This is a genomic window from Streptomyces sp. bgisy159, from assembly GCF_057707805.1.
The window spans coordinates 1-54,811 of sequence record NZ_JBYIQX010000048.1 but is presented as its reverse complement, the minus strand read 5'-3'; the positions used below and the strand labels follow the sequence as shown (position 1 = coordinate 54,811).

42 protein-coding genes and 1 pseudogene are annotated in these 54,811 nt (G+C 70.8%); 26 read left to right on the top strand and 17 right to left on the bottom strand.

Features of this window, described 5'->3' with window-relative positions; translation table 11 throughout:
- The first annotated feature begins 215 nt into the window (after positions 1–215).
- From AC3ET3_RS31255 to AC3ET3_RS31245, 3 genes are all read left to right on the top strand, one after another.
- A complete protein-coding gene (locus tag AC3ET3_RS31255; protein WP_432139354.1) occupies positions 216–1,064 on the top strand; it encodes a GNAT family N-acetyltransferase in 849 nt (282 codons plus the stop codon).
- Between the two features lie 52 nt (positions 1,065–1,116).
- Positions 1,117–1,650, top strand: coding sequence for a GNAT family N-acetyltransferase (locus tag AC3ET3_RS31250; RefSeq protein WP_432139355.1), 534 nt, complete (start codon positions 1,117–1,119; stop codon positions 1,648–1,650).
- Between the two features lie 71 nt (positions 1,651–1,721).
- On the top strand, positions 1,722–3,422 hold the full coding sequence (locus AC3ET3_RS31245; protein WP_432155612.1) for a proline--tRNA ligase: 1,701 nt from the start codon (positions 1,722–1,724) through the stop codon (positions 3,420–3,422).
- 203 nt (positions 3,423–3,625) lie between these two features.
- On the opposite strand, the gene AC3ET3_RS31240 is transcribed toward AC3ET3_RS31245, so the two are convergent.
- The 3 genes from AC3ET3_RS31240 to AC3ET3_RS31230 form a co-directional block, all read right to left on the bottom strand.
- The gene (locus AC3ET3_RS31240) at positions 3,626–4,525 is read right to left on the bottom strand and encodes an aminoglycoside phosphotransferase family protein (RefSeq protein ID WP_432139357.1); all 900 of its coding nucleotides are present in this window, start codon (positions 4,523–4,525) and stop codon (positions 3,626–3,628) included.
- A gap of 772 nt (positions 4,526–5,297) precedes the next feature.
- Positions 5,298–5,828, bottom strand: a complete 531-nt coding sequence (locus AC3ET3_RS31235) for a ferritin-like domain-containing protein (protein WP_432139358.1) — start codon at positions 5,826–5,828, stop codon at positions 5,298–5,300.
- Positions 5,825–6,475, bottom strand: coding sequence for a hypothetical protein (locus tag AC3ET3_RS31230; protein ID WP_432139359.1), 651 nt, complete (start codon positions 6,473–6,475; stop codon positions 5,825–5,827). Before AC3ET3_RS31230 ends, AC3ET3_RS31235 begins: the two co-directional genes overlap by 4 nt.
- Positions 6,476–6,657: 182 nt before the next feature.
- Between AC3ET3_RS31230 and rimP the strand changes: the two genes are divergently transcribed.
- The 9 genes from rimP (at position 6,658) to AC3ET3_RS31185 (ending at position 19,283) form a co-directional block, all read left to right on the top strand.
- Complete coding sequence (gene rimP, locus AC3ET3_RS31225; protein WP_432139360.1) at positions 6,658–7,164, top strand: ribosome maturation factor RimP; 507 nt, start codon at positions 6,658–6,660, stop codon at positions 7,162–7,164.
- 2 nt (positions 7,165–7,166) lie between these two features.
- Entirely contained in the window at positions 7,167–8,153 is a 987-nt protein-coding gene (gene nusA, locus AC3ET3_RS31220) for a transcription termination factor NusA (RefSeq protein WP_432139361.1), read from the top strand.
- Between the two features lie 101 nt (positions 8,154–8,254).
- Entirely contained in the window at positions 8,255–8,551 is a 297-nt protein-coding gene (locus tag AC3ET3_RS31215) for a YlxR family protein (RefSeq protein ID WP_432139362.1), read from the top strand.
- A 147-nt stretch (positions 8,552–8,698) separates the two neighbouring features.
- The gene (gene infB / locus AC3ET3_RS31210) at positions 8,699–11,725 is read left to right on the top strand and encodes a translation initiation factor IF-2 (RefSeq protein ID WP_432139363.1); all 3,027 of its coding nucleotides are present in this window, start codon (positions 8,699–8,701) and stop codon (positions 11,723–11,725) included.
- A 139-nt stretch (positions 11,726–11,864) separates the two neighbouring features.
- Positions 11,865–12,158, top strand: a complete 294-nt coding sequence (locus AC3ET3_RS31205; protein WP_432139364.1) for a DUF503 domain-containing protein — start codon at positions 11,865–11,867, stop codon at positions 12,156–12,158.
- Positions 12,159–12,192: 34 nt separating this feature from the next.
- Complete coding sequence (gene rbfA / locus AC3ET3_RS31200; RefSeq protein WP_432139365.1) at positions 12,193–12,642, top strand: 30S ribosome-binding factor RbfA; 450 nt, start codon at positions 12,193–12,195, stop codon at positions 12,640–12,642.
- A complete protein-coding gene (gene truB, locus AC3ET3_RS31195; RefSeq protein ID WP_432139366.1) occupies positions 12,639–13,544 on the top strand; it encodes a tRNA pseudouridine(55) synthase TruB in 906 nt (301 codons plus the stop codon). The genes rbfA and truB overlap by 4 nt, the downstream gene beginning before the upstream one ends.
- 247 nt (positions 13,545–13,791) lie before the next feature.
- Entirely contained in the window at positions 13,792–18,168 is a 4,377-nt protein-coding gene (locus tag AC3ET3_RS31190) for a hypothetical protein (protein WP_435613321.1), read from the top strand.
- 164 nt (positions 18,169–18,332) lie between these two features.
- Positions 18,333–19,283, top strand: coding sequence for a bifunctional riboflavin kinase/FAD synthetase (locus AC3ET3_RS31185; protein ID WP_432139368.1), 951 nt, complete (start codon positions 18,333–18,335; stop codon positions 19,281–19,283).
- A 97-nt stretch (positions 19,284–19,380) separates the two neighbouring features.
- Here AC3ET3_RS31185 and AC3ET3_RS31180 read toward each other — a convergent pair whose 3' ends face one another.
- The 4 genes and pseudogenes from AC3ET3_RS31180 to eccE form a co-directional block, all read right to left on the bottom strand.
- Positions 19,381–22,464, bottom strand: a complete 3,084-nt coding sequence (locus tag AC3ET3_RS31180) for a MinD/ParA family ATP-binding protein (RefSeq protein WP_435613323.1) — start codon at positions 22,462–22,464, stop codon at positions 19,381–19,383.
- Positions 22,465–23,007: 543 nt separating this feature from the next.
- Positions 23,008–23,136: pseudogene (locus AC3ET3_RS31175) on the bottom strand (SCO5717 family growth-regulating ATPase); the annotation flags it as partial.
- Positions 23,137–23,475: 339 nt separating this feature from the next.
- Complete coding sequence (locus AC3ET3_RS31170) at positions 23,476–24,153, bottom strand: hypothetical protein (protein ID WP_432155634.1); 678 nt, start codon at positions 24,151–24,153, stop codon at positions 23,476–23,478.
- A gap of 107 nt (positions 24,154–24,260) precedes the next feature.
- A complete protein-coding gene (eccE, locus tag AC3ET3_RS31165) occupies positions 24,261–25,568 on the bottom strand; it encodes a type VII secretion protein EccE (protein WP_432155616.1) in 1,308 nt (435 codons plus the stop codon).
- A gap of 177 nt (positions 25,569–25,745) precedes the next feature.
- Here eccE and eccB point away from each other — a divergent pair, with 177 nt between their 5' ends.
- Genes eccB through AC3ET3_RS31150 form a run of 3 tightly spaced genes read left to right on the top strand, consistent with a single transcriptional unit; the run spans position 25,746 to position 30,057 of the window.
- Positions 25,746–27,272, top strand: a complete 1,527-nt coding sequence (gene eccB / locus AC3ET3_RS31160) for a type VII secretion protein EccB (protein ID WP_432155617.1) — start codon at positions 25,746–25,748, stop codon at positions 27,270–27,272.
- A gap of 47 nt (positions 27,273–27,319) precedes the next feature.
- Positions 27,320–28,552: a type VII secretion-associated serine protease mycosin gene (gene mycP / locus AC3ET3_RS31155; RefSeq protein WP_435613322.1), complete on the top strand. Its 1,233-nt coding sequence runs from the start codon at positions 27,320–27,322 to the stop codon at positions 28,550–28,552.
- Positions 28,549–30,057 (top strand): outer membrane protein assembly factor BamB family protein, encoded by a 1,509-nt coding sequence (locus AC3ET3_RS31150; RefSeq protein WP_432155618.1) that lies wholly within the window; start codon positions 28,549–28,551, stop codon positions 30,055–30,057. The genes mycP (AC3ET3_RS31155) and AC3ET3_RS31150 overlap by 4 nt, the downstream gene beginning before the upstream one ends.
- A gap of 53 nt (positions 30,058–30,110) precedes the next feature.
- Here AC3ET3_RS31150 and AC3ET3_RS31145 read toward each other — a convergent pair whose 3' ends face one another.
- On the bottom strand, positions 30,111–30,407 hold the full coding sequence (locus AC3ET3_RS31145) for a DUF397 domain-containing protein (protein ID WP_432155619.1): 297 nt from the start codon (positions 30,405–30,407) through the stop codon (positions 30,111–30,113).
- Positions 30,408–30,712: 305 nt separating this feature from the next.
- Here AC3ET3_RS31145 and AC3ET3_RS31140 point away from each other — a divergent pair, with 305 nt between their 5' ends.
- Together AC3ET3_RS31140 and AC3ET3_RS31135 are read left to right on the top strand one after the other, a co-directional pair.
- Positions 30,713–31,045: a WXG100 family type VII secretion target gene (locus AC3ET3_RS31140; protein WP_432155620.1), complete on the top strand. Its 333-nt coding sequence runs from the start codon at positions 30,713–30,715 to the stop codon at positions 31,043–31,045.
- A 37-nt stretch (positions 31,046–31,082) separates the two neighbouring features.
- Complete coding sequence (locus tag AC3ET3_RS31135; RefSeq protein WP_432155621.1) at positions 31,083–31,397, top strand: WXG100 family type VII secretion target; 315 nt, start codon at positions 31,083–31,085, stop codon at positions 31,395–31,397.
- A 71-nt stretch (positions 31,398–31,468) separates the two neighbouring features.
- Here AC3ET3_RS31135 and AC3ET3_RS31130 read toward each other — a convergent pair whose 3' ends face one another.
- The 7 genes from AC3ET3_RS31130 to eccCa all read right to left on the bottom strand — a co-directional run bounded on the left by AC3ET3_RS31130 (position 31,469) and on the right by eccCa (position 42,377).
- On the bottom strand, positions 31,469–32,137 hold the full coding sequence (locus tag AC3ET3_RS31130; protein WP_432155622.1) for a hypothetical protein: 669 nt from the start codon (positions 32,135–32,137) through the stop codon (positions 31,469–31,471).
- Positions 32,138–32,157: 20 nt separating this feature from the next.
- On the bottom strand, positions 32,158–34,416 hold the full coding sequence (locus tag AC3ET3_RS31125; RefSeq protein ID WP_432155623.1) for a hypothetical protein: 2,259 nt from the start codon (positions 34,414–34,416) through the stop codon (positions 32,158–32,160).
- Between the two features lie 4 nt (positions 34,417–34,420).
- Positions 34,421–34,729, bottom strand: a complete 309-nt coding sequence (locus tag AC3ET3_RS31120) for a hypothetical protein (RefSeq protein ID WP_432155624.1) — start codon at positions 34,727–34,729, stop codon at positions 34,421–34,423.
- Positions 34,730–34,907: 178 nt separating this feature from the next.
- Positions 34,908–36,293, bottom strand: a complete 1,386-nt coding sequence (gene mycP / locus AC3ET3_RS31115; protein WP_432155625.1) for a type VII secretion-associated serine protease mycosin — start codon at positions 36,291–36,293, stop codon at positions 34,908–34,910.
- A 29-nt stretch (positions 36,294–36,322) separates the two neighbouring features.
- Positions 36,323–37,846, bottom strand: coding sequence for a WXG100 family type VII secretion target (locus AC3ET3_RS31110; RefSeq protein ID WP_432155626.1), 1,524 nt, complete (start codon positions 37,844–37,846; stop codon positions 36,323–36,325).
- Positions 37,846–38,355, bottom strand: a complete 510-nt coding sequence (locus tag AC3ET3_RS31105) for a DUF2563 family protein (RefSeq protein WP_432155627.1) — start codon at positions 38,353–38,355, stop codon at positions 37,846–37,848. The genes AC3ET3_RS31110 and AC3ET3_RS31105 overlap by 1 nt, the downstream gene beginning before the upstream one ends.
- Before the next feature lie 59 nt (positions 38,356–38,414).
- Positions 38,415–42,377, bottom strand: coding sequence for a type VII secretion protein EccCa (gene eccCa / locus AC3ET3_RS31100; RefSeq protein ID WP_435613320.1), 3,963 nt, complete (start codon positions 42,375–42,377; stop codon positions 38,415–38,417).
- 164 nt (positions 42,378–42,541) lie between these two features.
- Here eccCa and eccD point away from each other — a divergent pair, with 164 nt between their 5' ends.
- The 6 genes from eccD (at position 42,542) to AC3ET3_RS31070 (ending at position 49,709) form a co-directional block, all read left to right on the top strand.
- Positions 42,542–44,011, top strand: a complete 1,470-nt coding sequence (eccD, locus tag AC3ET3_RS31095) for a type VII secretion integral membrane protein EccD (protein WP_432155629.1) — start codon at positions 42,542–42,544, stop codon at positions 44,009–44,011.
- Positions 44,012–44,200: 189 nt separating this feature from the next.
- Positions 44,201–44,488 (top strand): 30S ribosomal protein S15, encoded by a 288-nt coding sequence (gene rpsO / locus AC3ET3_RS31090; protein WP_010042739.1) that lies wholly within the window; start codon positions 44,201–44,203, stop codon positions 44,486–44,488.
- A gap of 362 nt (positions 44,489–44,850) precedes the next feature.
- A complete protein-coding gene (locus AC3ET3_RS31085; RefSeq protein WP_432139382.1) occupies positions 44,851–47,073 on the top strand; it encodes a polyribonucleotide nucleotidyltransferase in 2,223 nt (740 codons plus the stop codon).
- Positions 47,070–48,449 (top strand): M16 family metallopeptidase, encoded by a 1,380-nt coding sequence (locus AC3ET3_RS31080; protein WP_432139383.1) that lies wholly within the window; start codon positions 47,070–47,072, stop codon positions 48,447–48,449. The genes AC3ET3_RS31085 and AC3ET3_RS31080 overlap by 4 nt, the downstream gene beginning before the upstream one ends.
- Positions 48,450–48,490: 41 nt before the next feature.
- The gene (gene dapB, locus AC3ET3_RS31075; RefSeq protein WP_435613319.1) at positions 48,491–49,243 is read left to right on the top strand and encodes a 4-hydroxy-tetrahydrodipicolinate reductase; all 753 of its coding nucleotides are present in this window, start codon (positions 48,491–48,493) and stop codon (positions 49,241–49,243) included.
- Between the two features lie 13 nt (positions 49,244–49,256).
- Positions 49,257–49,709: a tetratricopeptide repeat protein gene (locus AC3ET3_RS31070; RefSeq protein WP_432139385.1), complete on the top strand. Its 453-nt coding sequence runs from the start codon at positions 49,257–49,259 to the stop codon at positions 49,707–49,709.
- 290 nt (positions 49,710–49,999) lie between these two features.
- Here the strand turns inward: AC3ET3_RS31070 and AC3ET3_RS31065 are convergent, their stop codons facing one another.
- Positions 50,000–50,554, bottom strand: a complete 555-nt coding sequence (locus AC3ET3_RS31065) for a hypothetical protein (RefSeq protein WP_432139386.1) — start codon at positions 50,552–50,554, stop codon at positions 50,000–50,002.
- Positions 50,555–50,642: 88 nt separating this feature from the next.
- Complete coding sequence (locus AC3ET3_RS31060) at positions 50,643–50,828, bottom strand: hypothetical protein (protein WP_432139387.1); 186 nt, start codon at positions 50,826–50,828, stop codon at positions 50,643–50,645.
- A 138-nt stretch (positions 50,829–50,966) separates the two neighbouring features.
- Here AC3ET3_RS31060 and thyX point away from each other — a divergent pair, with 138 nt between their 5' ends.
- From thyX to AC3ET3_RS31045, 3 genes are all read left to right on the top strand, one after another.
- Entirely contained in the window at positions 50,967–51,704 is a 738-nt protein-coding gene (gene thyX / locus AC3ET3_RS31055; protein ID WP_432155630.1) for an FAD-dependent thymidylate synthase, read from the top strand.
- A 213-nt stretch (positions 51,705–51,917) separates the two neighbouring features.
- Positions 51,918–52,817: a 4-hydroxy-tetrahydrodipicolinate synthase gene (dapA, locus tag AC3ET3_RS31050; protein ID WP_432139389.1), complete on the top strand. Its 900-nt coding sequence runs from the start codon at positions 51,918–51,920 to the stop codon at positions 52,815–52,817.
- Between the two features lie 155 nt (positions 52,818–52,972).
- Positions 52,973–54,658 (top strand): ribonuclease J, encoded by a 1,686-nt coding sequence (locus AC3ET3_RS31045; protein WP_432139390.1) that lies wholly within the window; start codon positions 52,973–52,975, stop codon positions 54,656–54,658.
- Positions 54,659–54,811: the final 153 nt, after the last annotated feature.

Here is a 54,811-nt window from a genome sequence, read left to right as displayed (position 1 = left end):
TGCAGGCGGACGGCGTGACGAGCGGGGAGCCGTCGATCTCGGTCGCGGGCTGACCAAGCCCAGGCGCAGCGCCCCGTGAGGGGCGCGGGGACTGCGCGAGCACCCCCCGAATCGCACGGGCACGCACACAGCCCCCCGAGCGGTCGGGCGCAGGGCGGCGTACCTCAGCTCCCGCAGGTACAGTGCGGAAACCAGCAGTTCCCCGGAGGACCCCCGTGTTGACCCAGACCACCTCCCGGGTCCTCGAACCGAGCGACCTGGACGCCGCCCTCGCCGTCCTCGACCGCGAGCCCGTCGCGAACGCCTTCGTGACGTCCCGCGTGCAGGCCGCCGGCCTCGACCCCTGGCGCCTGGGCGGCGAGATGTGGGGCTGGTACGAGGACGGAATGCTCACGTCCCTCTGCTACGCCGGCGCCAACCTCGTCCCCATCTGCGCCACCCCCCGCGCCGTCCGCGCCTTCGCCGACCGCGCCCGCCGCGCCGGCCGCCGCTGCTCCTCCATCGTCGGACCGGCCCGGACCACCGACGACCTGTGGCGCCTGCTGGAACCCAACTGGGGCCCCGCCCGCGACGTCCGCCGCCACCAGCCCCTCATGGTCACGGACCGCGTGCCGGCCGACATCACCCCCGACCCGTACGTCCGCCGCGTCCGCAAGGACGAGATGGAACGGATCATGCCGGCCTGCATCGCGATGTTCACCGAGGAGGTCGGCGTCTCCCCGATGGCCGGCGACGGCGGCCTCCTCTACCAGGCCCGGGTCGCCGAACTCGTCGGCGCCGGCCGCTCCTTCGCCCGCTTCGACGAGCACGGCAAGGTCGTCTTCAAGGCCGAGATCGGCGCCGCCACCGCCCAGGCCTGCCAGGTCCAGGGCGTCTGGGTGGCCCCCGAACACCGGGGCCGGGGCATCGCGGCCCCCGCCATGGCGGCCATCCTGCGCCACGCCCTCGCGGACGTCGCCCCGGTCGTCAGCCTGTACGTCAACGACTTCAACACCGCGGCGAGAAGGACGTACAGCCGGGTCGGGTTCCGGGAGGTCGGCGCCTTCATGAGCGTGCTGTTCTGAAGCGTCTCCTTCTCGGCCCCGGCACCCCCCGCACCCCCTGTACGCTCCCCGCATGGACCTCGTCATCGGCCCCCTGGACCTCTCCGCGCACGTGGACGAGGCGCTGGCGGTCCAGGCAGTCGCCTTCGGCCTGGGCCCCGACGAGGTGGCGGTACGCCGCCAGATCGTCCTCAGACACATGACCTCCCCGGGCGCCCGCGCCCTCGGCGCCACCACGCCCGACGGCCGGCTCGCCGGCTTCGTCTACGGCATGCCCAACGACCGCGCCCACTGGTGGTCCACCGTCGTCGAGCCCTACCTGCGCGCCCGGGGCAACGACCACTGGCTCGACGACTCCTTCGTCATCACCGAACTCCACGTCCACCCGGCCTACCAGAACCGCGGCGCGGGCCGCGCCCTGATCACCACGATCACCGACAGCGCCACCGAGCCCCGCTCGATCCTCTCCGCCATCGACACCGAGAGCCCCGCCCGCGCCCTGTACCGCTCCCTCGGCTACCACGACCTCGCCCGCCAGGTCCTCTTCCCCAGCGCCCCCCGCCCGTACGCCGTGATGGGCGCCGTGCTGCCCCTGCTGCGCCGTTAAGGATTTCCGGCCGGGCCGCCCGCCCGGCTAACCTCCTGCCATCACCCTCACGCAGCAGGAGTACGAGAACCATGGCCAACGCACCGGTCCAGCGCATGTCGAACTTGATGGCGAAGACGCTGCGCGACGACCCGGCGGACGCCGAGGTCCTCAGCCACAAGCTTCTCGTCCGGGCCGGCTACGTCCGCCGCACCGCCGCCGGCATCTGGAGCTGGCTGCCCCTCGGCAAGAAGGTCCTCGCCAACGTCGAGCGCGTCGTCCGCGAGGAGATGGACGCCATCGGTGCCCAGGAGGTGCTGCTCCCCGCCCTGCTGCCCCGTGAGCCGTACGACGCGACCGGCCGCTGGGACGAGTACGGCGCCGAGCTGTTCCGCCTGCAGGACCGCAAGGGCGGCGACTACCTCCTCGGCCCGACCCACGAGGAGATCTTCACCCTCCTGGTGAAGGACCAGGCGTCCTCCTACAAGGACCTGCCGGTCATCCTGTACCAGATCCAGCACAAGTACCGCGACGAGGCCCGCCCCCGGGCCGGCATCCTGCGCGGCCGCGAGTTCCTGATGAAGGACTCCTACTCCTTCGACCTCGACGACGACGGCCTCGCCCGGTCGTACGCCCTGCACCGCCAGGCCTACCAGCGCATCTTCGAGCGTCTCGGCCTCGACTACCGCATCTGCGCCGCCACCGCCGGTGCGATGGGCGGCTCGAAGTCCGAGGAGTTCCTCGCCCCGGCCGGCGCCGGCGAGGACACCTTCGCCGACTGCCCGAACTGCGACTTCGCGGCCAACACCGAGGCGATCAGCTACCAGCTGAAGCCGGTGGACGGCTCCGCCGTGCCCGCCGCGGAGGAGATCCCCACCCCCGACACCCCGACCATCGAGACCCTCGCCGCCTCCCTCGGCGTCCCGGCCTCCGCCACGCTGAAGAACCTGCTGGTGAAGGTCGACGGCGAGATCGTCGCCGTGGGCGTGCCCGGCGACCGCGAGGTCGACATGGGCAAGGTGGAGGCGCACTTCGCCCCGGCAGCGGTGGAGATGGTCACCGAGGCGGACTTCGCCGAGCGCACCGACCTGGTGCGCGGCTACGTCGGCCCGCAAGGCCTGGAGAAGGTCACGTACCTCGCCGACCCGCGCGTGGCGCCCGGCACCGCCTGGATCACCGGCGCCAACAAGCCCGACCTGCATGCGAAGAACGTCGTCGCCGGCCGGGACTTCCAGGTCGACGAGTACGTCGACGTCGTGGTCGTCCAGGAGGGCGACCCCTGCCCGAAGTGCGGCACCGGCCTGAAGCTGGACCGCGCCATCGAGATCGGCCACATCTTCCAGCTGGGCCGCAAGTACGCCGACGCCCTCAAGCTCGACGTCCTCGGCCAGAACGGCAAGCCGGTCCGCGTCACCATGGGCTCCTACGGCGTCGGTGTCTCCCGCGCGGTCGCGGCGCTCGCCGAGCAGACCGCCGACGACAAGGGCCTGTGCTGGCCCGCCGAGGTGGCCCCGGCCGACGTCCACGTGGTCGCCGCCGGCAAGGCCCTGCAGACCGAGCTGGCTCTCGACGTCTCCGAGCGGCTCGCGGCGGCCGGCCTGCGGGTCCTCGTCGACGACCGGGCGGGCGTCTCCCCGGGCGTGAAGTTCACCGACTCCGAGCTGATCGGCGTACCGCGGATCCTCGTGGCGGGCCGGCGCGCCGGCGAGGGTGTCGTCGAGCTCAAGGACCGCCGCACGGGCGAGCGCGAGGAGCTGACGGTCGAGGAGGCGGTCGCCCGCCTCACCGCCTGACGCGCGCGCCGGACGCGGTGTCGCTCCAGGTCACGCGAGGTGGTGCCGGCGGTGCCGGGGGAAGCACCCCGGCACCGCCGGCGACTGTTACCGGGCGCCCCGGGTACTCGTCGTGCGGCGACCGTGCTCCCACGACGCGTCTCATGTGCGGTCGCCACCAGCCGGGCGCCGCGGGGGTCACGTCCTCGGAGCCGGGTCCCCTCTCAGAGCCAGCTCGCGAACTCCAGCAGCAGCTCGGCGTCCCGCCGGCGCCCCACCCGGCGGGCCCGCACCCCCGACTCCACCGCCCGGAACAGCGTCCAGCCGCGCAGCCGCTCCTGGTCGACCTCCAGGGACTCCGCGAGCCGCTTCACCCGGCGCCGGGTGGTCGTCGCCCCCGACGGTGAGGCGATCAGGTCCTCCACGCGGTCGCGCACCAGCCGCGCCAGGTCGAACGCGCCCTCCCCGACCACCGGGTCGGGCCCCACGGCCAACCACGGCACCCGGTCCCCGGAGAGCACCTTGCTCTGCCGGAACGTACCGTGCAGCAGCAGCTCCTGCGCCGGGCCGGCCAGCAGCTCCTCGCGGGCCGCGAGCGCCGCCTCCACCAGCGGCGCCACCTCCGGGTCACGCCCGGCGCTCGCCCGCATCGCCGCCGCCTGCCGTCCGGTGCGCCCGGCCACCGTCTCGAACCCGTGCCCGGCCGACGGCGTCACCCACAGGCGGCGCAGCGTCCCCGCCGCCTCCAGCAGCGCCTTCGCCTCCGGCAGCGACCGCAGCGAGACGTCGGGGTGCAGCCGCTCCAGCAGCAGTGCCCCGTCGGGCGAGGTGTCCTCCAGCAGTCGTACGGCGCCCAGCCCGGCCCACCGCGCGAGCGCCGCACGCTCCGCCTCCGGCCGGAACCGGGGCGGGGCCAGCTTCAGCACGGCCGGAGTGCCGTCCGCCCGCCGCACCAGCAGCACCAGGCTGCTGCGGCCGCCGGGCACCTGAACCCGCTCCGCGGTCGAATCGCGCAGCGCGACGGCCCTGTCCACCGCCTCCGGCAGCCTTTCCAGCCAGTCGTCACCGTCGGGTGCCGTCTCACCGAGCGCCCTGGCCAGACGCTGCGGCGGTTCGAAAACCATGCGCGAGTCGTTCCCTTCCTGCCCCCGGTCGCACCGACGGCCCCACGTCCCATCACCCCGACGGCCCGCCCACGTCATCCCGACGGCCCGCCCCGCCCTTCCGGGCACCACCGCGCCCGACGGCCCACCCACTGCCGTCGCGCCGGAGGTCCTGCTGCGGCGTCGGCTCCGGCGATCCGGTGGTTCCGGCCTCGGCCGGCTTCCACTGCCGGAGGCCGCTCAGGCCGCTCGCCGACGGAACCGGCAGCCCCGCAGCCCCGGGCCCCGGCCGCGTGGCCCCCGGCACTCAGGCGCCTCATGTCCGGCCCGCGGCCCGTGCCCCGCCCGCTCGGACGCCGTGCCTCGGGCCCGAGGGCCGTGCCTCCGCTCGTTCCCACACCCGCCGCCGTGCGGTCCCGGGGGCCGCGCCGGGCTTTCCGGTGCCGACCTCCGAGGCCCGCGGTCCTGACCCGGGTCATTGTGCTGGGTGCCCCGGGTGACGCTGGGACGCGCCCCGGCGATCCGGGCGCCTGCCCACGACGACCCGGGCCAAACACACTCTCTCAGCCCGGCACCGGCCGCCGACCACGCCCCGGTGTGCCCGGACGTGCCCCGACCGGTCCGGTGTCCGCCCGCGGCGCCTCGGCGGTCCGGCCACCGCCCTGGCGCCTTGCCCGCCGGGCCCCTCCCCGCGGCCGTTCACCCCGACCGCCGATCACCTCGACGACGCCGGACCGGCGCATCCGGGGTGCCGGCGGCCCACCGCGGCTCGTCCGGTGTGCCCGGCGCCGCGTCACCTCGACGGGGTCGACGAAGAGCGGACCCGCTCCGGCGACGGCCCCGGAGCCGGGGAGTGGCCCGATCGGCCCGGGGCGCCGGCGGCGGCCGTCTCGGTGCGCTCGGCGCGCTCGGCGAGCCCCGGGAAGGCCACGCCGCCGCCGCGCCAGCGCACCGCCCGCACCGCCGCCTCCCGCAGTGCCACGGCCGCCTCCCGCCGCCGCGCCCCCGCCGTCGCCCGCACCAGGTCGGAGTACACCCCGGACACCCGGTCCTCCAGCTCGGCCGCGAGCCGTACCGCGGCGACCGAGTCGGCCACCGGGAACGGCAGGGCGTACCCCGCGCTCGCCGCGACCGGCGTCGCGCCCCGGTCGTGCACCTCGCGCATCAGCGCGTCGCGCCGCGCCCGGTGCGCGTCGTACCCGGACCGTGCCTCCGTGCGCCGCTCCTCGCGGATCCGCCCGCCGACGACCCCGTAGCCGTACACGGCCGCGTGCTCGGCCGCCAGCGCGGCCTGCAGCGCCCGCAGCTCGTCCGCCGCGCTCATCGGGCCTCCTCGGTGAGCAGGTACGCGTGCGCCGCTCCGGCCGCCGCCACCGACGCCAGCAGCCGCGCGGACTCACCCGGCAGGTCGAGCAGCGCGGTGATCCGGGCGTCCGAGAGCGCCCGCTCGGCTTCGGCCAGACCGGCCAGGGCAGCCTTCGGATCCACCGGCACGGAAGCACTGGACCCGGACCCACGGGACCGGGAGGCACCGGGCGCCGGAGCGCTCGCCCCGGAAGGCGCCGGCGCCGATCCGCTCGGCCCCGCACCAGCCGGAGCGGACGCGGCCGGAGCCGACGCCGACCGGGACGGCGACGGGGACGACGGCGACAACGGCGCCCGTGGCGCCTTCACCTCGCCCCCGAACGCCTCCACGTGCCGTACGACCTCCGCCCTGAGCGGCGCCAGCCGCCCCGTCAGCGCCGGATGCGCGGCGAGCACCGCGTCGTACCGCTCCACCAGCCCGGCGCTGTCCCGCGCCGCACGCGCGCGTGCCTGGTCCGCCGCGGAGGGACGGGTGGGGCTCTCGCCCGAGGCGGAGCCGTCGGACCCGGGAGAGCAGCCGGCGAGCAGCGCGGCCCCGGCGGCCGAGGCGAGCAGGGATCTTCTGCGCGGTCCCGACGGGGAGCGCGGCGGCGGAGCGTAGGGCACTGCGGACGTCCTCGGGGAGCTCGTGCGGCGGAAAGCGGGAGAAGGCGGGCCCCGGGCCCGTGATCACCGTATCGTGCACTCTCCGTACCCAGGTGGACGGCAACACCCTCCGCGACCGGATACCCTTTGACCTGACACGCGACCCATCCCACAACAGCACACGCGGCCGAGGAGTCACCCGGATGAGCACCACCCCCAGCGAGAGGCTGCGAGAACTGCTCGAACCGCTCGTCACGGCACAGGGCCTCGATCTCGAAGAGCTCGCCGTGGACTCCGTAGGGCGAAAGCGGGTGCTGCGCGTCGTCGTCGACTCCGACACCGGAGCCGACCTGGACAGAATCGCCGATGTGAGCCGCGCGCTCTCGGCGAAGCTCGACGAGACGGACGCGATGGGCGCGGGCGCCTACGACCTGGAAGTCGGCACGCCGGGCGCGGAACGCCCCCTCACCGAACACCGCCACTACGTCCGGGCCGTCGGCCGGCTGGTGAAGTTCCAGCTCGCCGAGGGCGGCGACCTGGTGGCCAGGATCCTGAAGGTCGACGACGAGGGCGTCGACCTGGAGGTGCCCGGGGTCAAGGGCCGCAAGGCCACCGCACGCAGACTCGCCTTCGCCGAGGTCGCCAAGGCGCGCGTGCAGGTCGAGTTCAACCGCAAGGACACGCACGAAGAGGAAGCAGAGGAGGCGTAGCCGTGGACATCGACATGAGCGCCCTGCGGGGCTTGGTCCGGGAGAAGGAGATCTCCTTCGACCTGCTGGTCGAGGCGATCGAGTCGGCCCTCCTCATCGCCTACCACCGCACCGAGGGAAGCCGCCGACACGCGCGCGTGGAGCTCAACCGGGAGACCGGGCATGTGACCGTGTGGGCGAAGGAGGACCCCGAGGACCTGGCGGAGGGGCAGGAACCCCGCGAGTTCGACGACACGCCGTCCGGCTTCGGCCGGATCGCCGCGACCACCGCCAAGCAGGTGATCCTGCAGCGTCTGCGCGACGCCGAGGACGACGCCACGCTCGGCGAGTACGCGGGCCGCGAGGGCGACATCGTCACCGGTGTGGTCCAGCAGGGCCGCGACCCGAAGAACGTGCTCGTCGACATCGGCAGGCTGGAGGCCATCCTGCCGGTGCAGGAGCAGGTCCCCGGCGAGACGTACCCGCACGGCATGCGCCTGCGCTCGTACGTCGTCCGGGTCGCCAAGGGCGTGCGCGGACCGTCGGTCACACTCTCACGCACCCACCCCAACCTGGTGAAGAAGCTCTTCGCGCTGGAGGTTCCGGAGATCGCCGACGGGTCGGTGGAGATCGCCGCCATCGCGCGTGAGGCCGGTCACCGCACCAAGATCGCCGTCCGTTCCACCCGCTCCGGCCTGAACGCCAAGGGCGCCTGCATCGGCCCCATGGGCGGCCGGGTGCGCAACGTCATGGGCGAGCTGAACGGCGAGAAGATCGATATCGTCGACTGGTCGGACGACCCCGCCGAGATGGTGGCGAACGCGCTGTCACCCGCGCGGGTGTCCAAGGTCGAGGTGGTGGACATGGCCGCCCGGTCCGCCCGGGTGACCGTCCCCGACTACCAGCTGTCGCTGGCGATCGGCAAGGAGGGTCAGAACGCGCGCCTCGCCGCCCGGCTGACCGGCTGGAGGATCGACATCCGGCCGGACACCGAGCAGCCCGGGGAATAGATCCCGGACGCGCGGCGCTCACTTCACGACAGATTACCGGCGGCAAGTGTTCGATTCCTGCCCCCAAAGGGTGAGGCCGGTGCGGGGAGGTAGACTTAGCTGTGTCTGGCCGGACGCACGTCGGCTCATGCCCTGAACGCACCTGTGTCGGGTGCCGGGAGCGAGCGGCCAAGAATGATCTGCTGCGGATCGTGGCGGTCGAGGACGCATGCGTCCCCGATCCTCGCGGTACGCTGCCCGGCCGGGGTGCGTACGTGCACCCCGCCGCGGCCTGTCTCGACCAGGCGGTGCGCCGCCGGGCGTTCACGCGGGCACTCCGTGCCCCGGGCACGCTCGACACAAAGGCGTTGCGCCGGTACGTCGAGCAGACAACAGTTGCCGATCGGGCAACACCGTAAGACGAGCCGTACGGAACAACCCGTGCGGCCTGGTACCTCGCGAGTCGAAAGCAGGTCGAGATTGCGATGAGCACTCGATGAGTACGCGATGAGTACGCCCATGAACTAGCGACGGTCCGGACGCAACCCGGACCTCAAAGGAGCGAAGTGGCTAAGGTCCGGGTCTACGAACTCGCCAAGGAGTTCGGTGTGGAGAGCAAGGTCGTCATGGCCAAGCTCCAGGAACTCGGTGAATTCGTCCGTTCGGCGTCTTCGACCATCGAAGCGCCCGTTGTACGCAAGCTGACCGACGCCTTCCAGGGCGGTGGCAACGGCAAGTCCGCCAAGCCCGCCCCGCGCAAGGCGTCTCCCAAGCCTTCCCCCGCGCCGTCCCCGGCGCAGGCGGCCCGTCCGGCCGCGCCGAAGCCGGGCGGCCCCAAGCCTCCCGCGGCGCAGCCGCCCGCGTCCGCGCCGGCCCCGGGCCCGCGTCCGGTGCCGGGCCCCAAGCCCGCGCCGCGTCCCGCCCCGGCCGCGCCGGAGTTCACCGCTCCGCCGGCGGCCCCGGCCGCGCCCCAGGCGCCCGCCGCCCAGGGCCCGCGTCCCGGTGCCCGCCCCGGCCCCAAGCCCGGCGGTGCCCGTCCCGGCGCGCCCGGCCAGGACCGTCAGGGCGGACAGGGACAGCGTCCCGCCGCCCAGGGCCCGCGCCAGGGTGGCGCCGGCGCGCCGCGTCCGGGCGCCCGTCCGTCCGGTCCGCGTCCGGGCAACAACCCCTTCACCTCCGGCGGCAACGCCGGAATGGCCCGCCCGCAGGCGCCCCGCCCGCAGGGCGGTCCGCGTCCCGGCCCCGGCGGTGCCCCCGGTGGCGGTCCCCGTCCCCAGGCGCCCGGCGCCCAGGGCGGCGGCCCCCGTCCGCAGGGTCCCGGCGGCTCCCGGCCGTCCCCGGCGGGCATGCCCCGTCCGCAGGGCGGTCCGCGTCCCGGCCCGGCCGGTCCGCGTCCGAACCCCGGCATGATGCCGCAGCGTCCCGCTGCCGGCCCGCGTCCCGGCCCCGGCGGCCGTGGTCCGGGCGGCGGTGCGGGCCGTCCCGGCGGCGCCGGTCGTCCCGGCGGCGGCGGCTTCGCCCGTCCCGGTGGCGGCGGTGCCCGTCCGGGCGGTGGCGGCGGCTTCGCCGGTCGTCCCGGTGGGGGCGGCGGCGGTGGCGGCTTCGGTGGCGGCGGTGGCCGTCCCGGCTTCGGCGGCCGTCCCGGCGGTCCCGGTGGCCGCGGTGGCACGCAGGGCGCCTTCGGCCGTCCCGGCGGTCCCGCGCGTCGCGGCCGCAAGTCGAAGCGGCAGAGGCGCCAGGAGTACGAGGCCATGCAGGCCCCGAGCGTCGGCGGCGTGATGCTGCCGCGCGGCAACGGCGAGACCATCCGTCTCTCCCGCGGCGCGTCGCTCACCGACTTCGCGGAGAAGATCAACGCCAACCCGGCGTCGCTCGTCGCCGTGATGATGAACCTCGGCGAGATGGTCACCGCCACGCAGTCCGTCTCCGACGAGACGCTCCAGCTCCTCGCGGACGAGATGAACTACAACGTTCAGGTCGTCAGCCCGGAGGAGGAGGACCGCGAGCTGCTCGAGTCCTTCGACATCGAGTTCGGCGAGGACGAGGGCGACGAGGAGGACCTGGTGGTCCGCCCGCCGGTCGTCACCGTCATGGGTCACGTCGACCACGGCAAGACCCGCCTCCTCGACGCCATCCGCAAGACGAACGTCATCGCGGGCGAGGCCGGCGGCATCACCCAGCACATCGGTGCCTACCAGGTCGCCACCGAGGTCAACGACGAAGAGCGCAAGATCACGTTCATCGACACCCCGGGTCACGAGGCGTTCACCGCCATGCGTGCCCGTGGTGCGCGGTCGACGGACATCGCGATCCTCGTCGTCGCGGCCAACGACGGCGTCATGCCGCAGACGGTCGAGGCGCTCAACCACGCCAAGGCCGCCGAGGTCCCGATCGTCGTCGCGGTCAACAAGATCGACGTCGAGGGCGCCGACCCGACCAAGGTGCGCGGTCAGCTGACCGAGTACGGCCTGGTGGCCGAGGAGTACGGCGGCGACACCATGTTCGTCGACATCTCCGCCAAGCAGGGCCTGCACATCGACAGCCTGCTGGAGGCCGTGATCCTCACGGCCGACGCCTCGCTCGACCTGCGGGCCAACCCCAGCCAGGACGCGCAGGGCATCGCGATCGAGTCCCGTCTCGACCGCGGCCGCGGCGCCGTGTCGACGGTCCTCGTCCAGCGCGGCACGCTCCGGGTCGGCGACACCATGGTGGTCGGCGACGCGTACGGCCGGGTCCGGGCGATGCACGACGACAACGGCAACAGCGTGGCCGAGGCCGGCCCGTCGACGCCGGTCCAGGTCCTCGGCCTGACCAACGTCCCGGGCGCCGGCGACAACTTCCTGGTGGTCGACGAGGACCGTACGGCCCGTCAGATCGCCGAGAAGCGTGCCGCCCGCGAGCGCAACGCGGCCTTCGCCAAGCGCACGCGCCGTGTCTCGCTGGAGGACCTGGACAAGGTGCTCAAGGCCGGCGAGGTCCAGCAGCTGAACCTGATCATCAAGGGTGACGCGTCTGGTTCCGTCGAGGCCCTGGAGTCCTCCCTGCTCCAGCTGGACGTCGGCGAAGAGGTCGACATCCGCGTCCTGCACCGCGGCGTCGGTGCGGTCACGGAGTCCGACATCGACCTGGCCATGGGCTCCGACGCCATCGTCATCGGCTTCAACGTCCGGGCAGCCGGCCGTGCGCAGCAGATGGCGGAGCGCGAGGGCGTGGACGTCCGGTACTACTCGGTCATCTACCAGGCGATCGAGGAGATCGAGGCGGCCCTGAAGGGCATGCTCAAGCCGGAGTACGAAGAGGTCGAGCTCGGCACGGCGGAGATCCGCGAGGTCTTCAAGTCGTCCAAGCTGGGCAACATCGCCGGTGTCCTCATCCGCTCGGGCGAGGTCCGCCGCAACACCAAGGCACGCCTCATCCGCGACGGCAAGGTGGTCGCGGAGAACCTCAACATCGAGGGCCTGCGTCGCTTCAAGGACGACGTCACCGAGATCCGCGAAGGGTTCGAGGGCGGTATCAACCTCGGCAACTTCAACGACATCAAGGTCGACGACGTCATCGCGACGTACGAGATGCGCGAGAAGCCGCGCGCGTGACCTGACACGCGACCGGGGCCGGTCGGCGGAAGTTATTTCCGTCGATCGGCCCCGGCCGTTGCGTGTACGGTTCCCGTATCGGCGCCGCACCTGAGCGCGGCGCCCGTACCCCGAACCGGCGGGACATCCGGACACACACATGTACGTGGGGACTCTGTCCTTCGATCTGCTCCTCGGCGACGTCCACTCGCTCAAGGAGAAGCGCTCCCTGGTCCGCCCGATCGTCGCCGAACTCCAGCGCAGGTACGGGGTGAGCGCGGCGGAGACGGACCACCAGGACCTCCACCGCAGGGCCGGGATCGGGCTCGCCCTCGTCTCGGGGGACACCGGGCACCTCAGCGACGTACTGGACCGCTGCGAGCGGCTGGTCGCCGCGCGGCCCGAGGTGGAGCTGCTCTCCGTTCGACGCAGACTCCACAGCGACGAAGACTGAAGCAAGAAGCAAGAAACGTTAAGGAGACGGACCAGTGGCCGACAACGCGCGGGCCAAGAGGCTGGCGGACCTCATCCGGGAAGTAGTGGCCCAGAAGCTGCAGCGCGGGATCAAGGACCCGCGGCTGGGCTCGCACGTCACCATCACGGACACCCGGGTCACGGGTGACCTCAGGGAGGCGACCGTCTTCTACACGGTGTACGGCGACGAGGAGGAGCGCGCGGCCGCCGCCGCGGGCCTGGAGAGCGCCAAGGGCATCCTGCGCTCCGAGGTCGGCCGCGCGGCCGGCGTGAAGTTCACGCCGACCCTCACGTTCGTCGCCGACGCCCTCCCGGACAACGCCCGCACCATCGAGGACCTCCTCGACAAGGCGCGCGCGTCCGACGCCAAGGTGCGCGAGGCCTCCGCGGGCGCCGACTTCGCGGGCGGGGCCGACCCGTACCGCAAGCCGGGTGACGACGAGACGGACGACACCGCCGAATGAACCGCAAGACCACCGCGCCCGACGGCCTTGTCATCGTCGACAAGCCGTCGGGCTTCACTTCGCACGACGTCGTGGCCAAGATGCGCGGCATCGCCAGGACCCGCCGCGTCGGCCACGCCGGCACCCTCGACCCGATGGCGACGGGCGTCCTCGTCCTCGGCCTGGAGAAGGCGACCAAACTCCTCGGGCACCTCGCCCTCACGGAGAAGGAGTACCTGGGCACGATCCGCCTCGGCCAGACCACCCTGACCGACGACGCCGAGGGCGACATCACCGCCTCCGCCGACGCCTCGCAGGTCACCCGCGACGCCGTCGACGCCGGGATCGCCAAGCTCACCGGCGACATCATGCAGGTGCCGTCCAAGGTCAGCGCCATCAAGATCAACGGCGTGCGGTCGTACAAGAGGGCCCGCGAGGGCGAGGAGTTCGAGATCCCCGCCCGGCCGGTGACCGTCTCCTCCTTCACGGTGTACGACGTGCGGGACGCCGTGGCCGAGGACGGCACTCCCGTGCTCGACCTGATCGTCTCCGTGGTCTGCTCCTCCGGCACGTACATCCGCGCCCTCGCCCGCGACCTGGGTGCGGGCCTCGGCGTCGGCGGCCACCTCACGGCCCTGCGCCGCACCCGCGTCGGCCCCTACAAGCTGGACTCCGCCCGCACCCTCGACCAGCTCCAGCAGGAACTGACCGTCATGCCGATCGCCGACGCGGCGGCGGCCGCCTTCCCCCGCTGGGACGTCGACGCCCGGCGCGCCCGGCTGCTCACCAACGGCGTCCGCCTGGACATGCCCGAGGAGTACGCGGGCGCCGGCCCCGTCGCGGTGTTCGACCCCGACGGCCGCTTCCTGGCCCTGGTGGAGGACCAGAAGGGCAAGGCGAAGAGCCTGGCCGTGCTGGCCTGAGCCGCCCGCTCGCCGTAGTAGCCCGTGGAGCGGCGGACACGGGGCACGCCCCCGCCGCTCCACGGTCCCCCCTCGGTTCCCCCACCCAAGGGTGTATCCAACGACCCCCCTCGGTTCACCCGTCCGGACGGGCGCTCGGAGTGAACCGAGGGAGCGTGAGGGGGCGCGTTCGTCCGGCGATCTGTCCCGCTGATCACCGCCCGCCTACCGTCGAACCGAGGCAGGGCACGCGGCGGGAGGTACGACGATGGCGGAGACGGTGCCACCCCGGGCGGCGGCCGCACACGGCTCGCCGCCGGTGACCGCCGTCGCCCCCGGCACGGCCCTGATCCGCGTCCGCGACGTCGCCGGCCGGCCACGCGGCACCGGCTTCCTCGCCGACCACCGGGGCACGGTGGTCACCAGTCACGAGGCGGTCGACGGCCTGCCCCGCCTGGTCCTGCACGGCCCCGGGGACCGCGCCTGCGTCGTCACGGCTGACGAGGTCACCCCGCTGCCCGAGCGGGACCTCGCCCTGATCCGCACCGACGGCCTGGGCGCCACCCCCCTGCCGATCACCGCGCGGGACCGCGTCGACACCGGCACCTACGTACGGATCGCCGCCGGCCGCTGGCGCGAGGCGCGGGTGCTGACCGCCGGCCCCGTCACCTACCCGGCCACCGACCGCCACCATTTCATCGACGACGCACTCGAACTGGCCATCGGCACCGACGGCCGGGATGCCCTGCGGCTCGGCGGGCCCGCCTGCGGGGGGCCGGTCCTGGACGGGACGACCGGCGCCGTGCTGGCGGTGCTGGGCACGGCCCTGCGCTCCGCCCACAACGACACCGGCTTCGCGGTCCCGCTGCGCACGCCGAACCCGCCCGACGGTCCGCTCGCCGACCTCCTCGCCCGCAATGCGGTGACGGTCCCCGCCTACGGAGCCGACCTCAACCTCGCGGGTGTCCTCGAACTCACCGCCACCTCGGTCGGCTCCGACGGCCCCGCGGGCCCGCTGTCCGGCCGGGACGGGACGGCGGTGGAGCCGGTCGAGCGGACGTGGGTGACTCGGGAGACGGCTGCGTTCGCCTGGGGGAGTGGTGGGGGTTCTGAGAGTCGCTGCGGTGGGCGGCTGGCGGGAGCTTCGGGTGGGGAGTTGGCGGGGGCCTGTGGTGGGGCTTCGGGGGGTGTCTGCGGCGGGGCTTCGGGGGGTGCCTGCGGCGGGCGGGGGACGAGGGTTGCGGGCGAGGGGCCGGGAGGCGCCTGCGGTGAGGGGCCGACGGGGCATTCGGCCGGCGAGGCATCGAGGGCTTGGGGAGGGGGCTCGGCCGAGGTCTGCGGCGGGAGTTCCGGCGGGGCCTTCGGCGGGCGTTCGGCGAGGGGTGCCGTCGGTCATGACGTGGCCGCTTGCGGCGACGGGCCCGCAGTGGCCGCCGGGAGGTCCGGCGGGGTCCTCGCCGGTGGCCCCACGACGCACGCTTTCGGCGGGAGCCCGGCCGGGTCCTTCGGCCGGAGCCCCGCCGCCGACGGCACGGGGAGGCCCAACGCCGACGGCACGGGGAGGCCCACCGGGGCCTCCGGTGGAAACGCCGCAGGGGGTGCCGCACGGGCCGGCGCCGGGGACGGCGTGGCGGCTTCCGGTGGGAGTGCTGCCGGGGCGGCTCCCGCCGGTGCACCCGCCGCCTGCGGTGGCAGCCCCGCCGGGACCGTCGCCGGGGCCGCCCCCGGCGGCAGCCCTGGCGTGCCTTGCGGCGAACGAGCCGTCGAGGTGCGCGGGGAGCGCTGCGACGGGGCTTTCGCCCCAGGGGACGGCCTCGGCGCGCCCTGCGGCGAACGCCCCGACGGTGCCCACGGAGGGCGCCCCACCGCCGTACTGGCCCTCGTCGGCGCTCCCGGCAGCGGCCGTACCACCGAACTGGCGGCCCTCGCGGCCCGCCGCGCACGGGGCCGGCGTCCGGCGCCGACGCTGTGGCTGCGCGGAGCGGACCTCGGCGAGGACGACACCTCGATCGCGGACGCGGCCCACCGGGCACTCGCCCGGGCGGCACGCATCGTCGCGGCCTCCCGTCCCGACGCCGCGGCGGACCTGGGCGACATCACCCCCGACCGCCTGGCCCACCTCGCGTCCGCGGCCGGCCGGCCCCTGATGCTGCTCCTCGACGGCCCCGAGGAGATGCCACCCGTCCTGGCCCACCGCCTCCCCGCGTGGACCCGGGGCACGGCGGCCTGGCTGCGGGACACCGGTGCGCGACTGGTCGTGTCGTGCCGGCCGGAGTACTGGGAGGGCGCCGGCGCCGAGTTCCCGCAGGAGATGCTGTACCGGCCGTCCTCGGCGTCCCCCGACGACGAACACCCGGCGGCCGGGGACGGAAGGGACGGAAAGGGCGGGCCCGGCGCCGACGAGACCCTCCCGCCCTGCCTCCGCCTCACCGATCTCACCCCCGTCGAGGCCGCGGAGGCCCGCCGCCGCTACGTCATCCCCGCCGGAGCCCTCACCGAACCCGCCGCTCGCCACCCCCTCACCCTCCGCCTCCTGTCCGAGGTCCGCGCCGCCTGCCCGGCCCTGGACGACCGGCCCGACATCGACCGTGACGCCGTCTTCACCGCCCACCTCGACCTGATGTGCCTGCGCGTCGCCGTCCGCCTCGCCGCCGAGAACGGTCTGCGCGGCACCGCCGTACGCCGGCTCGCCGCCAAGGTGTCCGGTCAGGTGCACGCGGCCGCGCGACGCAGCCTGGGCCCGGGCCAGGGCGAACTGGACCGCGAGTCGTTCGAGGCGGTCTTCCCCTGGGGCCCGGCCCCCGCCCGTCTCGGCGGCGGCACCGGCTGGGCGTCCGCCGTGCTCACCGAGGGCCTCCTGGTCCCGGCCGGCGGCGGCTACCGCTTCGCCCACGAGGAGCTCGCCGACTGGATCCAGGGCATGCACCTGGACCTCGACGAGGCACTGCGCACCCTGGTCCACCGCCCGCGTACGCCGGCCGACCGGCACCCGCTGCCCGTACCGCACCACCGCATCGGCCCGGTCGTCGAGTCCCTGCTGCACCTGGCCCGCCAGCAGGGGCCGGACGAACTCGCCGCCCGGCTGCGCGACTTGGTCGCCGCCTGGGAAGCGGCCCCGGACAGCTGGTGGGCCGCCCGGCTGCTCACCGAGACGGCGCGGCGGGTCCCGGACGCCACGCCGTACCTTCCCGTCCTGCGACTCCTCGCGGACCGCGTCGTGGCCCACCGGCGGAGGCCGGAGGGGACGCCAGGGACGCCACCCGCTCCCGACGGAACCGGACCGGCCGCACCTCCCGCGCTGCCCCGGGAGTTCGCCCCCGACTTCTGGACGTCCCTCACCCTGCCCGCCGACATCCGCCTCGACCTCCTGCGCCGCCTGGTCCTCGCCGACCCCGCCCCCCAGGACACCGGCACCCCCCGCTACCTCGACGCCGTCGCCCGGCTGCTCGCCGCCGACCCCACCGCCGTACAGCCGCGGCTCACCCGCTGGTTCGACGACGAGCGGCCGCTGCCCGCGACCCCGCACGCGACCGTGGCCACGGCCGCACAGGCCCTGTTGCACACTCACCGCCACGGCGCGCTGGACCACCTCACCGAGGTGCTGGCCGACTGCGCCCACCGGCGCGCCGACCAGCTGCTGGCGGTGCTGGCCGAGGACGAACCGTCGGCCCTGTGCCGCGCGGTGGACCGCTGGGCGCACGACGAACGGCCGGACCGCCGGGTCGCGGCGGTGGCGTACGGGCTGCGTGCCGTCCCCCACGTCCACACCGACGCCGACCGCCGCCTGCTGCGCCACGCGGCGCTCGCCCTGCTCGCCCGCCCCGCCGACGTCACGCTGCACAGCGGCGCCCTCGCCCTCCTCGTACGCGATCCGGAAACCCGCGCCGCCCACCTCCCGCAGGCACTGGAGCGCTTCGCCGCCGGGGACCCCGGCCTGGAACCGGACTCACTGCTCGCCGCGCTGGACACCCACCCGGAGCCGGTCCTGGACGCCTTCCGCGCCCGGCTGAACAGGCCCGGCGCGGACACCGGCCGGACCCTGCGCGCACTCGCCGACGTCACCACACCCGCACTGGCCGGCCGCGTCGCGGTGCTGGTACGGGAGGCGCTGGCGCACCGGCCCGACACGGCCGCCGGTGTCGCCGCGTACGTCGACCGCCGGCTGGACCAGGGGCCCGCCGCGCGAGCGGTGCTGGTGCCACTGGTCACCGTGGTGCTGACCGGCGGCCCCGAGCGGGTACGGGCCGCCCTGGCCGCCGTGCTGGCCGCGCCCGGCGCTCCCGCGTCCCGGCCGCTGCGCCAGGAGCTGCGCGAGTTCCAGCTGGCTCACGAACGGGAGCCGTCCGTCCTGGCGGCCGTGCTGCACGCCGTCGCGCCGTACGCGGTCCCGCCGTACCCGCTCCAGCGGTATGAGGGGGAGGAGGCACGCGCACTGGTGCGCCGCGTAGGGCTTCTGATGGTCCGCACCCCTGAGGGCGCCGCCCTGTTCGACCGCGGCCTGGTCGATCTGGGCCGTCATGTGCCCGGCTTCGCGGCCCGGGTGGCGGGCTGGCTCATCGAGGCGCCGGGGGAGTGGGCGGCGGTGGTCGGCCCCAGCGCCCGCCGCATGATCGAGAATCAGGCCGGGGTGCGGGTGCCGGCGTGACGCCGCCCGCCGGGCGCCCGCGGATTCCGCGCGTTCCCCCGCGACACGTGCGCCGGGTCACAGCCCCGATGCCGATGCGGGCGGCGAGCGCCCGGCATGGCACCCTTAGTACCTGCGTAAGCGGTCAAGGACAGATACGGACACGGGTTCGAGGAGCGGTCACAGTGCAGCGCTGGCGTGGCTTGGAGGACATCCCCCAGGACTGGGGGCGCAGCGTCGTCACCATCGGCTCGTACGACGGCGTCCACCGCGGGCACCAGCTGATCCTCCGGCACGCGGTGGACCGCGCCCGTCAGCTGGGCGTGCCGTCGGTGGTCGTCACCTTCGACCCGCACCCCAGCGAGGTCGTCCGCCCCGGCAGCCACCCGCCGCTGCTGGCCCCGCACCACCGCAGGGCCGAGCTGATGGCCGAGCTCGGCGTGGACGCGGTGCTGATCCTGCCGTTCACCACCGAGTTCTCGAAGCTGTCGCCGGCCGACTTCGTGGTGAAGGTCCTGGTCGACAAGTTGCACGCCAAGGCGGTCGTCGAGGGCCCCAACTTCCGCTTCGGCCACAAGGCCGCGGGTGACGTGGAGTTCCTGACCGAGCAGGGCAAGGTGTACGACTTCGAGGTGGAGGTCGTCGACCTGTACGTCACCGGGGACGCGGGCGGCGGACAGCCCTTCTCCTCCACGCTGACCCGGCGTCTGGTCGGCGAAGGCGACGTCACCGGCGCCGCCGAGATCCTCGGCCGGCCGCACCGCGTGGAGGGCGTGGTGGTGCGCGGCGCCCAGCGCGGCCGCGAACTCGGCTTCCCCACCGCCAACGTGGAGACACTCCCGCACACCGCGATCCCCGCCGACGGCGTCTACGCCGGCTGGCTGCACGTGGGTGGCGAGGCGATGCCGGCCGCGATCTCCGTGGGCACCAACCCGCAGTTCGACGGCACCGAGCGCACGGTGGAGGCGTACGCCATCGACCGGATCGGGCTCGATCTGTACGGGCTTCACGTCGCCGTCGACTTCCTGGCGTTCGTGCGCGGCCAGGCGAAGTTCGAGTCGCTGGAGGCACTGCTGGAGCAGATGGCCGACGACGTGCGGCGGTGCAAGGAGATGATCGCGGAGGCGGAGGCGTAGTGCCTCATCGCTGAGCGTGGGTACGCCGAGGGCGGCCGGTGTCTTTCGGACACCGGCCGCCCTCGTTCGTGTTCACGGCGTACCGCCGCGTCGCGGGTTACTGCTGCTGCGGCGGCGGGGGAGGAGCCTGGCCGGGAGCGCCCTGGGGGTAGCCGGGGTGACCCTGCCGCTCGGGGTGGCCGGGCTGACCGGGGTGGTCAGGCTGGCCGGGGTGGCTGGGGTGCCCGGGCTGACCGGGGTGGCTCGGCTGGGGTGCCGCGGGGTAGCCGGGCTGGGGGGTGGGCTGGGCCGACGGGTGCGGGGGGCCAGAGTGGCCGGGGTGGCCCGGCTGCTGCGGTGGGTGGGGCTGACCGTACGGCTGACCGGGCTGGGGCGCCGCCGGATAGCCGCCCGGCTGCTGCGGGTATCCCTGACCGGGATGCATGGGCTGTCCCGGGATCGGCTGGCCGGGCATGGGCTGTCCCGGGGCGGGCTGTCCCGGCATCGGCTGGCCGGGCATGGGCTGTCCCGGCATGGGCGGGGCGGCGACCGGGGGCGGATTGCCGTCGCTGGTCCACAAACCGTGCATCTGCTGGTGACGTACGAAGTCCTCGGCGACCATCGCCGCGAGGTTGAAGTACGCCTCCCGCACCTTGGGCCGCATCATGTCGAGGTCGACCTCGGCGCCGGCGGCGAGATGTTCGTCGAAGGGGACCACCACGACCCCGCGGCATCGGGTCTCGAAGTGCGCCACGATGTCCTCGACCTTGATCATCTTTCCGGTCTCGCGGACACCCGAGATGACGGTGAGGGAGCGGGCCACGAGATCGGCGTACCCGTGCGCCGACAGCCAGTCCAGCGTCGTACTGGCGCTGCTCGCGCCGTCCACGGACGGCGTGGAGATGATGATGAGCTGGTCGGCGAGGTCGAGCACACCGCGCATGGCGCTGTACAGGAGACCGGTGCCCGAGTCGGTGAGGATGATCGGGTACTGGTTGCCCAGCACGTCGATGGCGCGCCGGTAGTCCTCGTCGTTGAAGGTCGTGGACACCGCCGGGTCGACGTCGTTGGCGATGATCTCCAGGCCGGACGGGGCCTGGGAGGTGAACCGCCGGATGTCCATGTAGGAGTTGAGGTAGGGGATCGCCTGCACGAGGTCACGGATGGTGGCCCCGGTCTCCCGGCGCACGCGTCGCCCGAGCGTACCGGCGTCCGGGTTGGCGTCGATGGCGAGGATCTTGTCCTGCCGCTCGGTGGCGAGCGTGGAGCCGAGGGCGGTGGTGGTCGTGGTCTTGCCGACGCCGCCCTTGAGGCTGATGACGGCGATGCGGTAGCAGGACAGCACCGGCGTGCGGATCAGGTCCAGCTTCCGCTGCCGCTCGGCCTCCTCCTTCTTCCCGCCGATCTTGAACCGTCCGCCGCCGGCGGCAGGCCGGCTGCTCTTGGTCTTCTGCTTCTTGTTGTTCAGCAGCCGGTCGGAGGACAGTTCCACGGCCGCGGTGTAACCGAGCGGCGCGGCCCCAGGGTTGACCGGCTGCCGCTGGTCGTGCTGGACCGGCTGCGGCCAGGCGGCACCGGCCCGGGGGTCGACGGCACCGGCGGCGGGGCCGGGCGGCGACTGCTGACCGGGCGGCTGTCCCGGCGGGAAGCCGTAACCGGCGGGCGGGGGAGGGGTATTGGGGTCTCCCGTGGGAACCTGCGGGGGCTGCTGGCCGGGCTGCTGTCCCGGCGGGAAGCCGTAACCGCCGGGCTGGGCCGGAGGGTTCGGGTGGGCGCCACCGACGGGAGCGTGCGGGGGCTGCTGGCCGGGCTGCTGTCCTGGCGGGAAGCCGTAGCCGCCGGGCTGGGCCGGAGGGTTCGGCGCGCCCGGGGGCACCGGGGCGCCGGGGTTGGGCGCCGGGGGCTGCGGGGCTCCGTACCCCGGCTGGGCGTTGGGCGCGACGGGGGCGTGCGGCTGGTGCTGCTGGGGGTGGGGCTGCGGGTGGCCTGCCGGAGCGGCCGGGTCGGGCCCCGGCTGACCGGCGTTGGGGGCACCCGGCTGCGGGAAGCCGTATCCACCCGGTCCCGCCTGGGGCGCGGCACCTGGGGCGGGCGGCTGCTGGGGGAAGCCGTAACCGCCGGGCTGCACCGGGGGAGTGGGTGTACCGGGCTGCGCCGGGGGAGTGGGCGTAGCGGGCTGCGCCGAGCCGCCCGGGTGCGCGGCAGGGGGCTGCGGGAAGCCGTAACCGGGCTGAGCGTGGTGACCGGGCTGAGGGGACCCGGGCCCACCCGGTGCGCCCGGGGCTCCCCAGGCGGCCGGCGCGGGCACGGGGGGCTGCGGCCGGCCCGGCACCTCGGGCTGGACGGGCGGCTGCGGCTGCGCGCCTGCCGCCGAGCCCTGCGCGGCGCCCGGGGCACCGGCCTGCGGCTGCGCGGGCCACTGGGCGGCGGGCGCGGGCGCGGCAGGCTGGTACGACGGCGGCAGCGGCGGTACGTCACCCTGCGGAGCCGGCGGCGGAGCCCAAGGATTCGGCGTACCGCCGCCCGCTTCGGGGGCCTCCTGAGAGGCAGAAGAAGGAGCAGGGGCAGAGACAGAGGCACCGGCATCGGCGGGCTCGGGTGCCTGCGGCTCGGGAGAGTCGGAGGGCTCCGAAGACTGGGTGCCGCCCAGGCCGTCAGGGGACGAAGTCGGCGAACCGGAAGGCGCCGAAGCGGCGTCACCAGCCGCGGACGCTACAGCAGCCGAAGGCTTCGCGATCTCCTCGGCCCCCGCGATCTCCTCGCCTCCTCCGCTCTCCTCGCCTCCTCGGGCTTCCTCGACCCCACCGGCCTCCGCGGCCTCTGCGGCCTCCTCGACGTGCGAGATCCCTCGCGCCTCCCCGGGTCCCTCGGCTTCCTCCCCCTCCGTCGCACCTCGACCGGCGCCGTCACCCACACCGTCACCGTCGGCGACCTGCGCAGACCCTGAAACTTCCTCACCCTCGGAAGCCCCACCGGCGGCCTTCACGTCCTCCACGGAGAAGACGGGAAACGTGGGGAAGCCGTCATCGGCCCCACCAGGAGCACCGGCGGCCTCGACATCCCCGCTGTCCACGGCCTCGTCGCCGTCCGCCTGCCCGGAACCGGACCCTTCCCCGCCCTTGCCCAGCGCGTCGCCGGAAGCCTCCCCCGAGACCTGCTGCTCGGAGAACTCCCTCTTCAACGCGGCCGGCGAGAACTTCATCGTGGCCCCGCTCTCCAGGTCCCCGAGCCCAGCAGCCTGCTCAGGCTCGGACACCGGTGCGGCGGGCACCTGCGGCGGCTGTGGCGGCCGCAGTTCGAACGCACCGTCCGGGGATGCTCCGGGCATCCCCACGGCGGCACCCTCCCCGGCCGGCGGACCGGCGGCCGGCCCGGGCGGAGTCAACGGCGCCGCGGGTGCAGGAGCGTGCGCGGGCACGGCAGGATCGGGTACCGCAGGACCGTGACCGGCCGCCCCAGGCGCGGCAAACGGCGCGGGCGCGGCCGGCGGACCACCGAAGGGCATCCCGGGCGCCGGAGGAACAGGCCCCGGAGGAACGGGACCAGGGGCAACGGGCCCCGGCGCGGCCGACGGGGCATAGGCGGGCGGAGCCGCGCCCTCAGGCCCCCTCGGCGGAGCCACTCCACCGGTCATTCCCCCGGTCATCCCACCGGCGCTCCCACCGGCCATTCCTTCGCCGGCGCCGGCTCCCTCGTCGGCCGGAGCCTCCTGGGCGCCGCCTCCTGGACCTCCGGACGTGTTCTGCGTGTACCAGGCGGGCGGCGCGTAGTCGATGGTGAACTCGCCCGTCATCTCGATGTCGGACTCCGCGTCGGGCTGGTCATCGCCGGGTGTCGCCCAGCCCCCGCGGATCCCGTCCCGATCGCTGCTCACAATTCCTCCTGGTGCGGTCGACCACCCTCATGCCGTGCCGGGGCGACCATGTGTCGTTCGTGTCGTCCGAAGTCGTGCCAAAACGGGGCGGTCCGGACGGAGTGCACGGCGCCGCCACCCCGGGTCTTCCCCTTGGGCCGCCGATACCGTGTCCACGGGTTCCGTCATCGCGCCCGGACCCAGCCTAATCATCAGACGGCTCACCCGGGCAGGCCTGTCCACCTCCCGACGCCTGCCCGTTCTGCGACTGCTCACCCAGAAGCGCCTGTCGAAAAAGCCAGGAACTCGGCAAGTGGTCACACGGGGAGGGAACGTCCCGCAACGCCCCACATGTCCGGCTCAGTCGATTCTTCGCGGCATGCCCAACAGGCCGACCTCGACATCAGTCGGCTGGGTCATCACATACTGCCGGTCCCGATCCGCGCACCAGAGCGTGAAGCCGTCGGCGAGCGTGGGCAACGCTGCCATCGTGCCGCGCGAGAGCCCCATTGCACGGCCCAGCCCCGCCGCTTCGTCCGGAGAGATCCGTTGTACACCTACCAGTCGGGCCTGCCGCACCAGCCGCGGGGTCACAGGACTGACGTAGGGGAGCAGGGTCAGTACCGACTGCCACGGCCCGGAGACCACCCGCCCGCGCGGCGGCCGCATCCCACAGTCACGGATCACCAGCACAGGAGTCCCCGCCGACGTTCCCTGCGGCGGCACTCGGCCGACCTCGTGCACCGCGAGCCCGTTCTGCCCGCCCCCCATGGCATGCACCATCTGCATCCACGCCTGCGGCCGCCCCGTCTCCACAGCCACCCGCGCTCCGGTCGCCGCCGCCCGAAGAGCGATGACCTGGGCGGTCCACAGACCACCGATCAGCACAACGTCGTACGCGGTGGGCCGGTTGAGTCCCATGACCGCCGGCCGGCCCTCGGCATCCACACCGATGACGACCCCGTCGTCCCCGATGGGCAGAGCGAGCGAGTCCAACTGCTCCACGGAGACCGAGTGCCGCGCGTGCCGAGGGCCGATGAGCCCGAAACCGACGCTGGGGGCGGGCTCGCGCCTGCGGTGTCCGGTGCCCGGCTCGGGCTGCTGCGGAGTGGTGGTGGTCCGGGCAGGGGTCGTCACTCTCGATGTCACCAGGCACCTCCAAGGGGCAGAGTGGCCAGTACGCCGGGCACCTGCTCCCGGTCCAGCCGGGTGAGTCCCGCGCCCGCGTGCCGGGCAGCGTCCTGCAGCGCACGCCGTGCTGCCACGAGTTCGTCGTCGCTACGACCCGTGACCCGGACGTGGCCCGCCAGCGACAGTTCCTGCCGGTCCCCGCGCCCGAGGGTGAGACTGAAGGTTGTGGCGAGGGCGGGTATCGCGGTGAGCAGGGCGATGAACTGCGGCAAGGACGGACCGGGACCCCCGCCCACCGGCGGCCATCGCCGCACCCAGTACGTAGTGTGCCGGCGGTTGTCGCAGCGCCAACTCCGGCTGGACTCCTCGGTGCGTCGCTCAAGAGTCCCTGCTCGGCCGGCCTCCGCCGTCACCAGAGGATTGGCACACGCCGAGGTGGCGAGAGCGGTGGTCAGCTCCTCCTCGTCCAGGACGGTCACGCGGAATCCGGCGCCCGTCAACCGGCTCCGGAGATGGTCCGCCACACGGATGACACACTTCTGGGCCCCCACGAGACCGCCCCCGCGGGCCGCCACCGCCTCGGCGCACCGTTCGGGGTCGAGCTTCAAGGCGATCCATGTGATGCGCACCGCCGGGGCGCCGGTCTGCTCCTGGAGCGGCAGGTAGTTGGAAACCGCAACGGACTGCGGAGGCAGGTGCAGGGCGGGCGCCGGCTGAGTGTGCAGTACGACCTGAGCCGACTCCAGGCGAATCCCGTCCACGTCCAAGGCGTCGCGCACCAGACCCAGCGGCAGGGGATGCCGGCCGCGTTCCGCCCGCATCGCCGTTGAGTCCGCCTCCACTTGGAGTACCGCGGTGACGAACGTACCGTCCCCGACGATCCCGACCGGCTTGCGATCGTGACCGCCGTACGCATAGGTCCGCAGGCTCGGGTCGCATTCCACTGCGGGAGCCAGTCCAGGTTCCGTCCCCGGTGGCAGTGTCAGCCTCGCGGCGGCTTTCCGGCGCGCCTTCAAGCCCCTTGCGGTAGCCAGCCATTCGGGCAAGGTGCGGCCCCGGCGCCTGGCGAAGGCGACGCCCAACAGTCCGGCGCCGACCATGCCCGCGGGAACCAGGGCCCAGGGGGCGATGACCCAAGCGGTCAGCAACAACGCCGCAGTGATCTCCACCAGGAGCAGTTGCTGCAGACGCACCGCTCCGGATCGGCCCGACCGGGCCTCGAGTCGAAGCGTGACAGCGGGCCTGGCAGCGGGAGTCACGGTGGTCGGCGACGACACCGCGGCCGTCCGCCCCCGCGACCGCGCCCGGCTTGCGGAAGCCATCACTGCAAACCCCCCGTACTCACCTGAAAAACCTCGTCGGGCGATGGCCCGGATGCGCACAGCACCCTACCCCGCCCCACTTGCACCACTCGTCAACAGGCATAGTAGGGGCCCGGTCTGACAATGACGGGCGGGGGACTGCGACCCCCGGCACGGCACGGGGAGAGACAGACAGTCATGGCATCACGGCGGGACGAGCTCAACGCCTACACGTTCGCGAAGCGACGTACCTTGGCGGCCTTTCTGCAGCCCTCGCCCTCGGGATCGGAGGAAGGCGCCCCGAAACCACTGCGCGCGGTGGTACCGAGTCTGATCGCGGGCGCCCTGGCTCTCGCCGTCTTCGGAGCCTGGGGCATGTTCCAGCCGACCGCGCCGACGGGCTGGGACACACCCGGCACCCGCGTCATCGTGGGCAAGCAGTCGACGACGCGCTACGTCGTTCTCAAGACCGGGAAGAACACCCGACTGCATCCGGTGCTGAACCTGGCTTCGGCACGCTTGCTGATGAACGACGCCTCGTACAAGGTCATCCAAGTCAGTGACGACATCCTGGACTCAGGCCGTCCTCCGCGCGGCCCCATCCTGGGCATTCCCTACGCCCCCGACCGCCTGCCGTCTCCGGGGGAGGCGGGAAAGGCCAAACGCTGGGCCGTCTGTGAACAGCCGGGCGGCAAGGGCGGCACCGTCCAAGAGGCCACATTCGTCCTCGCCGACCGCGACGAGAAGCGTACGGAGGGCTCCCGGCGGCTCTCCGGCGGTGATGTGCTCTACGTCAAGACCCGCACGGGCGAGCGGTATCTCGTCGACTCCCAGGGCACCTCGTACGCCGTCACCGGCACCACTTCGGACGCGCTCACCGTCGCCCTCGTGGGCTCTCAGCAGCCCCAGTCGGTCACCAAGGAGTGGCTGGCCACCCTCCACCAGGGCGCACCCCTCCGCTTCCCCCGGCTCCCCGCCGGCGTCGGATCCCCCGCGAGGGTCCCCGGCAACCTCTCGGCGGAGGAGAACAAGGTCGGTATGGTCCTGAAGACCGAGACCGGCGAGGGCACGCAGTACTACGTCGTGCTGCCCGGCTCGGTGCGGCCGGTCAGCGAATTCACCGCCTGGCTCCTGATCAGCTCGCCGCAGACGGCGCAGCTGAACATGAACGGGCAGGCCCGCGCTGTGGGCTTGCAGGACTTCACGGCAGATCCCGAGCCTTTCGAGGGTCAACCCGCCGACTGGCCGCAGCACCGTGCCCGCCAGGTGAACTCCGCGGCTCCCGGCTCCGGCCGCGACACCGTGTGCAGCGTGCTGCGCTCCGTGGGGGACGACAACCGGACGACTCTGAGCACGTGGGCCGGCACCGACTACCCCGTTGAGATCACGGCCGACGGCACCGGCACGTACGTCACGCCTGGCACCGGACTGCTGTACACCCAGCTCCAGGGCAAGGAGACGGCCGCGGGATCCCTCTTCCTCGTCACCGACACCGGGCTGCGGTACGCCGTGCAGGCCAACGGCGACAGCGACAGCGCCAAGTCCGACATCGGCACGGGCGACCGGGAGAAGTCCTCCGACGGCAGCCCTGAACCCAGTGAGGCCCAGGTCAAGCTGGGCTACCAGAACGTGCGGCCGGTCAAGGTGCCGCTCGTCTGGTCGGAGTTCCTGGCCAGGGGCCCGCGCCTCGACACCAACAGCGCACGCCAGCCTCAGGGTTCGTGACCCTGCCGGACCGAGACACTCACGGACGAGGACAGGAGCACCCAACGGTGTCGCCGACTAGGACAACCCTGCTGGTAACGGCCGCTCTTGTGACAGCGCTCGGTGCCTGGCCGTCCGCGCCCGCTCCGGCGCCCGGACCACGGGCGTCCGCGGAGCTGGACGGCAGCGGCGCGTGCACCTTTCCCGCCCCTCAGATCAAAGGGCGCCCCTGGTCGTTGCAGCGCGTCCTGCTGGACCAGCTGTGGCAGGGCACCAACAGGGGCAAGGGCGTCAGGGTGGCGGTCATCGACACAGGTGTGGATGACAAGAACCCGCAACTGGCCGCCGCGGTCGACAAGGCGGCCGGCCGCGACTACCTCACCAAGGGCAAGGGCGGCGATCCCACCAACGACGAGGTGGGACACGGCACGAAGGTCGCCGGCATCATCGCGGCCCGGCAACACAGCGATACCGGTTTCGTAGGACTGGCTCCGAATGCCACGATCATTCCGATCCGCCAGAACGACGCCGACAACAGCGGGGACTCCGACACGATGGCCGACGCCATCACCTACGCGGTGAGCAAGGGCGCCGATGTCATCAACATTTCCCAGGACACCACGAAACCTCTGTCGGCCACCTCCGCTCTGGCCGAAGCGGTACGCAAGGCCATCGCCGCCAAAGTCGTCGTGGTCGCCTCCGCGGGCAATGACGGCCTCGACGGCAAGACCAAGAAGACCTACCCGGCGGCCTTCCCCGGTGTGCTCGCAGTCGCCTCCTCCGACCGCAACAACGAACGGGCCGGCTTCTCGCAGGCAGGCTCCTTCGTCGGGGTCGCCGCCCCCGGTGTGGACATCGTCTCGACGGTCCCGGGAGGGGGCCAGTGCACGGACAACGGCACCAGCTTCTCCGCGCCGTTCGTGGCCGGCGTCGCTGCCCTGCTGAAGGAGAAGCACCCCGACTGGAGCACCGCCCAGATCGTCACCCAGATCGAACAGACTGCGGAACGCTCGATCAACGGCCACGACAATTATGTCGGCTGGGGTGTCGTCGACCCGGTTCGTGCCGTACAGGAGTCGGACATCGACGACCCTCCGTCCGTACCGGTTCCCGATCCCGGCCCGGCACGGGCGGCAGCGCCTGACGTGGCCCCCTTCTCGCTCGCTGAGACAGCCCAGGAACGCGATGAGCGTTATGCCACCTACGGCCTGGGCATCGCCCTGGTGGTGGTAGTGATCATCACCGGCATCACGGTCGTCGCCCGTGATCTGCGCCGCAATCGAAAGGATCTGCAGCCGTGAGCTTCGGCCCACCGCCATCGGTCTACACCGAGTCCGCGCTGGCCTCGGACAAGAAGCGCAGGAGCCACCGCCGCCGCCTGGCCGCGGTGGCCGGAGGTACCGCCCTCGCCCTGGTGTGTGTGGGCGGCTGGTTCTTGTGGGACGGGGCGAGCGGGCAGGCGAAGGGCCACGGGAGCCCTGCGGCGGCCCGAGCGGCGGCGGACGACATCAGGGAGACGGTCGAGAGGCCCCCGGTCTCACCAGAGGGCGTGCTCGTCACCGAGCGGGATGAGGAAGGCCTGACCAAAGCCAGCCAGGACCGTCCCCGCTACGCGCCTGGTACCTGGGTCACCGACAAGATCGTGGCGAAGGGCGTTGCCAACCGGATCGAAGGCTATCGCTTCGACTGGAAGGACAAGCCGGCCTGGAGACTCGATCTCGATGGCCATATCTGTGCCGTCAGCCGCCATGTCACCGTGGACGGCCGTACCGCCGTCGCCGTCCAACCCCACAAGAGGAAGAACGGGACCCCGAACGACAAGGGTGTCTGCGACGAAGTGGTGTTCTTCGAGTTGAACACCGGCAAGAAACTGTGGCAGAAGACGATGCCTGCGGCCGAGTTCGCCTATGCGACCAACACCAACCTCACCCTGACCAAAGGGGTGGTTGCGGTGGCATGGGGCCATGGCTCGGTGGCGTACGACATGAAGAGCGGCGGGCAACTCTGGAACAGCACCACCACCTCCAAATGTGAGGACCGCGGCTTCGCCGGTGGCAGGGCACTGCTGGCGCTGCTCAGTTGCGGTGCGGCGCCCAACCGGACCTTCCAGGTACAGAGACTTGATCCGCGTACCGGAAAGGAGCGGTGGACGTACCGGATCGCCGACGGCGTCTCCACCGCCTACCTGCCCTCGTCCGACCCACCGGTGATCGCCGTCGCCGCCGGGGACACCATGGTCACGGATTTGATCTCCCTTGACGACAAGGGCAGGCACATGGCCACCATCTCCTTGGACGGCTATGAGGCCGACTGCGACACGCGGTCCTACGTGGACCCGCTCTTCGGGGTGGTGGAGGTCTGCGACGGAGTGGTCGTCGGCCGCGACCACGTGTTCGTCACGAGCAAGGAGAACACGTCCATCGACCAACCTCGGAACTGGATCGTGGCCTTTGACCTCAAGACGGGCCACTCGGCGGGGAAGTTCGAGGGCCGTCCGTTCAGGGGGGTCCATCCCTTGCGGATGAGTGGCGACGATCTGTTGATCTTCAGGCAGAGCGCCGGCGTAGGCACTGATTTCGCGGCGGTGGTGGCCTGGAACCCACAGACGGACAAGGAGACCCCGCTGCTCTTCCTCCTCCTCCCGGAGGATGACGGGGCGAAGCTGGGTGATCCTCTGCAGTCGGACATCGTCGTGGAACATGGCAGGGTCGTCTTCTCGAGACGAGAACTCGTGCTGGACGACGAGAAGTCGAAGGACCCAGTGCTGATGCTGCTGGCTTACGGAACCGAGGGGCTGAAGCACTGACGCCGACGAGCCTGAAGGGGGGCGCCACGGGCTCGCCCCCCAACTGGCCAAGCTCACTCGGCGGCGGCCAGGCCCCCGTTGTGTTCCGCCGGCTCAAGGTCGAACTCCCCGTCCCTGGCACCCAGGACGAAGGCCCGCCACTCGGCCTCCGTGTACCGCAGTACGGTGTCCGGGTCGAGGGACGACCTCATGGCCACCGCTCCGCCGGGCAGATAGGCGATCTCCACCCGCTCCTCGTGCTCCTCGGTCCCCGGCGCGCAGTGCCACTCGACGCCCGAGATGTCGAGCGCGTACAACTCATCGCGCTCCCTCTCCTTGCGTGCCTTGAGTTCCTCCGGCGCTTCAGCCATCGTCGGGCGGTCCTTTCACGACGTACGAACGTTCCTTGGTCACAGTACTGCCCCGGGTAGGGCCCGACTCGGTACTTGCACAATGCGCTTGTCCGGCTTTGCAGTTGGAAGCGTCATGCCAAGTGACTAGAGTGGCTTCCGGTGTCACGTGAGTGATACGGCACGGGGGCGGCGCGACGCTGCGACTGCGCCTAGCGCGAGGAGTCGGAGCAGAACTTGCCCGCCAGGAGAGCTTGGACATCAACCAGGCGGACCCGTCGCGGTGGTGAAGGTCACCACAGCCTCAACAGGAGGGCAAGAGGAATATGAGTATTGACCTCAGTGCGGAGTCCCTGACAGGGCTCGCCAACGACATCCGTTCGTTTCACCACGAGGTGAGCGACCGGGTCGCCTCACTCAACCGCGTGGTGGACATGATCCAGGCCGGGTGGCAGGGCGCGGCGGGCAAGGAGTTCGACACGGTCCAGCAGGGAGTGAACCAGAACCTCAAGAAGCTCCAGGACGACCTCGTCGACCTGGAGGAGGCGATGCGTGCGAGCGTCGGCGGCTTCACCGACCAGGAGCAGGAACGCATCGCCGACATTCGCAAGGTGGACAACTCCTACCAGGTCACCAGCCGCATCACGGATCTCGCCTGAGCCCAGCGCCGCATTCCACCAAGGGGAAGAACGCATCATGAGTGTCAACAACGCCGATCGCACAGCCGTCAACTACGACACCGTCACGCAGGCCGCCAACGACGTCCGCGCGACGGCGAAGAACCTCTCCGAGCAGCTCGAAACCCTCATGCGCCGCGTCAAGGCAGTGGCCGAGACCTGGGAGGGCGAGGCGAAGACCGCCTACACCGAGATCCAGCGCAGCAGCAGCAGCGAGATGGACCAGATGTGCCAGAAGCTGGCCCGCATCGCCCGGCTCCTCGACGACTCGGTCGTCGGCTACAGCGACATGGACAAGGGCAACGCGGCGCGATTCCGCATGCTGATGGGCTGACGCGTCCGGCTGCAGCAGCGTGAGATGCCGAGGGGGAGGTGGCGAAAGATCGCCACCTCCCCCTCGGCCCTTCATGCCTTGCTTGGCATTTCGAATGCTCCTGAAAGGCCAGCGTTGTTCTCGCACCGCAGCGCCTTGGCCATAGCAAAACTTACGGAATGTGCGACGGTAAGATTCCGCTTCTGAACGGCAACATCGTTGCCGTCCGGCTCGTATCGATTCCGTGTCTCGCCTCTGATGAGGAATGATTCTTTGCTGCCGTCCGGATCGAACTCGCTGCTTGTGCACCTCATGTAGAGGGCCGCGGACTGGTTCCCGGCCAATGCAAGTGCACCCATTTTGTACGGAGTGAAGACCGAAGCTGTTTTCTTGGCGTCCGGAATTTGCGTCGCGAAAGAGAAAGAAACAGTGATGTCGCTCAGGTCCTTACTGGATCGGTAGATCCAGCAGACTCCGATTTTGCTGCCTTCGGAAATACCATTCTTCCGATACTCGGACACCAGCGCTTTGGCCGCGCCCGTCATTCCGCCGGAAGCCGTCGACGTGCGCACCCTTGTCGCGTCGATCAGGGCTGCCGCAGCAGCGACGGCATTCTCGTCGAGAGCTCCGGCGCAGTTGCCGTCCACTGTTTCGGTGGAGGGCGCCGCCTGGGTGTTGTCGTCGGAAGACTGGCATGCGGTCACTCCTGCGCACAGGAGCAGGCTCAGCGCCAGCGAGGCCGCACGTCCACGGATAACCATCTGTCAGGCCCTCACTTGCTTCACGTCTGCGGGGTGACGCCCTGCTGCTGTTCCCGATCAGTTCCCTTGCCGTAGCCGGCGTTCAGATCTGTCTCCAGCGACTGGGCGAAGTTGCTCTCATCGGCGGTGATATTATGCTCCGCCAGGAAATGCTTCAAAGGATATCCGGCGTTGAACTCGCCAACCTGGAAAATCTTGGCCCGCTGTTTCTGGATGTCGTCGCCGCTGTCCTTTTGGTCGGACTGGGCCCAGTCCCCGATGCCGTCACCGACGAGCTTACCGATGAGTGCCGTGCCCTGGTCTGTAGCGAGTGGAATGAGTGTTCCTGCCACGCCTGCTGCGGCCACCGGAGGCAGGAACGCAGCACCAGCGGCGATGCCCACGCCAGCTCCGAATTGCACCCAGCCTGAACGCTCTTCAAGTGCCTTGTTATACTCCTCGTCGCGCTTTAGGCCTTCTGCCTTAACCTGGTCCGCCCGTGCCTGATCAAGCATTCCTTGAACCTCGGCACCGGTACGCAGCGCCTCTCGCACACGAGGTTCGTGAATATTACCGTTGGTATCGACCTGTGCCTCCATCGCGCTGGTCGTGTAGAGCCTCTCGGCGTATGCAACCTCGGTGTAGGCGTCTGGGTGCTGGCCAAGGGAACTCAGGAACTTCCGGGCGCCATCCATGCCGATCTCGACATGACCGTGCTCTCCCGCCCTCGGGGCGAACATACTGTCAGGCGCGTTCTCATTGAGCGCCCAGTTGATGTCGTCCACGTAGCCCGCCGCCATGCGCCCGAGGCTGCCGGACAAGGCTTCCTGTTTTTTCAACAATGCAGGGTCGCTATACGTCTCCACCACCTTCTCCATGACCTTTGCGGTGTCGTCGTTGCGAGAGAGCTGAGGCGACGGGTCGTCGTAGGCATGGCCAGTGGCGGCCGATTCCAGGGCATGCCCGAGACTTTCGTACCCATAGTTGCTGTCGGTACCTCCATCGTGAATGTCCTCAGGCCACTGGCGGTCCTTCGTGAAATACTTGAAGGCATCGACCGTCTTGTTGTCGTTGTGATTCTCTGGCGTCAGGTCGATTTTACTGTTGAAAAAATCGGTCGAAGCTCGCGCGTTGTGACCGAGTGCCTCCATGAAGCCCGACATCGGGTCCTTGCCAAGACCTTTGCCGTCCCAGCTCAGGTGTGGCGGGGCGCCCATGCCGACTGCCCATGCCTGATTGGGTTTGATGGCTCCGTCGCGAGTCAGCTTGTTCTCGCCCACAACCACGGCATCGCCGTAGTCGTGGAGGAACTTCGTGTCGTAATTTCCGTATCGCATGAGGCTGCTCATGACCTGGAAACCATAGGCTGAAGTTCCGTGACTCTGAATCACAGTGGTGCCGGACTTGATGACATCGGCCTTCCATTGCTCCATGGCGGGGCTGGTGGAATGTGTGGCGGTGGCCAACGTCATGCTCCAGTTCTTCTGAAGCTCCTTCATGCGCTCTGGATTGTCGATGGCCAGGCGTGATCCATCACTGGGATCGCCGAGGTCCATCCAGTAGTCGAAGTTCCCCTTGACTCCCACTTCCAAAGCAAAACGTTCGGCGAAATACGGGTCGCCGTCATTGTCCTGAAGGTACTTGTTCAGGCGATCGATCTCCTGAACAGTGGCATCATCCCCCTTCGCCACGATCTGCGCCGCTGCCTTGGCGTCCTCGGCGTCCTGGGCTCTTCCGGCCTGCTCGAGAGAGCCGTACTCGGTGCCGGAGAAGTTGTTCTTGTCGGTGCCGACGAGCGTACCCAGTGCACGGGCGGCTATGTCGTCCGCGTCATTAGCCCTGTCCAGACAAGCCAAAATATCAGCACGGACCTTCTCGAAATCGGCTGCCTGGGGCTCCGGGCCGTCGTAGTCCTTGCTCCGGCGATCGGGGTGCACCAGATAGCTGACTGCTCCGTTCGAGTCAATCCTGATTCCCTTGCCGGGTGCATCTTCGACTACCTTAGTAAGGGCCGCTTTCGCAAATTTGAACTCGGCCAGTGCATCCCGCAAAATGTTTCGGATACTCGTCGCCTCTTTGACGGCGTCTGTGAACTCCTTGGCGGTCTTCTTCACGAATGGAAGTGTCACCCCGGCGTTCTCACCCGCCCAGTCGGCTTTCTCGGCCTTCTTGAGCATGCCGTCCTGCGCGCTCGTCTCGAGCGTCGTCAGTTTCGTGATGGTCTCGGTCCAGTCATCGACGGAATTCTGGAGGCTGCCCAGGCGTGCGTGGTACAGCTGATCAAAGGTCACCATGGTCATTGCCTCACTTGAAGTGCTGCGTGAGCTGCTTGAGGGTGTGGTTGGTGGCAAGAAGCTCTTCGTGCTTGGTGTGCGTGACGACCGTGTCCTCGAGGTGGTTGTGGATGTGCGCGCAGGCGCTGAGCAGTGCCTCTGCCTGAGAGCGCCAGGTGTCCCAGGCCGTCCACAGGGCCGAACCCGTGGCGAAGCCGTCCTCGTTGAGCTGGTTGGCCGCGGTGTCGGTCTGGGCACCGGCGTGGAAGGCGTCCGTCTCGAGGTGGTGGAAGAGCTCTTGGGCGTCATTCCCGACGGCCTTGAGCTCGGAAGACGTCACGGCGTAGTCCTGGCCGGCGACTCCCCCGCCTCCGTCGGCGGGCAACTGATTGAGCCGCATGCTGCTGTGCTGACGAGCCGCGGCACTACTCCGGGCTTGGCCCCACATCTCGTCGAACGACACATTGGTCCCTTCTCGCCGTCATCGGACGACTGATCTGATCGATGTGCTCACCGGTTCAGGCGTGCCGGCCCGGACCAGGAGTCCCCTCGGAGGATGTGCCAGTGACATCGCCCTGGGGCGGACCGAAGGGCGGAGACTGCTGCGGGGAGCCCTGGGGCGCGTACATGGGTGGGTACGGTGCACCTGTCGGCTGCTGTGTGGCGCGTCGGCGCCTGGTACGGACGGCGAAGATGGCCGAAGCGGCCCCGAGGAGCACAACCGCCGCGATACCGAGTGAAGTCCACAGCGGCACAGGGGTGTCGTCCGCTGCTGAAGCGGGCGCCCGCGTCGCTGCCTTCCGATCAGCCTCGCCGTCGTCACCCGCAGGCGATGACGCCTTGGCGGACGGAGAGGAAGAGGACGCCGCGGCCAGATCCGGCAGGGGGTACTCATCCGCCGGACCGGGATCGCCCGGGTTCTGCAAGGCGACTCGAGGCCGGACGATGCCGTAGCCGAAGTCATCGTTGCGCGTCCTGCTCTGCTCGTTCCCCTTCATGGTGTTGAGCAGCACGCGGAGGACCTGGTTGTTCGTCCAGGTCGGGTGCTTGGACCAGACCAGGGCCGCGGATGCCGAGGCGATGGCCGTGGCGTCACTGGTACCACTGGACTTGCACACTCCGGTCCCACCGGGACACGCGTGATACATGTCTTCACCGGGCGCGGTGACGTCGATCTCGGGGCCATGCTCCGAGAAGGCGCTTCGCCTCACCTTCTCGTTGATCGAGCCCACCGCGACCACCCCGGGCACCGACGCGGGATAGCCCGGCCGGTTCGCTCTGTCGCCTTCGTTCCCGGCAGCCGCGAAGATCAGCTTTCCCTTGCCGAGGGCGTATCTGACGGCGGAGGCGAGGGCCGGGGTGTCGGCCTCCTCCTTGAAGGTGCCTCCGGAGATGTTGATGATCTGGGCCTCGGAGTCCGCTGCGAAACGGATCGCGGAACTCATCTCCGCCGCATAGGCCGCCGTCGACTGCGAGTTGCCGAACAGGTTGCCGCTGGGCTCCAGCCGGATGGGAAGGATCTTGGCCCCCGGCGCAAGGCCGTACGAGCCGTTGAGGGATCCTCGCTTCCCTGTGGCGGCGATGAGCGCGGCGATCCCGGTGCCGTGTCCGTCAGGGTCGGTGTGCTCATCGCCGCTCAGGTCGGAGTAGTCCTTGCCCGCCAGCACCTGGCCTTCGAGGTCGGCGAGGGAGTCATCCACTCCGGTATCGATGACCGCGACCGTGATCCCGCGCCCGGTGCTTACCTTCCACATCTCCTCGGCGTGCATGGCATCGAGGTGCCACTGACGCGAGCGAACCGACTCGGCGTGGGCAGCAGGAGCGGACAAGCCCACCAGCAGAAGGCCGAGAGCGGTCGACATCGCCGAGATGTGCCTGAAGGTTCGCAGGCTGCTGGTACGCATATGCCTTCCAGGAGGGACGGGCGCCGGGTTCAGCCGACGACTGGCGGGACGTTACGCCGGTTGTTGGGCGTCCAGGTCTCTTCCTCTTCGGTGAGGTAGTCCGGGCGCCGGGTGTCTCGCTCGTCCCGTCGGGCGGTGGACGAGCGGGCGGGGTGGGTTCCGGTGGGTCGACCAGTTGTCGCGCCATGCGTGGCATCGGCGGCACCGGCCGGTCGTACCAGGCCTGACCCGCCTTGGGTGAAAGGACGTGGCAAGCGTCCCGGCTGGGCTGGGCGGCCGCCCACGACACGACCGGTCTCCGAGGCGAGACGGCGGCCACCGGTCACTCCGCTCTGTCCTGCACCCGCGCTGCCCGGCGTGCCTGGGGCGAAGCCGCGTCCCATGGGTGCGCGGCCGGGCGACCCGCTGTCACCGATGACGGTCCCGCGGGGAATGCTGCCCGGCCGACCGGAAGTCGGAGAGATCGGGCGGCCCCCCATGATGCCGGTCTCGCGCGACATCCGGGCCGTGCCTCCGCTCGTAGTGCTCTGCCCCAGGCCGGCAGGAGGACGCGGGGTGGAGGGAGCACGCGGAGGGACGCCCGTGACCTGTCCGGTGTAGGCGGGCGGGACGACACCTGGCTGAAGCGTGGACGCGTCGGGACGAGGGACACCGGGCTGCGGGCCCGGGAGCGCAGTGGTGACCGGGCGCGATACGTCCGGCAGGATCCCCGTGCTGTTGATTTCCACGGCCGCGGGCCGGGACCGATCGATGTGTTCGCTCCCCGCAACGGGTGTCACGTGGCTGCCAGTTGCGGGGGAGACCGGTTGAACGGGGGCGGCATGTGTTCCACCGCTGCTACCACTGGCCGAATAGGACGAGCCGGCAGCAGCGCCCGAAGCGCCCGTGGCCCCGACGGCTACGTACTCGTTATCGCTGTGCCACTGCTTGCTGTCCATGTGCGCCGACGGTGGTGAGAACGTGGGCGGCGTCACGCTGTTCACCTGCTGTGCCGAGTATTCGTACGTCTGAGCCAGCTTGCGCATCTGCTGGACAGCCTCAGCCCGAGCGGCCTCGATTCGCTGTTGGGCCGCCGCAGCCTGGGACTCCGCCGTTTGCGCGAGCTTTCGCGCCTCGGGGTCGTTGCGCGCCCCGGGTTCCTTGGACGCGGAGATCGTCGAGTTGGCTGCCGCGAGGTCGGCCTGGGCCTGGGTGGTCTCCGAGCGGGCGGGCATGGCGGCCTTGGCTTCGGCGACCGCCTGCGACACGGTCTCCATCCACCGCCCCGCGGCTTCGGCGTACTGGCCGAGGCGCAGGGCCGAGCTGCTGGTCTGACCGCCCCACTCGCGGAAGGTGTCCCCGTCCTCACCCTGCCACTCGAGACCCTTGACGTGGGTCATGAGGTCGTCGCCGATGCTGGTGATGGTCGCGGCCGCCTTCGTTAGCTTGCCGGCGAGGTGCGAGGCGCCTTCCGAACTCGCGGACGCCAGAATCGCCACGAGCTGCTCATGGGTCATCGACTCGAAGTCGGTGCGAGCGAGCTTCGGCTCGGGCCGCTTGGCCGCGTCAGCCATTACAGCCCCTCCTCGCTGTTCTGGGCGGGCGTGGGTGCCGTCGACGTGCGCTGCGGTTGGGCGTACGGATCGCGGTCGACGACGTAGTACTTCTCCGCCTCGGCGTTGATCTGCTTCATCCGCGCTCGAAGGTCCGCGTCGAGGTTCTCGTAGCCCACTCGTGACGCGTGCACCGCCAGTCCCATGGCTTCGATCTGGGCGCCGAGGGCCTTGGAAAGGTTCTCCAACTCGTCGTGGACGATGGTGTACGAGTCGTAGAGGAACTGGGCTTCCTTGAAGTCGGACGAGCCCAATTCGACGCGCGGCAGACGGTCCTGACCCACCTTGCCGGGCGCCGCTTCCGACCTGTCGAGTTCGATGAGCAACTCGTCGACGCGCTTCTTGAAGCTCGTCAGTGAGCTGTGCTGGATGTTCAGCGCCATCTGCGGGTTCACGCCGGCCAGCGTGTCGAACGCCTTCCCCGTGTCCGGTACGCCGTCGCCCGCAACGTTGCCCCCGTTCGCAGTCACCTCGGTCGTCCTCCCGTTGTCCCCGTCGAAGCGGTCTCTTCACGACCAGATCCATCACCTTAGTGGCGTTGCGGAAGCAAGCCCACCTGGATAAGGGGCGTCCCTCGCTTGCGCGAGACGAAGACACCGCGGCCGGGCGGCATGGGACGGGCTCGGACGTTACCGAGGATGTCCCCCTCGGTCGGATCGCCGGACAGGACCACGCCCTGGGCGCCGAGCTCCTTCACTCGCTGCATGAACGACTCGTACATGGCACGGGAGGCCCCGGCGGCGCTGCGGGCGATGATGAACTTGACACCCACGTCACGCGCGAACGGCAGGTTCTCCACCAACTGCGACAGTGGGTTGCCGGAGTTGGTGGCGACCAGTTCGTAGTCGTCGACGATGACGAACAGTTGCGGGCCGCTCCACCAACTGCGATCGCGAAGCTGCTGCGGAGTGATGTCGGGTTTCGGGGCGCGCATCTCCATGAACTGTCGGATCGCGTCCATATGGACCTGCATGGCCGAGGCCATGGGCGCGTACTCCAGCAGGTGTTCCTCGGAGACGGCCTCCAGCATCGTGCGCCGGTAGTCGCCGACCACGATGCGGGCCTCGGCCGGGGTGTAGCGCTCCGCGATCTGTTTCGCGATCAGCCGCAACAGATTGGTCTTGCCGGACTCGCTCTCGCCGAAGACCAGGAAGAACGGGTCCGTGTCGAAGTCCACGAACACGGGTTCCAGGTTCGACTCGTCGATGCCGATCGCGATGCCGTGCTGCGGGAACTCGAAGCCCTTGGGCAACTGGTCGGCCGGCAGCTTCCGCGGGAGGAGCCGCACGGTCGGCGCCGCCGGGCCGTGCCAGTTGCCCTTCACGGCATCGACGAGCTGAGCCGTGGCGTCCGAGAGGTCATCGGCCGCCGAGGAGGCGTCGATACGCGGCAACGCCGTCATGAAGTGGAGCTTGTCGGGTACCTGACCGCGGCCGGGCACCCCCGCCGGGACGTTCGCGGCGACCTTGCGGTCGAATTCGGAATCCATGGCGTCACCGAGCCGCAGTTCCAGACGGCCGAGGATCTGGTCCTTGAGCGCCGCCCGCACCTCCATGTACCGCGACGCGGACAGCACGACATGGATGCCGTAGCCCAGACCACGGCCCGCGATGTCGTTGACGACTGAGTCCAAGCCCTCGTAGTCGGTGCGGAAGTTGCCCCAGCCGTCGATGACCAGGAACACATCTCCCCAGGCTTCCCCGGGCAACTCGCCCGCCGCGCGACGGCGGCGGTAGGTGGCGATGGAGTCGATTCCGTTGCTGCGGAAGAACTGCTCACGTCGGTTGAGGATGCCTGCGACCTCCGCGACCGTGCGCCGGACGCGTTCGGGATCCAGCCGCGACGCCACACCGCCCACATGGGGAAGGTCAGCGACGGCCGTGAGACCGCCGCCGCCGAAGTCCAGGCAGTAGAACTGCACTTCGTGTGGCGTATGGGTGAGGGCGAAGGACGCGACGAGGGTGCGCAGCAGTGTCGATTTGCCGGATTGCGGACCGCCCACCACCATCATGTGACCGGCTGCGGCCGAGAAGTCCTGGTACAGCAGTTCCCGTTTCTGTTCGAAGGGCTTGTCGACCAGCCCCAGTGGAACCGTCAGGCCACCGAGGCGTGTGTACTCCGAGGCCTGCACACCACGCTCCGCGGAGACCGACAGGGCCGGCAGCAACTGGTCCAATGCCGGCGCCTGATCCAGCGGAGGCAGCCACACCTGGTGGGCGGGCATGCCTTGGCCCTCCAGCCGCTGCACGATGACGTCCAGCACCGTATCCGCCAGTGCGTCGTCGTCCGGTCGCTGTCCGGACGTCTGGGCCTGCGCCGGGTCCGGCACCGCGTGGACCGCGGGTACCGGCGCCGCCGTGAACAAGGCGGGCCGGTACTCGATGGACATCCGGCTCTGACCGCTGTCCGGACCGCCCGCGCGATACGTTCCCGACACGTAGGCCGCCTTGAAGCGCACCATCTCGTCTGTGCCGAACTTCAGGTACCCCGAGCCGGGCACGGACGGCAGGTGATAGGCGTCCGGTACGCCCAGCGCCGCCCGGGACTCGGCGGCGGAGAACGTCCGCAGACCGATGCGGTACGACAGATAGGTGTCCAGGCCCCGCAGCCGCCCCTCTTCCAGACGCTGCGAGGCGAGCAGCAGATGGACTCCCAGGGAACGCCCGATGCGTCCGATCTGGATGAACATGTCGATGAAGTCGGGCTTGGCGGTGAGGAGTTCGCTGAACTCGTCGATCACGAGGACGAGCGAGGCAAGCGGCTCCAACGCGGCGCCGGCCGCCCGTGCCTTCTCGTAGTCGTGGATGTTGGCGTAGTTACCGGCCGAACGCAGCAGTTCCTGGCGGCGCTGCAGCTCCCCGCGGATCGCGTCACCCATGCGGTCGACCAGGGTGAGATCGTCCGACAGGTTGGTGATCACGGCGGCCACGTGCGGCATCTGTGACATGCCCGCGAAGGTGGCGCCACCCTTGAAGTCGGCGAGCACGAAGTTGAGCGTCTCCGAGGAGTGGGTGACCGCAAGGCCCAGGACCAGCGTCCGCAGGAGCTCCGACTTTCCGGACCCGGTCGCTCCCACACACAGGCCGTGCGGGCCCATACCGTCCTGCGCGGCCTCCTTCAGGTCCAGCATGACGGGCTGCCCGTCCTCACCGAGACCGATCGGCACCCGCAGCCGCTCCGGCGTGGAGCGGGGCCGCCACGTGCGCGTGACGTCCACCGACGCGGCGTCACCCAAGCCCAGCAGGTCGGTGAAGTCCAGGTTCGCCAGCAAGGGCTCGTCGTCGTCCCCACCGCCCGTGCGCAGCGGTGCCAGCTGCCGCGCGAGCGCCTCGGCGGCCGGCAGGGACATGGCGTCGGGCATCCCCTCGTAGACGAACCCGTCGCCGGAGTCGAGCCACAGCCGTTCCGGTCGTACGACGATCGACAGGTCTCCGCGCGGCTGGTCGAGCTCGCCGGAGACGACCTCGATGATCGTCACTCCTTGGAGCCCCTCCGCCGCGGCGAAGGCCGATGTGGGCGGCACCATGCCACCGTCGAGGACCACCAGGATGTGCGGCTGGTCCAGCAGGGGCTGGCCGTCACGACTGAAGCGCGGACGGCCGTCCAGCCGGGAGGCGAGCAGTTGCTCCAGTTCGCCGAGGTCGTCCCCGAACAGGCGTCGGGTGCCGCATCCGTCGAGCTGGCCCGGAATCTGGCAGTGCGGGAGCCACTTCGTCCAGTCCCAGCGGCTCACCCCGCCCGGGGCCGTCACGACGACCACCACCAGGTCGTCGGGGGAGTGCGAGGTGGTGGCTTGGGCGACCAGTGCGCGGGCCGTGGCATGAGCGCTCTCGGGCTCCCCGGAGACCGTCAGATGGTAGAAGGCGCGCAACGACACCGCCACCGGCAGGCCGTCCAACTGTCCGTGCACGGCCAGGAACCGCTGCATGGCCCCGGCGCACAGCGGCTCCAACTCGTCCACGGGGGCTGTGTGCGGGGCGATCAGGGGGGTGGCCAACTGCTGAGGGCCCAGACCGATGCGCACCTGGCCGAAGTCGGCGTCCGCCACTCGGCGCTCCCAGACCCGGCCGCCCTCTGCGACGACAGCCCACAACTGCTCCGGGGCCGGGTGCAGGTAGAACTGGGCGTCGCGCTGACGCAGAGCGGTCTTGCGTACGGTGCGGCGTGTCTGGGCGAGGTAGCGCAGGTAGTCCCGGCGTACGTCGGCCATTTGCCCTTGCGTACCCCGGCGGTAGCGGACGATCTGCGACACCACCATCGCGGCCGTCGACATGAGCATGACGACGCCCATGATCCGCATGAAGGGGTGCGCGTTCGGGGACGCGAAGTAGAACACCACCGACGAGCCCATGCCGAGTGTCGGCAGGACCTGCATCAGCATGCCTTCCTGCTGCCCGCGCGGCAGTTCGGGCGGAGCTTCCAGTTGCAGCTCTTCCGAGGGCACTTCGGGCGGCAGGGAACGCGGCGGGCGCTTGATGACGATCTGGCTCACCGGAGCCTCAATCCCCCTATACGGACGATCGGTTGCACACCGGCACCCCCGTGGTGACGGTCGTCCTCCGCTGTGAGGGAATCCTACTTGCCGCCTCCGACAGCGGATGTGGGTAGGGTTGCGCACCGCAGCGTGCGCATCCGCGAATCAGGGGGTCAGTGAAGGTGAGTACGACCGCGGCTACCGGATTCTGCCGAGTGACCGTCGTGGCGCCTGACGGCCGCGTCGACGTGGCACTCCCGGTGGACATCCCCGTGGCTGACGTCTATCCGGAGATTCTGCGGCTGACGGGACAGACTCAGGCCGCCGGGACCCCCACGGGATACCACCTGGTGCGCAGGGACGGCCGGGTTCTCGATGGCGCACGCACCCTCGCCGACGAACAGGTCCTCGACGGTGAGGTGCTCGGCCTGCGGCCGTTCGCCGAGTCACTGCCGCCCGCGGTCTACGACGACGTTTCGGACGCCGTCGCCTCGGCCGTCGTCCGCGACCGGCACCTGTGGAGCGACGAGCTTCTGCGCGTCGCGGGACTGATCGGCGGCGCCCTCCTCCTGCTGCTGACCGCCTTCGTCCTCTGGTTCGCTGATCCAGTCCGGCACGATATGCACGCTCTGCCCGGTGTCATCGCCGGAGGGCTCGGTCTGCTGCTGACCGCCTTCTCCGGGGTACGCGCGCGTGTCTACGCCGACCGTGCCTCTGCCGTCGCCCTGGGGCTCGGGGCGCTGCCACTGCTGATGATCGCCGGCTCAGGGATCGTCGCGCCGGGGGACGGTCAGGGCCCGGGCAAGCTGCAGTTCATGCTGGGCTGCGCGACCGTCCTGGTCGCCTCGGTCACCCTCGTGGCGCTCGCACCCGGTTCGGACGCTCCGTTCGTCGCCGCCACCCTGCTGGCCGCGGTCGGCTCCCTGGCCACCTTCATGGCCATCGTCGCCGGCGCCTCGGCGACCGCCACCGCCGCGGTCTGCGCTCCGTGCTCGATCGGCCTGGTCGCCTTTCTCCCCGGTATGTCCGCGCGCTTCGCGCGGCTGCCGATCGGCTACGCCTCCCCGCACTCGGCCGGCCAAGGCGATTTCGACCTGGACCCCGCGCAGGGTCCGGACGCGGAGCCGCTCGACGCCGAGCGTGTCGCGGCCCAGGCGCGGCGTGGCCACGAGATGCTGCTGGGCCTGGTCGGCGGCGCGTCGGCAGTCGTCGTGGCCTCCGCCGCTGTGCTCGGCTTCTCGGACAACCTGTGGGGCCGCTTCCTCGCTCTGGCGGCCGGGCTGTCCATGCTGATCCGCGCCCGGCTGTTCCGCTACACGTCGCAGGTCACCTGTGCCCTCGTCGCGGGCATCGCAGCCGTGGCGCTCCTGGTCGTCGGGCTCGCGTTGAACCCGCCGACCGAGGCCCTGACGGAGTTCGTCCTGCACGGCGACCGGGGTGCGCTGGACCTGCGGACGACCTGGCTGACGGCGGCGAGCGCGACCGGCGCCGCGGTGATCGTCGCGATCGGCCTGATCGTCCCGCGCAAGGGTCTGTCCCCCTTCTGGGGCCGTTTCCTCGACCTGGCGGAAGCCACCGTTCTCCTCACACTGGTGCCGCTCTGCCTCGCGGCTGTGGGCGTCCTCACCACCGTTCGCTCCCTGACGGGGTGAGTCCGGCCACGGACAGACGTATCCCTCCAGCCTGGTACCCTGTGTGACGGCCGTTCGTGTACGCACCCCCGGAGCCCCGAAGCACTGGAGGCCGCGCTCAGCGGATCCCCGCCTTCCGAGTCATGGAAGCTCCCCCGAGAAGCAGACCGGGGGCACTCGGTGGCCACACACAGACCATGAGGAGTACGCGTGTCGCTCGACGCCGCTACGAAGAAGCAGATCATGTCCGAGTTCGGTACCAAGGAGGGTGACACCGGCTCCCCCGAGGTCCAGGTCGCCCTCCTGTCGCGTCGGATCTCCGACCTGACCGAGCACCTCAAGACCCACAAGCACGACCACCACAGCCGTCGTGGCCTGCTGATCCTGGTCGGTCAGCGCCGTCGCCTGCTGCAGTACCTGGCGAAGAAGGACATCCAGCGCTTCCGTGCGCTGGTGGACCGCCTCGGCATCCGCCGCGGTGCGGCGGGCGCCAAGTAAGACGCCCTGGAGGGAGCGGTTCCCGGAACCATCGGGAGCCGCTCCCTTTGCTGTACGTACGGACCTGACGTGCTCCATGTACGGACCGAACGCACGGAAACATGCGGAGTGTCACTCACGCTTTGTAGTGTGGTAGCACAACGCACACGCAATACGGACGACACAGCACCACAAAGAAGAGGAGAAGCGCGCCTCGCCGCCGCCGGTCCTCGGTAGTGGCCCCCGGGGGGAAGGAAGCCCCGGGTGCTTCGATCGAAGACCGGCCCGCACCAGAAGGAGCGCTTCTCCGTGACCGTCCCCCTGCCACACGGGCAGCCGCGGGACAAAAGACGACACGCAGACAAGTAACGGAGAAAACGCTAGTGGAGAACGAGACCCACTACGCCGAGGCCGTCATCGACAACGGCGCCTTCGGTACCCGCACCATCCGCTTCGAGACGGGCCGCCTGGCCAAGCAGGCCGCCGGCTCCGCCGTGGCGTACCTGGACGACGACACCATGGTGCTGTCGGCCACCACCGCCTCCAAGCAGCCCAAGGACCAGCTCGACTTCTTCCCCCTGACGGTGGACGTCGAGGAGCGGATGTACGCCGCCGGCAAGATCCCCGGCAGCTTCTTCCGCCGCGAGGGCCGGCCGTCCGAGGACGCCATCCTCACCTGCCGCCTCATCGACCGCCCGCTGCGCCCGTCCTTCAAGAAGGGCCTGCGCAACGAGATCCAGGTCGTCGCCACGATCATGGCGCTCAACCCCGACCACCTGTACGACGTTGTGGCGATCAACGCCGCCTCCGCGTCCACGCAGCTGGCCGGTCTGCCCTTCTCCGGCCCGATCGGCGGCGTCCGCGTCGCGCTGATCCGCGGCCAGTGGGTGGCCTTCCCCACGCACACCGAGCTCGAGGACGCCGTCTTCGACATGGTCGTCGCGGGCCGCGCCCTGGAGGACGGCGACGTCGCGATCATGATGGTCGAGGCCGAGGCGACCGAGAAGACCATCAAGCTGGTCGAGGGCGGCGCCGAGGCGCCGACCGAGGAGGTCGTCGCCGCCGGTCTGGACGCCGCGAAGCCCTTCATCAAGGTCCTGTGCAAGGCGCAGGCCGACCTCGCCGCGAAGGCCGCCAAGCCGACCGCCGAGTTCCCGATCTTCCTGGACTACCAGGACGACGTGCTGGAGGCACTGACCGCCGCCGTCAAGCCCGAGCTCGCCCAGGCGCTCACCATCGCCGGCAAGCAGGAGCGCGAGGCCGAACTGGACCGCGTCAAGGCGCTCGCCGCCGAGAAGCTCCTGCCGGAGTTCGAGGGCCGCGAGAAGGAGATCTCCGCCGCGTACCGCTCGCTCACCAAGCAGCTGGTCCGCGAGCGCGTGATCAAGGAGAAGAAGCGCATCGACGGCCGCGGGCTGACGGACATCCGCACCCTCGCCGCCGAGGTCGAGGCCATCCCGCGGGTCCACGGCTCCGCCGTGTTCGAGCGTGGCGAGACCCAGATCCTGGGCGTCACCACCCTCAACATGCTCCGCATGGAGCAGCAGCTGGACACCCTCTCCCCGGTGACCCGCAAGCGCTACATGCACAACTACAACTTCCCGCCGTACTCCACCGGCGAGACCGGCCGTGTCGGCTCCCCGAAGCGCCGCGAGATCGGCCACGGCGCCCTCGCCGAGCGTGCCCTGGTACCGGTCCTGCCGACGCGCGAGGAGTTCCCGTACGCGATCCGCCAGGTCTCCGAGGCGCTCAGCTCCAACGGCTCCACGTCCATGGGCTCGGTCTGCGCCTCCACCATGTCGCTGCTGAACGCCGGTGTGCCGCTGAAGGCCCCGGTCGCCGGTATCGCCATGGGCCTGATCTCCCAGGAGATCGAGGGCGAGACGCACTACGTCACCCTCACCGACATCCTCGGTGCGGAGGACGCCTTCGGCGACATGGACTTCAAGGTCGCCGGCACCAAGGAGTTTGTGACCGCCCTCCAGCTCGACACCAAGCTGGACGGCATCCCGGCCTCCGTCCTGGCCGCCGCGCTCAAGCAGGCCCGCGACGCCCGTCTCCACATCCTCGACGTGATGATGGAGGCCATCGACCGGCCCGACGAGATGTCCCCGAACGCGCCGCGGATCATCACCGTGAAGATCCCGGTCGACAAGATCGGTGAGGTCATCGGCCCCAAGGGCAAGATGATCAACCAGATCCAGGAGGACACCGGCGCCGAGATCACCATCGAGGACGACGGCACCATCTACATCGGTGCCGCCGACGGCCCGGCCGCAGAGGCCGCCCGCGCCACGATCAACGGCATCGCCAACCCGACGATGCCCGAGGTCGGCGAGCGTTACCTGGGCACGGTCGTGAAGACGACCACCTTCGGCGCCTTCGTCTCCCTGCTCCCCGGCAAGGACGGTCTGCTGCACATCTCGCAGATCCGCAAGCTGGCCGGCGGCAAGCGCGTGGAGAACGTCGAGGACGTCCTCGGCGTGGGCCAGAAGGTCCAGGTCGAGATCGCCGAGATCGACTCCCGTGGCAAGCTCTCCCTCATCCCGGTGATCGAGGGCGAGGAAGCCGACACCGCCGACAAGAAGGACGACGCCGACAAGTGACGTCCCGTAGCTCCAAGGCGACGGCCCGCACCTCCTCCGAGGCGCGGGCCGTCGCCCGTACCCAAACCCTCATCCCGGGCTCCGCGGGCATCGGCACCGTCCGCAAGACCACCCTCCCGGGCGGTCTGCGCATCGTCACCGAGACCCTGCCCTCCGTGCGCTCCGCCACCTTCGGCATCTGGGCGCACGTCGGCTCCCGCGACGAGACCCCGTCCCTGAACGGCGCCACCCACTACCTGGAGCACCTGCTCTTCAAGGGCACCCGGAAGCGGAGCGCCCTGGACATCTCCTCCGCGATCGACGCGGTCGGCGGCGAGATGAACGCGTTCACGGCCAAGGAGTACACGTGCTACTACGCGCGTGTGCTCGACACCGACCTGCCGCTCGCCATCGACGTCGTCTGCGACATGCTGACCGGGTCCCTGATCCGCGAGGAGGACGTCGACGTCGAGCGCGGCGCGATTCTCGAAGAGATCGCGATGACCGAGGACGACCCCGGCGACTGCGTGCACGACCTCTTCGCGCACACGATGTTCGGCGACAACGCCCTGGGCCGCCCGGTCCTGGGGACCGTCGACACAGTCAACGCGCTCACCGCCGACCGCATCCGCCGCTTCTACAAGAAGCACTACGACCCCACCCACCTGGTCGTGGCGGCCGCCGGCAACATCGATCACGGCAAGGTCGTACGGCAGGTGCGCGCCGCCTTCGAGAAGGCGGGCGCCCTGACGAACACCGACGCCGTGCCCATCGCCCCGCGCCACGGCAGCCGCGCCCTGCGCACCGCGGGCCGGGTCGAGCTGATCGGCCGCAAGACCGAGCAGGCACACGTCGTCCTCGGCATGCCCGGCCTGTCCCGCACCGACGAGCGCCGCTGGGCACTGGGCGTGCTCAACACCGCCCTGGGCGGCGGCATGTCCTCCCGCCTGTTCCAGGAGGTCCGCGAGAAGCGCGGCCTGGCCTACAGCGTGTACTCGTACACCTCGGGCTTCGCCGACTGCGGCCTGTTCGGCGTCTACGCCGGCTGCCGCCCGAGCCAGGTCCACGATGTGCTGAAGATCTGCCGCGACGAACTCGACCAGGTCGCCCGGCAGGGGCTGTCCGACGACGAGATCGACCGCGCCATCGGTCAGCTCAAGGGCTCCACCGTGCTCGGTCTGGAGGACACGGGCGCCCTCATGAACCGCATCGGCAAGAGCGAGCTGTGCTGGGGCGAGCAGATGTCGGTGGACGACATGCTGGCCCGGATAGCGGCGGTCACCCCGGACGACGTCCGTTCGGTCGCCCGCGAGATCCTGGGCAGGCGTCCCTCGCTGTCCGTCATCGGACCGCTGAAGGACAAGCAGGCCGCGCGTCTGCACGACGCCGTGGCCTGACCCTCCAGGCCGCGTAAGTCCCTCTCGAAGGAAGCAGGAAGATGAGCAAGCTGCGCGTGGCGGTCCTCGGCGCCAAGGGCCGGATCGGCTCCGAGGCCGTACGGGCGGTCGAGGCCGCCGAGGACATGGAGCTGGTCGCCGCTCTCGGCCGCGGCGACACGCTGGAGACGCTGTCCGGATCCGGTGCGCAGGTGGCCGTGGAGCTGACCACGCCCGCCTCGGTGATGGACAACCTCGACTACTGCGTCCGCCACGGCATCCACGCCGTGGTCGGTACGACGGGCTGGACGGACGAGCGCCTCGCGCGGCTCAAGGGGTGGCTGGCCGAATCCCCGGAGACCGGCGTGCTCATCGCGCCCAACTTCTCCATCGGGGCCGTCCTCACGATGAAGTTCGCGCAGATCGCCGCGCCGTACTTCGAGTCGGTCGAGGTCGTGGAGCTGCACCACCCGAACAAGGTGGACGCCCCGTCGGGCACCGCCACCCGCACCGCGCAGCTCATCGCCGAGGCCCGCCGCGCCGCCGGGACCGCCCCCGCGCCCGACGCCACGGCCACGGCCCTGGACGGCGCGCGGGGCGCCAGCGTCGACGGCGTCCCGGTGCACGCGGTCCGGCTGCGGGGCCTGCTGGCCCACCAGGAGGTCCTGCTCGGCGGCGAGGGGGAGACGCTCACCATCCGGCACGACTCCCTCCACCACAGCAGCTTCATGCCGGGCATCCTGCTGGGCGCCCGCCGGGTGGTGACGACCCCGGGTCTCACCATCGGCCTGGAGCACTTCCTGGACCTGAGCTGATCCGGAGCCTCAGATGCGCGCGAAGATCTCCTACGTCATCACGGCCGCCGTCCTGGTGTTCTACTTCGTCCTGGTCGGCAGCCGCGGCGTCATGCTCATACAGGCCGGCACGATCATCACCGTCACGTTCGGCGTGGCGGTACTGGTCCTGCCGGTCATCGGCCTGTGGTTCCTGTGGAAGAACACGCAGTTCGTCCGCCGGGCCAACGCCCTCGCCGCCGAACTCGACGCCGAGGGCGGTCTGCCCACCGACGAACTCAAGCGGCTGCCCAGCGGCCGTATCGACCGCGACTCCGCCGACGAGGTCTTCGCCCGGCGCAAGGCCGAGACGGAGGCCTCCCCGGACGACTGGCGCACCTGGTTCCGCCTCGCCGTCGCCTACCACGACGCCCGCGACACCCCACGCGCCCGCAAAGCGATGCAGCGCGCGATTGCCCTGCACGACGGCAGAACCGTCGAAGCCTGACCGCCGCACCGCACCCCGGCCGCGCCGCGTCGGACTCGCCCCTGCCGCGATCCCGAGCCGCACGCCCGATCCCGAGCCGCACCCCGAAGGGGCCGTCCCGCCATCACTGCGGACCGGCCCCTTCACACCTCCCGGACCCCGTACTCCGACAGGACCCCACGCGTCGACAGGACCCACGCGTCGACAGGACCCCACGCGTCGACGAGACCACGTGAGCCGAGGTCGGCGTGAGCCGACGAGCACGCAAGCCGCTGACCAGTGCGACACCGCGACCGGCAGCGCCGAGCGACTCAGCCCCGCCTCTGCTCCGCGGCCCACGCCTCGACGGTGTCCGCCGCCCGGTCGAACGCCTCCGGCCGGGCCAGGAAGTCGGCGTTGTGCGTGGTCAGCAGCGGGGCCGTGTCCTTCGGAGCACGCCCCCGCCGAACGAGGGTCAACGCCTGTCCCTGCACGGTCCGCGGAAGCCCCAGCCAGCGCACCGGCTGCTGTACCGTCCGCACGTCGACGACCTGGTCCCACGGCACCGTCCGCGTCACGAGGAACGCCACGTGGCGCAGCCCGCGCGCGCTCACCCACACACCGACCCGCAGCAGCCGCAGCGCGCCGGCGATGACCGCCAGGGAGAGTACGAGGACCGTGCCGGCGTCGGCCACCGTGCCGGTCAACGCGATGACGACCGCCGCGAACAGCACGAACGAGGCGAGCAGTAGGCACACCGCGGCGGCCCCCACCCGCCACGGCCCCGGCCGGTAGGGGCGCCGCCAGCGGTCCTGGTCCTCGTAGGGCAGTGCGACGTCGTCCGTGGCCTCGGCGGTGCGATCGGCCGTCAGGAAGGGCAGGGGCACGGCTGGTCCTCACTCGATCATGCGTGGGCTGTGACCGGTGAGGCTATCCGTCCGGATGCCTGCTCACCACCATCGGGGCCGGATGGCGTCAACGTCCCTGGGTCGCCTGCGACTGCGGGGTCTCGGCGGAGTGGTCGAGCGTCAGCGCCGGCATGCCGAGGACCAGCGATCCCACCAGGGCGGCCACGATCGTGAGACCCAGCAGCCAGCGCCCGGCTATCCGGCCGGCGGACGCCCGCTCACGCGGTGGCGGCGTGACATTGCTCTGGAACATCTGTGGTGCAGCTCCCTTCGATCGAGGACAGAGCCGGACATTGCCACCTGTAAGACGAACGAACCGGCGCAAAGGTGCCCGCCCCAGCTGGGTAAAGTGGCGATCCCCAGCCGCGAGACGGGAAAGGCCCCCTGCACCGTGATCCCCGATGAAGACGACTTCCAGCTCGATTTCCGCAGCGATGTGACGGTGGAGCTGGTGAAGCACAGCGCGGCCGACTCGGACGTCCTGTTCGCCGCCCGTGTGTCCACGCTCGGGGAGCAGTCCCTGGACGAGCTGCAGAAGGACCCGGAGCGCTCGAAGGGGCTCATCAACTACCTGATGCGGGACCGGCACGGCAGCCCGTTCGAGCACAACTCCATGACCTTCTTCATCAGCGCGCCGATCTTCGTGTTCCGCGAGTTCATGCGGCACCGCGTGGGGTGGTCGTACAACGAGGAGTCGGGGCGTTACCGGGAGCTGCAGCCCGTCTTCTACGTCCCCGACACCTCCCGCAAGCTGGTCCAGGAGGGCCGGCCGGGCAAGTACCGGTTCGTCGAGGGCAGCCCCGAGCAGCACAAACTCGCTCGCGAGGCCATGGAGGACTCCTACCGCCGGGCCTACGGCACGTACCGCGAGATGCTGGCCGCCGGCGTCGCACGCGAGGTCGCCCGCTCGGTGCTCCCGGTGGGCTTGTTCTCCTCCATGTACGCCACCTGCAACGCCCGTTCCCTGATGCACTTCCTCGGCCTGCGCACCCAGCACGAGCTGGCCAAGGTGCCGTCCTTCCCGCAGCGGGAGATCGAGATGGTCGGCGAGAAGATGGAGGAGGAGTGGGCGCGTCTGATGCCCCTCACCTACGCCGCCTTCAACGCCAACGGCCGCGTGGCCCCGTAACGGCGTCCGGTCCACCGGGCGGCGGCACACATGTACGGGTCACCTGCCCGAAGTGTCCGTATTGCGGCATTTAGAGAAGTTCATCTAGCCTGATCAAACGGACCCGGCACTGCCTGAACCCCCGAGCAGGCAGTGCCGGGCTCCACCTTTGTCCCGACTTCTCCCGACCACCCGAGGGCAGACCGCGCGGTCAGCAACGAGTAGCGTGTAACCATGGCTCCGACCTCCACTCCGCAGACCCCCTTCGGGCGGGTCCTCACCGCCATGGTCACGCCTTTCACGGCGGACGGCGCACTCGACCTCGACGGCGCACAGCGGCTCGCCACCCATCTGGTGGACGCAGGCAACGACGGCCTGATCATCAACGGCACCACCGGCGAGTCGCCCACCACCACCGACGCGGAGAAAACGGACCTGGTACGAGCCGTACTGGAGGCGGTCGGCGACCGCGCCCACATCGTGGCGGGCGTCGGAACCAACGACACCCACCACAGTGTCGAGCTGGCCCGTGAGGCCGAGCGGGTCGGCGCCCACGGGCTGCTCGTCGTCACCCCGTACTACAACAAGCCCCCGCAAGAGGGGCTGTACCGCCACTTCACGACCGTCGCCGACGCCACCGGGCTGCCGGTGATGCTCTACGACATTCCCGGCCGCAGTGGCGTCCCCATCAACACCGAGACACTCGTCCGGCTCGCCGAGCACCCGCGCATCATCGCCAACAAGGACGCCAAGGGCGATCTCGGCCGCGCGAGCTGGGCCATCGTCCGGTCCGGTCTCGCCTGGTACTCCGGCGACGACATGCTCAACCTGCCGCTGCTCTCCGTGGGCGCGGTCGGCTTCGTCTCCGTCGTCGGCCACGTGGTCACGCCCGACCTGCGCGCGCTCGTCGACGCCTTCGTCTCGGGTGACGTCCAGAAGGCCACGGAGATCCACCAGAAGCTGCTCCCCGTCTACACGGGCATGTTCCGTACCCAGGGCGTCATGACGACCAAGGCCGCGCTCGCCCTCCAGGGACTGCCCGCCGGGCCGCTGCGCTCGCCCATGGTCGAGTGCACCGCGGAAGAGATCGGCCAGCTCAAGATCGATCTTGCCGCCGGCGGGGTACAGCTCTGACATCAGACTTCGCGCGCCCGGGCGCGCACCTGTACTTCACAACTGAATAGGCGGGCCACCGGTGCCCGCACCCCACAACGACAACTGCTTCTGCACGAACGTCACGCGCGCCACGTGCCCGATCGGTACGTGGCGCGCGTGGTGAGGAGAGTCTTTTGAGTCATCCGCATCCTGAACTGGGCTCGCCCCCGCCGCTCCCCGAGGGCGGCCTGCGGGTCACCCCGCTCGGCGGTCTCGGCGAGATCGGCCGGAACATGACCGTCTTCGAGTACGGCGGCCGCCTCCTGATCGTCGACTGCGGCGTGCTCTTCCCGGAGGAGGAGCAGCCCGGCATCGATCTGATCCTGCCGGACTTCTCGTCCATCAGGGACCGCCTCGACGACATCGAGGGGATCGTCCTCACCCACGGCCACGAGGACCACATCGGCGGGGTGCCGTACCTGCTCCGCGAGAAGGCGGACATCCCGCTGATCGGCTCCAAGCTGACCCTCGCCCTCATCGAGGCCAAGCTCCAGGAGCACCGCATCCGCCCGTACACGCTTGAGGTGGCCGAGGGGCGGCGCGAGCGCGTCGGCCCCTTCGACTGCGAGTTCGTCGCGGTCAACCACTCCATTCCCGACGCGCTGGCCGTTGCCATCCGCACCCCCGCCGGCATGGTCGTCCACACCGGTGACTTCAAGATGGACCAGCTGCCGCTGGACAACCGGCTGACCGACCTCCACGCCTTCGCGCGGCTGAGCGAGGAAGGCATCGACCTCCTCCTCTCCGACTCCACGAACGCCGAGGTCCCCGGCTTCACCCCGCACGAGCGGGACATCTCCAACGTCCTGCGGCAGGTCTTCGCCGGCGCCCGCAAGCGGGTCATCGTGGCGAGCTTCGCCAGCCATGTCCACCGCATCCAGCAGATCCTGGACGCGGCGCACGAGTACGGCCGCCGGGTGGCGTTCGTCGGCCGCTCGATGGTCCGCAACATGGGCATCGCGCGCGACCTCGGCTATCTGAAGGTGCCACCGGGCCTGGTCGTCGACGTCAGGACGCTGGACGACCTCCCGGACGACGAGGTCGTGCTGGTCTGCACCGGCTCGCAGGGCGAGCCCATGGCCGCGCTGTCCCGTATGGCGAACCGCGACCACCAGATCCGCATCGTCGACGGCGACACGGTGATCCTCGCGTCGTCGCTGATCCCGGGCAACGAGAACGCGGTCTACCGCGTGATCAACGGCCTGACGCGCTGGGGCGCGAACGTCGTCCACAAGGGCAATGCCAAGGTCCACGTATCGGGTCACGCCTCGGCCGGCGAGCTGCTGTACTTCTACAACATCTGCCGTCCGAGGAACCTGATGCCGGTCCACGGCGAATGGCGCCACCTGAGGGCCAACGCCGAACTCGGCGCGCTCACCGGCGTTCCGCACGACAGGATCGTCATCGCGGAGGACGGCGTCGCCGTCGACCTCGTCGAGGGCAAGGCGCGGATCTCCGGGAAGGTCCAGGCGGGATACGTCTACGTCGACGGCCTCTCCGTCGGCGACGTCGGCGAGCCGGCCCTGAAGGACCGCAAGATCCTCGGGGACGAGGGCATCATCTCCGTCTTCGTGGTGATGGACTCCTCGACGGGCAAGATCACCGGCGGCCCGCACGTCCAGGCCCGCGGGTCCGGCATCGAGGACTCCGCCTTCACGGACGTCATCCCGAAGATCACGGAGACGCTGGAGCGCTCGGCTCAGGACGGCGTGGTCGAGCCCCACCAGCTGCAACAGCTGGTCCGTCGGACGCTGGGCAAGTGGGTCTCCGACACCTATCGCCGCAGGCCGATGATCCTCCCGGTGGTGGTCGAAGTCTGACGCGTCTGGAGCGGGGCACCTCGATTTGCATCGGGGCGCCCCGCTCCAGTACGTTTACGGCTCCGCCCAGGGGGGAACCCGGTTGCTTCGTGCGCCGGGGGAGTCTCCGGAGGGCCGGAAAAACCGACTGAGAAGTTCTGATAAAGTCGGAAG

Excerpts from the sequence above, each read along its gene's own strand:
- AC3ET3_RS31250 (WP_432139355.1), top strand. The coding sequence starts at position 1,117 with ATGGACCTCGTCATCGGCCCCCTGGACCTCTCCGCGCACGTGGACGAG.
- AC3ET3_RS31245 (WP_432155612.1), top strand. The coding sequence starts at position 1,722 with ATGGCCAACGCACCGGTCCAGCGCATGTCGAACTTGATGGCGAAGACG.
- AC3ET3_RS31240 (WP_432139357.1), bottom strand. The coding sequence starts at position 4,525 with ATGGTTTTCGAACCGCCGCAGCGTCTGGCCAGGGCGCTCGGTGAGACG.
- AC3ET3_RS31235 (WP_432139358.1), bottom strand. The coding sequence starts at position 5,828 with ATGAGCGCGGCGGACGAGCTGCGGGCGCTGCAGGCCGCGCTGGCGGCC.
- rimP (WP_432139360.1), top strand. The coding sequence starts at position 6,658 with ATGAGCACCACCCCCAGCGAGAGGCTGCGAGAACTGCTCGAACCGCTC.
- AC3ET3_RS31205 (WP_432139364.1), top strand. The coding sequence starts at position 11,865 with ATGTACGTGGGGACTCTGTCCTTCGATCTGCTCCTCGGCGACGTCCAC.
- truB (WP_432139366.1), top strand. The coding sequence starts at position 12,639 with ATGAACCGCAAGACCACCGCGCCCGACGGCCTTGTCATCGTCGACAAG.
- AC3ET3_RS31190 (WP_435613321.1), top strand. The coding sequence starts at position 13,792 with ATGGCGGAGACGGTGCCACCCCGGGCGGCGGCCGCACACGGCTCGCCG.
- AC3ET3_RS31180 (WP_435613323.1), bottom strand. The coding sequence starts at position 22,464 with ATGAAGTTCTCGCCGGCCGCGTTGAAGAGGGAGTTCTCCGAGCAGCAG.
- eccE (WP_432155616.1), bottom strand. The coding sequence starts at position 25,568 with ATGGCTTCCGCAAGCCGGGCGCGGTCGCGGGGGCGGACGGCCGCGGTG.
- eccB (WP_432155617.1), top strand. The coding sequence starts at position 25,746 with ATGGCATCACGGCGGGACGAGCTCAACGCCTACACGTTCGCGAAGCGA.
- AC3ET3_RS31145 (WP_432155619.1), bottom strand. The coding sequence starts at position 30,407 with ATGGCTGAAGCGCCGGAGGAACTCAAGGCACGCAAGGAGAGGGAGCGC.
- AC3ET3_RS31140 (WP_432155620.1), top strand. The coding sequence starts at position 30,713 with ATGAGTATTGACCTCAGTGCGGAGTCCCTGACAGGGCTCGCCAACGAC.
- AC3ET3_RS31135 (WP_432155621.1), top strand. The coding sequence starts at position 31,083 with ATGAGTGTCAACAACGCCGATCGCACAGCCGTCAACTACGACACCGTC.
- AC3ET3_RS31130 (WP_432155622.1), bottom strand. The coding sequence starts at position 32,137 with ATGGTTATCCGTGGACGTGCGGCCTCGCTGGCGCTGAGCCTGCTCCTG.
- AC3ET3_RS31125 (WP_432155623.1), bottom strand. The coding sequence starts at position 34,416 with ATGACCATGGTGACCTTTGATCAGCTGTACCACGCACGCCTGGGCAGC.
- mycP (WP_432155625.1), bottom strand. The coding sequence starts at position 36,293 with ATGCGTACCAGCAGCCTGCGAACCTTCAGGCACATCTCGGCGATGTCG.
- AC3ET3_RS31110 (WP_432155626.1), bottom strand. The coding sequence starts at position 37,846 with ATGGCTGACGCGGCCAAGCGGCCCGAGCCGAAGCTCGCTCGCACCGAC.
- dapB (WP_435613319.1), top strand. The coding sequence starts at position 48,491 with ATGAGCAAGCTGCGCGTGGCGGTCCTCGGCGCCAAGGGCCGGATCGGC.
- AC3ET3_RS31070 (WP_432139385.1), top strand. The coding sequence starts at position 49,257 with ATGCGCGCGAAGATCTCCTACGTCATCACGGCCGCCGTCCTGGTGTTC.
- AC3ET3_RS31060 (WP_432139387.1), bottom strand. The coding sequence starts at position 50,828 with ATGTTCCAGAGCAATGTCACGCCGCCACCGCGTGAGCGGGCGTCCGCC.
- dapA (WP_432139389.1), top strand. The coding sequence starts at position 51,918 with ATGGCTCCGACCTCCACTCCGCAGACCCCCTTCGGGCGGGTCCTCACC.